This window comes from Allobosea sp. NPDC003192 (assembly GCF_050275675.1).
Lineage (GTDB): Bacteria > Pseudomonadota > Alphaproteobacteria > Rhizobiales > Beijerinckiaceae > Allobosea.
In genome coordinates this window covers 54792-110875 of sequence record NZ_JBNNPK010000021.1, presented here as the reverse complement: position 1 = coordinate 110875, position 56084 = coordinate 54792, and the positions used below count along the sequence as shown (strand labels likewise).

At 65.0% G+C, this 56084-nt stretch carries 50 protein-coding genes, 1 tRNA gene and 6 pseudogenes (2 of these 57 cut by a window edge); 32 read left to right on the top strand and 25 right to left on the bottom strand.

The features are described from left to right. The 5 genes in view from ACQKLX_RS24325 to ACQKLX_RS24305 are tightly spaced (at most 60 nt apart) and all read left to right on the top strand, a layout consistent with a single transcriptional unit that may run on beyond the window. Positions 1–487 carry the 3' portion of an ABC transporter ATP-binding protein gene (locus ACQKLX_RS24325; RefSeq protein WP_427364130.1) on the top strand. Its footprint begins 290 nt before the window's first position, so only the last 487 of its 777 coding nucleotides appear in the window; its start codon lies beyond the left edge, outside the window; it ends in the stop codon at positions 485–487. Continuing rightward, the gene (locus tag ACQKLX_RS24320; protein ID WP_427364129.1) at positions 481–1176 is read left to right on the top strand and encodes an ABC transporter ATP-binding protein; all 696 of its coding nucleotides are present in this window, start codon (positions 481–483) and stop codon (positions 1174–1176) included. The genes ACQKLX_RS24325 and ACQKLX_RS24320 overlap by 7 nt, the downstream gene beginning before the upstream one ends. 14 nt (positions 1177–1190) lie before the next feature. Continuing rightward, complete coding sequence (locus ACQKLX_RS24315) at positions 1191–2069, top strand: alpha/beta hydrolase (protein WP_427364128.1); 879 nt, start codon at positions 1191–1193, stop codon at positions 2067–2069. 60 nt (positions 2070–2129) lie between these two features. Then, positions 2130–3098, top strand: a complete 969-nt coding sequence (locus ACQKLX_RS24310; protein WP_427364127.1) for a carbon-nitrogen hydrolase family protein — start codon at positions 2130–2132, stop codon at positions 3096–3098. A gap of 8 nt (positions 3099–3106) precedes the next feature. Further along, the gene (locus ACQKLX_RS24305; RefSeq protein ID WP_427364126.1) at positions 3107–3736 is read left to right on the top strand and encodes a flavin reductase family protein; all 630 of its coding nucleotides are present in this window, start codon (positions 3107–3109) and stop codon (positions 3734–3736) included. 171 nt (positions 3737–3907) lie between these two features. Here the strand turns inward: ACQKLX_RS24305 and ACQKLX_RS24300 are convergent. Continuing rightward, positions 3908–4077: pseudogene (locus ACQKLX_RS24300) on the bottom strand (transposase); the annotation flags it as partial. Positions 4078–4274: 197 nt separating this feature from the next. Between ACQKLX_RS24300 and ACQKLX_RS24295 the strand changes: the two are divergent. From ACQKLX_RS24295 to ACQKLX_RS24280, 4 genes and pseudogenes are all read left to right on the top strand, one after another. After that, a complete protein-coding gene (locus tag ACQKLX_RS24295; protein WP_427364125.1) occupies positions 4275–4601 on the top strand; it encodes a hypothetical protein in 327 nt (108 codons plus the stop codon). Then, positions 4579–5040, top strand: a complete 462-nt coding sequence (locus tag ACQKLX_RS24290; RefSeq protein ID WP_427364124.1) for a MarR family winged helix-turn-helix transcriptional regulator — start codon at positions 4579–4581, stop codon at positions 5038–5040. The genes ACQKLX_RS24295 and ACQKLX_RS24290 overlap by 23 nt, the downstream gene beginning before the upstream one ends. 241 nt (positions 5041–5281) lie before the next feature. Next, a complete protein-coding gene (locus ACQKLX_RS24285) occupies positions 5282–6490 on the top strand; it encodes a flavin-dependent oxidoreductase (protein WP_427364123.1) in 1209 nt (402 codons plus the stop codon). A gap of 2 nt (positions 6491–6492) precedes the next feature. After that, a pseudogene (locus tag ACQKLX_RS24280) lies at positions 6493–6765 on the top strand (maleylacetate reductase); the annotation flags it as partial. Positions 6766–6806: 41 nt separating this feature from the next. Here the strand turns inward: ACQKLX_RS24280 and ACQKLX_RS24275 are convergent. Next, positions 6807–7007: pseudogene (locus ACQKLX_RS24275) on the bottom strand (dioxygenase); the annotation flags it as partial. Between ACQKLX_RS24275 and ACQKLX_RS24270 the strand changes: the two are divergent. Then, a pseudogene (locus tag ACQKLX_RS24270) lies at positions 6999–7226 on the top strand (dioxygenase family protein); the annotation flags it as partial. The pseudogenes ACQKLX_RS24275 and ACQKLX_RS24270 sit on opposite strands and share 9 nt — an antisense overlap. A gap of 240 nt (positions 7227–7466) precedes the next feature. Here ACQKLX_RS24270 and ACQKLX_RS24265 read toward each other — a convergent pair. The 12 genes from ACQKLX_RS24265 to ACQKLX_RS24210 form a co-directional block, all read right to left on the bottom strand. Then, positions 7467–8507 carry a TRAP transporter substrate-binding protein gene (locus ACQKLX_RS24265; protein WP_427364122.1) on the bottom strand — a complete coding sequence of 347 codons (1041 nt, stop codon included), beginning with the start codon at positions 8505–8507 and terminating at the stop codon, positions 7467–7469. A gap of 18 nt (positions 8508–8525) precedes the next feature. Beyond that, positions 8526–9854 carry a TRAP transporter large permease gene (locus ACQKLX_RS24260; protein ID WP_427364121.1) on the bottom strand — a complete coding sequence of 443 codons (1329 nt, stop codon included), beginning with the start codon at positions 9852–9854 and terminating at the stop codon, positions 8526–8528. Continuing rightward, positions 9851–10300 carry a TRAP transporter small permease gene (locus tag ACQKLX_RS24255; RefSeq protein ID WP_427364120.1) on the bottom strand — a complete coding sequence of 150 codons (450 nt, stop codon included), beginning with the start codon at positions 10298–10300 and terminating at the stop codon, positions 9851–9853. The genes ACQKLX_RS24260 and ACQKLX_RS24255 overlap by 4 nt, the downstream gene beginning before the upstream one ends. A gap of 97 nt (positions 10301–10397) precedes the next feature. After that, a complete protein-coding gene (locus ACQKLX_RS24250; RefSeq protein WP_427364119.1) occupies positions 10398–11372 on the bottom strand; it encodes a ketopantoate reductase family protein in 975 nt (324 codons plus the stop codon). Beyond that, a complete protein-coding gene (locus ACQKLX_RS24245; protein WP_427364118.1) occupies positions 11372–12106 on the bottom strand; it encodes a dienelactone hydrolase family protein in 735 nt (244 codons plus the stop codon). Before ACQKLX_RS24245 ends, ACQKLX_RS24250 begins: the two co-directional genes overlap by 1 nt. An 11-nt stretch (positions 12107–12117) precedes the next feature. Further along, positions 12118–13110: a Vgb family protein gene (locus ACQKLX_RS24240; RefSeq protein WP_427364117.1), complete on the bottom strand. Its 993-nt coding sequence runs from the start codon at positions 13108–13110 to the stop codon at positions 12118–12120. A gap of 54 nt (positions 13111–13164) precedes the next feature. Then, positions 13165–14787, bottom strand: a complete 1623-nt coding sequence (mdlC, locus tag ACQKLX_RS24235; protein ID WP_427364116.1) for a benzoylformate decarboxylase — start codon at positions 14785–14787, stop codon at positions 13165–13167. 118 nt (positions 14788–14905) lie between these two features. Beyond that, positions 14906–16345, bottom strand: coding sequence for an aldehyde dehydrogenase (locus ACQKLX_RS24230; protein WP_427364115.1), 1440 nt, complete (start codon positions 16343–16345; stop codon positions 14906–14908). Between the two features lie 366 nt (positions 16346–16711). Beyond that, entirely contained in the window at positions 16712–17968 is a 1257-nt protein-coding gene (locus ACQKLX_RS24225) for an alpha/beta hydrolase (protein ID WP_427364114.1), read from the bottom strand. Positions 17969–18008: 40 nt separating this feature from the next. Continuing rightward, positions 18009–21107, bottom strand: coding sequence for an efflux RND transporter permease subunit (locus tag ACQKLX_RS24220; RefSeq protein ID WP_427364113.1), 3099 nt, complete (start codon positions 21105–21107; stop codon positions 18009–18011). Further along, positions 21104–22195, bottom strand: a complete 1092-nt coding sequence (locus ACQKLX_RS24215; protein WP_427364112.1) for an efflux RND transporter periplasmic adaptor subunit — start codon at positions 22193–22195, stop codon at positions 21104–21106. The genes ACQKLX_RS24220 and ACQKLX_RS24215 overlap by 4 nt, the downstream gene beginning before the upstream one ends. Then, positions 22192–23307, bottom strand: coding sequence for an efflux RND transporter periplasmic adaptor subunit (locus tag ACQKLX_RS24210; RefSeq protein WP_427364111.1), 1116 nt, complete (start codon positions 23305–23307; stop codon positions 22192–22194). The genes ACQKLX_RS24215 and ACQKLX_RS24210 overlap by 4 nt, the downstream gene beginning before the upstream one ends. 166 nt (positions 23308–23473) lie before the next feature. Here ACQKLX_RS24210 and ACQKLX_RS24205 point away from each other — a divergent pair, with 166 nt between their 5' ends. Further along, positions 23474–24061, top strand: a complete 588-nt coding sequence (locus tag ACQKLX_RS24205) for a TetR/AcrR family transcriptional regulator (RefSeq protein WP_427364110.1) — start codon at positions 23474–23476, stop codon at positions 24059–24061. Between the two features lie 467 nt (positions 24062–24528). Here ACQKLX_RS24205 and ACQKLX_RS24200 read toward each other — a convergent pair whose 3' ends face one another. Next, on the bottom strand, positions 24529–25176 hold the full coding sequence (locus ACQKLX_RS24200; protein ID WP_427364109.1) for a GntR family transcriptional regulator: 648 nt from the start codon (positions 25174–25176) through the stop codon (positions 24529–24531). A 200-nt stretch (positions 25177–25376) separates the two neighbouring features. Here ACQKLX_RS24200 and ACQKLX_RS24195 point away from each other — a divergent pair, with 200 nt between their 5' ends. The 4 genes from ACQKLX_RS24195 to ACQKLX_RS24180 all read left to right on the top strand — a co-directional run bounded on the left by ACQKLX_RS24195 (position 25377) and on the right by ACQKLX_RS24180 (position 30195). Continuing rightward, positions 25377–26786, top strand: coding sequence for an SLC13 family permease (locus tag ACQKLX_RS24195; protein ID WP_427364108.1), 1410 nt, complete (start codon positions 25377–25379; stop codon positions 26784–26786). 28 nt (positions 26787–26814) lie between these two features. After that, entirely contained in the window at positions 26815–28209 is a 1395-nt protein-coding gene (locus ACQKLX_RS24190; RefSeq protein WP_427364107.1) for a malonyl-CoA decarboxylase, read from the top strand. A gap of 62 nt (positions 28210–28271) precedes the next feature. Beyond that, positions 28272–29801 (top strand): malonate--CoA ligase, encoded by a 1530-nt coding sequence (locus tag ACQKLX_RS24185; RefSeq protein ID WP_427364106.1) that lies wholly within the window; start codon positions 28272–28274, stop codon positions 29799–29801. 169 nt (positions 29802–29970) lie between these two features. Next, the gene (locus ACQKLX_RS24180; protein ID WP_427364105.1) at positions 29971–30195 is read left to right on the top strand and encodes a hypothetical protein; all 225 of its coding nucleotides are present in this window, start codon (positions 29971–29973) and stop codon (positions 30193–30195) included. 57 nt (positions 30196–30252) lie between these two features. On the opposite strand, the gene ACQKLX_RS24175 is transcribed toward ACQKLX_RS24180, so the two are convergent. The 3 genes from ACQKLX_RS24175 to ACQKLX_RS24165 all read right to left on the bottom strand — a co-directional run bounded on the left by ACQKLX_RS24175 (position 30253) and on the right by ACQKLX_RS24165 (position 33773). Next, the gene (locus tag ACQKLX_RS24175) at positions 30253–31161 is read right to left on the bottom strand and encodes an ABC transporter permease (protein ID WP_427364104.1); all 909 of its coding nucleotides are present in this window, start codon (positions 31159–31161) and stop codon (positions 30253–30255) included. Then, positions 31158–32126, bottom strand: coding sequence for an ABC transporter permease (locus tag ACQKLX_RS24170; RefSeq protein WP_427364103.1), 969 nt, complete (start codon positions 32124–32126; stop codon positions 31158–31160). The genes ACQKLX_RS24175 and ACQKLX_RS24170 overlap by 4 nt, the downstream gene beginning before the upstream one ends. 99 nt (positions 32127–32225) lie before the next feature. Further along, positions 32226–33773, bottom strand: coding sequence for an AMP-binding protein (locus tag ACQKLX_RS24165; protein ID WP_427364102.1), 1548 nt, complete (start codon positions 33771–33773; stop codon positions 32226–32228). 120 nt (positions 33774–33893) lie between these two features. Here ACQKLX_RS24165 and ACQKLX_RS24160 point away from each other — a divergent pair, with 120 nt between their 5' ends. The 5 genes from ACQKLX_RS24160 (at position 33894) to ACQKLX_RS24140 (ending at position 39930) form a co-directional block, all read left to right on the top strand. Continuing rightward, the gene (locus tag ACQKLX_RS24160; protein WP_427364101.1) at positions 33894–34670 is read left to right on the top strand and encodes an enoyl-CoA hydratase/isomerase family protein; all 777 of its coding nucleotides are present in this window, start codon (positions 33894–33896) and stop codon (positions 34668–34670) included. A gap of 26 nt (positions 34671–34696) precedes the next feature. Then, positions 34697–36226, top strand: a complete 1530-nt coding sequence (locus ACQKLX_RS24155; RefSeq protein WP_427364100.1) for an AMP-binding protein — start codon at positions 34697–34699, stop codon at positions 36224–36226. A 56-nt stretch (positions 36227–36282) separates the two neighbouring features. Then, positions 36283–37128: an IclR family transcriptional regulator gene (locus ACQKLX_RS24150; RefSeq protein WP_427364099.1), complete on the top strand. Its 846-nt coding sequence runs from the start codon at positions 36283–36285 to the stop codon at positions 37126–37128. Positions 37129–37374: 246 nt separating this feature from the next. Continuing rightward, complete coding sequence (locus tag ACQKLX_RS24145; RefSeq protein ID WP_427364098.1) at positions 37375–38964, top strand: ABC transporter substrate-binding protein; 1590 nt, start codon at positions 37375–37377, stop codon at positions 38962–38964. A 192-nt stretch (positions 38965–39156) separates the two neighbouring features. Further along, positions 39157–39930, top strand: coding sequence for an enoyl-CoA hydratase/isomerase family protein (locus ACQKLX_RS24140; protein WP_427364097.1), 774 nt, complete (start codon positions 39157–39159; stop codon positions 39928–39930). Between the two features lie 28 nt (positions 39931–39958). Here the strand turns inward: ACQKLX_RS24140 and ACQKLX_RS24135 are convergent. Beyond that, positions 39959–40285: pseudogene (locus ACQKLX_RS24135) on the bottom strand (IS3 family transposase); the annotation flags it as partial. On the opposite strand from ACQKLX_RS24135, the pseudogene ACQKLX_RS24130 reads away from it, so the two are divergent. Further along, positions 40257–40463, top strand: a pseudogene (locus ACQKLX_RS24130) (integrase core domain-containing protein); the annotation flags it as partial. The pseudogenes ACQKLX_RS24135 and ACQKLX_RS24130 sit on opposite strands and share 29 nt — an antisense overlap. 330 nt (positions 40464–40793) lie before the next feature. On the opposite strand, the gene ACQKLX_RS24125 reads toward ACQKLX_RS24130, so the two are convergent. Both ACQKLX_RS24125 and ACQKLX_RS24120 read right to left on the bottom strand, forming a co-directional pair. Beyond that, positions 40794–41972: a Fic family protein gene (locus ACQKLX_RS24125; protein WP_427364096.1), complete on the bottom strand. Its 1179-nt coding sequence runs from the start codon at positions 41970–41972 to the stop codon at positions 40794–40796. Between the two features lie 348 nt (positions 41973–42320). Continuing rightward, positions 42321–42395, bottom strand: a tRNA-Gly gene (locus ACQKLX_RS24120). A gap of 362 nt (positions 42396–42757) precedes the next feature. On the opposite strand from ACQKLX_RS24120, the gene ACQKLX_RS24115 reads away from it, so the two are divergent. The 4 genes from ACQKLX_RS24115 (at position 42758) to ACQKLX_RS24100 (ending at position 46361) form a co-directional block, all read left to right on the top strand. Next, entirely contained in the window at positions 42758–43285 is a 528-nt protein-coding gene (locus ACQKLX_RS24115; RefSeq protein WP_427364095.1) for a prolyl-tRNA synthetase associated domain-containing protein, read from the top strand. 87 nt (positions 43286–43372) lie between these two features. Beyond that, on the top strand, positions 43373–44272 hold the full coding sequence (gene trxA, locus ACQKLX_RS24110) for a thioredoxin (RefSeq protein ID WP_427364094.1): 900 nt from the start codon (positions 43373–43375) through the stop codon (positions 44270–44272). A gap of 20 nt (positions 44273–44292) precedes the next feature. Continuing rightward, the gene (locus tag ACQKLX_RS24105; protein ID WP_427364093.1) at positions 44293–44964 is read left to right on the top strand and encodes an LON peptidase substrate-binding domain-containing protein; all 672 of its coding nucleotides are present in this window, start codon (positions 44293–44295) and stop codon (positions 44962–44964) included. Beyond that, positions 44961–46361, top strand: a complete 1401-nt coding sequence (locus ACQKLX_RS24100) for an MFS transporter (RefSeq protein ID WP_427364092.1) — start codon at positions 44961–44963, stop codon at positions 46359–46361. Before ACQKLX_RS24105 ends, ACQKLX_RS24100 begins: the two co-directional genes overlap by 4 nt. A 166-nt stretch (positions 46362–46527) precedes the next feature. Here ACQKLX_RS24100 and ACQKLX_RS24095 read toward each other — a convergent pair whose 3' ends face one another. Then, positions 46528–48921: a transketolase-like TK C-terminal-containing protein gene (locus ACQKLX_RS24095; RefSeq protein WP_427364091.1), complete on the bottom strand. Its 2394-nt coding sequence runs from the start codon at positions 48919–48921 to the stop codon at positions 46528–46530. Between the two features lie 121 nt (positions 48922–49042). Here ACQKLX_RS24095 and ACQKLX_RS24090 point away from each other — a divergent pair, with 121 nt between their 5' ends. Continuing rightward, positions 49043–49525 (top strand): Lrp/AsnC family transcriptional regulator, encoded by a 483-nt coding sequence (locus tag ACQKLX_RS24090; protein ID WP_137884354.1) that lies wholly within the window; start codon positions 49043–49045, stop codon positions 49523–49525. Here ACQKLX_RS24090 and ACQKLX_RS24085 read toward each other — a convergent pair. Beyond that, positions 49522–50523, bottom strand: coding sequence for a GlxA family transcriptional regulator (locus tag ACQKLX_RS24085; protein WP_427364090.1), 1002 nt, complete (start codon positions 50521–50523; stop codon positions 49522–49524). The genes ACQKLX_RS24090 and ACQKLX_RS24085 overlap by 4 nt on opposite strands. A gap of 62 nt (positions 50524–50585) precedes the next feature. Here ACQKLX_RS24085 and ACQKLX_RS24080 point away from each other — a divergent pair, with 62 nt between their 5' ends. Beyond that, positions 50586–50897: a DUF1272 domain-containing protein gene (locus tag ACQKLX_RS24080; RefSeq protein ID WP_427364089.1), complete on the top strand. Its 312-nt coding sequence runs from the start codon at positions 50586–50588 to the stop codon at positions 50895–50897. A gap of 12 nt (positions 50898–50909) precedes the next feature. On the opposite strand, the gene ACQKLX_RS24075 is transcribed toward ACQKLX_RS24080, so the two are convergent. Next, on the bottom strand, positions 50910–52073 hold the full coding sequence (locus ACQKLX_RS24075) for a patatin-like phospholipase family protein (protein WP_427364088.1): 1164 nt from the start codon (positions 52071–52073) through the stop codon (positions 50910–50912). 218 nt (positions 52074–52291) lie between these two features. On the opposite strand from ACQKLX_RS24075, the gene ACQKLX_RS24070 reads away from it, so the two are divergent. The 5 genes from ACQKLX_RS24070 (at position 52292) to ACQKLX_RS24050 (ending at position 55615) form a co-directional block, all read left to right on the top strand. After that, complete coding sequence (locus tag ACQKLX_RS24070) at positions 52292–53074, top strand: 3-hydroxybutyrate dehydrogenase (RefSeq protein WP_427364087.1); 783 nt, start codon at positions 52292–52294, stop codon at positions 53072–53074. A gap of 10 nt (positions 53075–53084) precedes the next feature. Beyond that, on the top strand, positions 53085–53831 hold the full coding sequence (locus ACQKLX_RS24065; protein WP_427364086.1) for an acetoacetate decarboxylase: 747 nt from the start codon (positions 53085–53087) through the stop codon (positions 53829–53831). A gap of 71 nt (positions 53832–53902) precedes the next feature. After that, entirely contained in the window at positions 53903–54499 is a 597-nt protein-coding gene (locus ACQKLX_RS24060; RefSeq protein ID WP_427364085.1) for a hypothetical protein, read from the top strand. Beyond that, a complete protein-coding gene (locus ACQKLX_RS24055) occupies positions 54496–55059 on the top strand; it encodes a hypothetical protein (RefSeq protein WP_427364084.1) in 564 nt (187 codons plus the stop codon). The genes ACQKLX_RS24060 and ACQKLX_RS24055 overlap by 4 nt, the downstream gene beginning before the upstream one ends. Further along, positions 55052–55615 (top strand): hypothetical protein, encoded by a 564-nt coding sequence (locus ACQKLX_RS24050; RefSeq protein ID WP_427364083.1) that lies wholly within the window; start codon positions 55052–55054, stop codon positions 55613–55615. Before ACQKLX_RS24055 ends, ACQKLX_RS24050 begins: the two co-directional genes overlap by 8 nt. Here the strand turns inward: ACQKLX_RS24050 and ACQKLX_RS24045 are convergent. Continuing rightward, a protein-coding gene (locus ACQKLX_RS24045) for a hypothetical protein (RefSeq protein WP_427364082.1) crosses the window boundary here: on the bottom strand, positions 55563–56084 show its 3' portion. Its footprint extends 780 nt past the window's final position; 522 of the gene's 1302 nt are visible here — the last part of the coding sequence; its start codon lies off the right edge, out of view; its stop codon occupies positions 55563–55565. The genes ACQKLX_RS24050 and ACQKLX_RS24045 overlap by 53 nt on opposite strands.

The following is a 56084-nucleotide window of genomic DNA, read 5'->3' as shown; positions in this document are numbered from 1 at the left end:
GCTCTGCCAAGACTTCACCGCGTTGGAAAACGTCCTGCTCTCTATCGAGACACGGCAGGGCGGCTCCTTCGACATGCTGTCAAATCCACGTCGCAAGGCTGCTCTCGTGACGCAGGCCCGGGACCGCCTTGCTGAAGTCGGACTGGGACAGCAGGCGGAACGGCGCGTCGCGACGCTTGGCCATGGCGAACGTCGGCAGCTCGAGATTGCCGTCGCCCTGGCCCGCCGACCGAAGCTGTTGCTGCTCGACGAGCCGATGGCAGGGCTTGGGCCGGAAGAATCGGCGGCAATGACTCGATTACTGGACGCGCTGAAGGGCCAATACGCCATCTTGCTCGTCGAGCACGATATGGATGCCGTGTTCGCATTGGCCGATCGCATCAGCGTGTTGGTTTATGGCCGTATCATCTTCACCGGGACGGTCGAGGAAATCCGCTCCAATCCGGAAGTTCGGGCCGCCTACCTCGGAGAAAAGCGGACATGTTGAGCGTACGCGACCTCAAGGCCGGCTACGGCCAGGCGCGGGTCCTGTTCGGACTCTCCTTCGAAGCGCGCAGCGGCGAAGTCGTTTCGCTGATCGGCCGCAACGGCATGGGCAAGACAACGACCATCCGCGCCATCATGGGGCTGGCCCGCCCAACCAGCGGCGAAATCGTCTTCGCTGGCCGCCCTCTGTCCGGGCTGGCGCCGAACGCCATCGCCCGGCTCGGCATCGGGCTGGTGCCGGAAGGGCGGCGAGTGTTCGCTTCGCTGACGGTGGAGGAAAACCTGGTTGCCACCGCCCGCGGCGGCAGCGCCGGGCACTGGACCTTGCCGCGCGTCATCGAGCTATTTCCACGCCTCGGTGAAAGGCGGCGCCAGTCGGCGAGGACCTTGTCCGGCGGCGAGCAGCAGATGCTGGCGGTCGGGCGCGCACTCATGACCAATCCGCGGGTGCTGATCCTCGACGAAGCGACCGAAGGGCTAGCGCCTCTGATCCGGGCCGAGATCTGGCGCTGCTTGCACGAACTGAAGCAGGCCGGTCAGACCATTGTCGTTGTCGACAAGAACTTGGCGGAAATGGCTGCTCTGGTCGACCGGCATCATGTTGTCGAGAAGGGCCTTATCGTTTGGGCTGGCACGCCGGCCGAACTTGATGCTGACCCCGAGCTCGCACACCGCTATCTCGGGTTGTGAAGGAGGCCAGCAGGGTGAACGCGCAGCATCGCCTAGTCCCGAGCGGCATCATCAATCCGGCTCTCGATCGCGAATATAACGCGCGTGAAAGCGTCGCTTCCTTCGAGGCCGAATACGCGAAATATGTCGCGGTCAGCGCGCAGGTCCAGCGGAACCACCGGCGCTTTGCTGACATCGTCTATGACGATGCGAGCGGCGAGACTCTCGATCTCTACCCAGCCGACCCGCACGCACCGCTTTTCCTCTGGATTCATGGCGGCTACTGGCGCGCGAGTTCAAAGGACGACAATGCTTTCGTCGTCGAGGGATTGAAGGCGCGTGGCTTCAGCGTTGCCATCATGAACTATAGCTTGGCACCACAGGCAACGCTCGACGAGATCGTGCGCCAGACTCGCGCAGCCGTCGCCTTCCTGCACCGCCAACGAGCGCAATACGGCCTGGCAGAACGCGGTTTCGTCGTAGGAGGCTCCTCTGCCGGGGGACATCTGGTTGGTATGCTACTGGTGGGTGGGTGGCACGCCGATTTCAACGTGCCTCAGAATGTTATCACAGTGGCCCTCGCTCTATCCGGTCTGCATGATCTCGAGCCATTGCGCCATACACACGTCGATGCCTGGCTAGGTCTCGACGATGCGTCGATCGCGCGCAACAGCCCGATCCGACACATTCCCGAGAATGCAGCGGCCAGGCTTCTCGCCTCGGTCGGCGGGCTGGAGACCTCTGAGTTTCAGCGTCAGACCGTCGATTATGCGGCCCGTTGGGTCATTGCCGGGCACCGTGCAGAACTCATTGCGATGCCCGGCCATAACCACTTCGACATCGCGCTTAGCCTGAGCGAACCGGACGGGGTTCTGGTCTCGGCCTTGGTCGAAGCCGTCGGGTTTACACGGTGATCCTTCGGCGGCGCGGCCTGCTGGCAGCGCCGCTCCATTCAACCTGTGAGCGATCTTCGCATGTTCAAAGATACCTTGCCCGTCTACAGGGCTGCGGTTGCGCAAGCTGCGTCCATCCCAGGCGACCCGCTCGCATCGGCTCGAAAGGCGGCCGCGCTCATTGACGAGGCAGCGAAGGCTGAAGCGAAGCTCATCGTCTTTCCCGAGGCCTTCTTAGGCAGCTATCCAAAGGGGAATTCCTTCGGCGCGCCTGTCGGTATGCGCAAGCCGGAGGGGCGCGAGGCATTCCGCAGCTATTGGGAGCAAGCGATTGAGATCGATGGCGAGGAGGTGACCCTGATCGCGGAAGCGGCGGCGCGCACCGGCCTCTTTGTGGTGATGGGTTGCATCGAACGCGAGCGTGGCACGCTCTATTGCACCGTGTTGTTCTTAGACGGCGAGCGCGGCCTTCTGGGCAAGCACCGCAAGCTGATGCCCACCGCAGGCGAGCGGCTAATCTGGGGGTTCGGCGACGGCTCGACCATGCCGGTGTTTGAAACGGCGCTCGGGCGTATCGGCGCGGTGATCTGCTGGGAAAATTACATGCCGATGCTGCGCATGCATATGTTTGCGCAAGGAGTCAGCATTTACTGTGCACCGACGGCCGATGACCGCGAGACTTGGCTTCCCTCCATGCGCCATATCGCGTTGGAAGGACGCTGCTTCGTCCTCACCGCCTGCCAGTACATTACCCGCGCGGCTTACCCCGCGACCGACGAATGCGCGCTCGGCAATGATCCTTCGACCGTTCTCATGCGCGGCGGCAGCGCCATCATTGATCCGCTCGGCACGGTGCTTGCCGGGCCAAGCTTTGATGGTGAGACGATTCTATACGCTGATCTCGATTCACAGGCTGTTGTTCGCGGTAAGTTCGATTTCGACGTGGCGGGACATTACGCGCGACCGGACGTCTTCCAACTTTCCGTCGACGATCGACCCAAGCACGCCGTGCTCACCTCCGATCGTGGCCCTGGCCAGAACCGGGGCTGAGACGTCAGATGCTGTTCGATTTGGAAACCTTGCCGCCCCAGGACCGCTACAAGATCATGTCAGCGACGATCGTGCCGCGGCCAATTGCCTGGATCACCACGAAATCGCGAAACGGTCTGGTTAACGCGGCCCCGTTCAGCTTCTTCAACATGATGGGCAATGATCCGCCGACAATTGCCATAGGAATTATGCCGAACGGCCGCGTACTCAAGGACACTGCCGCGAATATCCTGGAAACCGGTGAGTTCGTCGTGAACCTTGTGTCGGAAGCCCACGCGTCGGCGATGAACGTCACCTGCATCGATGCGCCCCCAGAGGTGGACGAACTCATATTGGCTGGCCTTGAGGCAGTCCCGTCGGACCTCGTTGCGCCGCCGCGCATCCTTGGAGCTGAGGTCGCGTTCGAATGCACGAATCTCTCTTCTCTTATGACCGGTCCCTTGCAGATGATCGTCATCGGGCGCGTCCTGCGCGCTCATATCGAGGACCGCTTCGTGCTAAACCAGGAACGCTGCCACATCGACACCGAAGCACTTAAACTCGTTGCCCGCATGCACGGCGGAGGGGTGTACGCTCGGACGACGGATCTATTCCACCTAGACCGGCCCAGCTGGGCCGATTGGCAGCGAACCGCTTAGCATGATCACTGATCGCATGTGAGGCTATATCTGGTAGTAGAGACTGTGGTTGCCGTCATATGTTGAGTTTTCGGAGGCTGAAGGTCGAGGTTGAAGCTCGATAGGACTGGCGCACCAAGGCCGACATGATCGGCGACAGCCAAGCCGAGCGTCTGTTTTGATTGCCTTCGAGCCCAAGGCGGCAAAACCGCGATAAGTGAGGTTCAACTGAACCTCCTCGTACAGGCGCCGTGGATAGCGGATGCAGGAGCAGTATCCGATTAGTAGCATCCGGATGATCAGTTCCGGATCCACTAAGCGACCGCTATGTCTGCGTAGAAGGGGCACGGGTGCGCGCGAATCCAACAGAACGGAGCGATAATTCCCACTACTTAGTAGGATCGGCCTTAGCAAACGCTAAGCGATTTGATCATCGCCGCAACTCCCTGGAGAAGAACGCGTATCAGCGCAGCGTCCGCTCGCAATCGTCCCGTTCCAACAGGTCGAGGATCTGGAGAGGCTCTTGTGTGTGCCATCGGAGGAGCAGGTCGCATGAGTCTTGCCCATCGTCTCCTTAACTGTTTTGATGCTGCTCGCCATGGCGAGCCGCCATGCGCTAGTCGTCACGGCAAATCGCCCTCCTGGTTCAGGGGCAGAGCCTGCCGGCCATCATCGTGCAGTAGTTGAACTTTCTCGATACCGGCGCTGCCGTTCTTCATGCAGGCGCGCGCTCTTGCTCGGCGGCATGTTGGGCAATGAGCTTCTTGCCTTCACCTTGGAGGCGATGCAGCGCTGGCGCGGCGGCCCTCTCTTGACCACTGTGGTCGCCTCGGTGGTGTTCGGCGGCAACTGGAGAGAGATTGATGGGGCACTTGTCGAACGGTGAAGCAGCTTGGCGACACGCCAATATTGGAAGGTTACTCAACAATGCCGTGCGGCGCTTTGAGGAACGCGTGCTCGAACTGATGGCACATAGCGGGCATGGGGAAACCAGGATCGCGCATGTCAGCCTGACGCGTAATCTGGATCTCGAAGGGACGCGGCTGACGGAACTGGCGCGCCGAGCATCGATGACGAAGCAGGCCATGGGCGAGCTTGTCGACCAATGCGAGGCCATGGGGCTGGTTGCGCGTTCGGTCGATCCGAGCGATCGGCGCGCCCGGATCGTCAGCTTCACTGTCGCTGGTCGTGATTGGCTCGCTGCCTTTCGAGATGCCGTCGACGTCGCGGAACGCGAGATGCGCACCGAGCTCGGCGACAGGACAATGGAAGCGATCCTGGCGGGCCTCGCTTCCTATGGAATCAGATACGACACCCTCGCGTAATTTCGTCAGGTAGCTTGACTAAATCGGCAGGCGGGATATCGTCATCCCTGTCCGAGGGGGAAGCGTCATGGCGTCGGTTCGACGATCGGCATGCTGGATGGACGCGGCGCAGCAGCGCTCAGCCAGCATGTGCCGACCAGTGGCTGGAGCAGGCGCGCCTTCGCGAGCCATTTGCAAGAGAACCCAGCAGGCGTGTGAGAGCCCGGCCGGCTGACGTCGACGGCTGGGGAGAGGATGCTCAATGAAGATCGCAATTGCGGGCGCCGGTATCGGCGGCCTTACGGCGGCGCTTTGCCTTCACGGGAAAGGCTTCCAGGTCGAGGTGTTCGAGGCGGTCGATACACTTCAACCTCTTGGCGTCGGCATCAACGTTATGCCCCACGCCTCGGGCGTTCTGCATGGACTCGGCCTCGGGGATACGCTCGATGACACGGCTATACGAACGCGCGCCATCGAATATCGGACGCGGTTCGGCCATCTCATCCAGTCGGACCCACGCTCGGTCGAGGCTGGCTTTGAGTTTCCTCAGTACTCCATCCATCGCGGCGAGCTGCAGTTCCTGCTCCTTGATGCCGTGCGGCGCCGCCTCGGTGCCGGGACGGTCACCCTCGGCAAGGCCATTTCCGGCTTCTCGCAGGATGAGGGCGATGTCCGTGTTCTCTTCGCAGATGGAACGGCGGCGAATTGCGATCTCCTGATCGGAGCGGACGGCTTTCGCTCGAAGGTGCGGCAACAGCTTCATCCCGACGAAGGGCCCGCGCATTACGAAGGGACGATGATGTGGCGTGGCGCCAATCTGCAAGAGCCGTTCGCAGATGGGCGCACGATGTTCATCGCCGGCGACCATAATGTGAAATTCGTGTGCTATCCCATCAGCGGGCGGGCGTCGCACGAAGGCAAGGCGCTGGTGAATTGGGTGGCTGAGGTGCGCCACGACCAGCCCCGCGCAGCGGACGAGGCGGACTGGACCCGCGAGGGGGACCGCGACTTCATCGCCTCCTTTCTCGCTTTCCAGATGCCGGATCTCGATATCGCCCAGCTCTTACGAAACACACACAAGATCACACAGTATCCGATGATCGACCGGGATCCTCTTCCCTGGTGGACGAGGGGGCGGGTCAGCCTTCTCGGCGATGCTGCCCACCCGATGTATCCGATCGGCGCGAATGGCGCCTCTCAGGCGATCCTCGATGCCAAAGTTCTGGCCGAGCGCCTTGCAGAGCAGCCTGGCCCTGAAGGCTTGATCGCCTACGAGGCGATCCGTCGGCCGATCACCACCAACGTTGTTCTGAACAATCGCAAGGCCGGGCCCGAGCGCGTGCTCGATATCGCAGCCGCACGGGTCAAAGGTCCGGAGGATCGGATCGAGGACCTGATTTCAGCGGCCGAACTCGAAGAGGTGGCCGCGAGCTACCGCCAGGTCGCCGGATTCGTCAGGAAGGCCGTCTAGCTATGCGCATCTTTCATGCCGGCTTCGAGCCAAGCCAGCCGCCGGTTCGCGTCTGCGTTGGCCCAGGGGTACGACATGCGGTCCGCGCCGAACTCTCGGCGCTCGGCCTCAGCCGAGCACTCGTGCTGACGACGCCGGATCAGGAGGCCCAAGGCAAGGCTTTGCAGGCCGAACTCGGAACGCTCGCCCACGGCCTGTTCAGCGGTGCCAGGATGCACACACCGGTCGAGGTGACGGAGGTCGCGCTGGGAGCGGCGGAAGGCGCCGATTGTCTCGTTGCGATCGGCGGCGGCTCGACCGTCGGGTTGGCAAAGGCCACCGGCGCGTCGGCCACGTGGAATGGGCCGAGCACCGTGTTTTCGGTCGCGCCTGACGGCCGCCGGTTATTGATCGCATCCACCAGCATCGAGAAGCCGAGCGTGTCCGACAGCAGGATGAATTCCTGCCGCTCCCCACTGCAGATCTGGCCGGTCTTCGTCAGGAATGCGATGCCTTTCTCCCATTCGGCTTGGGGCATCTCGGTCGTCACCCTTATCGCCCTGCTCATATGCATTTCATCGTGACGGCCGAAGGGTTTCAGAAGGTCATGACCCACACCTTCGTAGCCGGCGATCCCTATATCGGCTCCGATGCTGTTTTCGGCGTCAAGGAGACGCTCATCGCCCCGTTCGAGCGCAATGGCGGTGGAGCCGCGCTGTGGCGTTCCAACTTCGATTTCGTGCTGATGCGATCCTGAGCGGTCGGGTCGCCAGCGAGCGCCAGCTGGGCTCCCGCACCAAGGACGCTCCTTTCGCGCCGCAGGCGGATTACGGCCGGCTGCCCTGTATTGAGACCCATTGCGGCGTTGGCAGCGATAGCCGCCCGAAGGGTTACATTCAGTCGGCTCCGATCCGGTAGTCCGTCGAATGCCTCTCGAGACCATCTGACAGGGAACCCGGCGCCACGATTGCGGCGCCGGGGAAGCCGGGATGCTTTTCTACTTGCTGCTGTATTCCGTCACCAATGCGCGGGCGGCCTTGAGAAGGGCTTCGCCATCAGCCCCTTTCGTCCGCACTTCCTTTATCCAATCCGCGATCACCGGGTCGGTGGCGCGGATCCAGCGTTGATACTCTTCATCCGTCAGCGTCGTGAAGGTATTGCCACGCGCCTTGGCGAGTTGCCGCGCAGGCTCGATCGTGCTGTCCCAGACTTGTCCCGCTTGTCTGGAGAGCACGGCGCCGCTGTTCCGATCGATGATGGCGCGCAGATCCGCGGGAAGGGAATCATATCGTGCCTGGTTCATCCCGAGGATGAAAATGGCATTGCTCAGCTTGGCCTGACCCGGCGGGGTCTCCGTATGCTTCGTGGTTATTTCCTCAAGCTTGAGCGTCGGCATGACCTCCCAAGGCGAGGAGAGACCGTCGATCACGTTCTTGGCGAGGGATTCCGGAACTTGCGGGATCGGCATCTGGATCGGGACGGAGCCGAGCGCAGCCAACGCCTTGGCGCCGATGCGGCTCGGCGCGCGCAGCTTCAGTCCTTTCATATCCTCCATGGTCTTGATGACCTTGCCGGTGGTATGGACGTGGCTGCCGTCATGAACGTGGGCTGCAAGCAGATGCAGACCACGGTACTCCTCCAGCGAATAGCGCTGTACATACTCCCAGAACGCTTCGCTGCTGCCGGCCGAGTTCTTCGTCATGAAGGGCAGCTCGAACACTTCGGACTTCAGGAAGCGGCCGGCTTGATAGGTCGGCAGGGTCCAGACGATGTCCGCGATGCCGTCCCGCGCCTGGTCGAAGAGCTGGGGCGGCGCGCCTCCGAGCTGCATGCTCGGATAGATCTGGCATTTGAGGCGATTGTCGGATTCCGCGGCGAGCTTTGCGCACCAGGGCTCGATCAGCTGCTTCTGGGCAGTCGAGTTGGGTGGCAGAAAGTGATGTACCTTCAACGTCACGGTCTGTGCGTGCGCGAAGCCGCTCAGGCTCGCTAAGGCCAGGCCGAGAGACGCTATCAGCAGTGATCGACGGCTTGACATTCCTTGTTTCCTCCCAGGTTAGCCAGCATAACGCACGAGAAAGAGCGAGATTGCCGGGAACATCACCAACGCCACGATGCGGATGAAGTCGGATGCCAGAAAGGGGATCACGCCCTTGAACGTCTCGGCCAGCGGCACGTCCTTCGCCATCCGATTGATGATGTAGACATTCAGACCTACGGGCGGATGGATCAGGCCGATCTCGACCACGGTCAGCGCCAGGATCCCGAACCAGACGGATTTGTCGGCGGCCGAAAGCCCGAAGAAGTCGAGACCCATCACCACCGGGTAGAAGATCGGGATGGTCAGCAGGATCATCGCGAGCGAGTCCATGACGCATCCCAGGAAGATGTAGATCAGCAGGATACCGGCGATCACCAGGAGCGGCGGCAGCCCGCTGGCAGAAACTGCGGAGGCGAGCTCGGCCGGCAGCTGCGAGACCGCAAGTGCGGTGTTCATCATGTCGGCGCCGAGCAGAATCAGCATGATCATCGCAGTCGACTGGGCCGTGCCGAGCAGACTGTCGGCGAAAGCGCGCCAGCCGAAGCCTCCCTTTGCAACGGCGATCACGCCGCATGCCGCCGCCCCCACGGCGGCAGCCTCCGTCGCATTGGTCCAGCCCGCATAGATGCCGAAGATGACAATGACGAAGACCAGCAGGATCGGAATGACCCCGAGCAGGGTGCTCAGGCGATGTGACCAGCTCGCCCTCGGGCCTGCGGGGCCCGCCTCCGGATCCCGGCTGACGATGATCCGAACGACGATCATGTAGCCGAGCGTTGCCAGCAGGCCCGGCACGACAGCGGCCGTGAAAAGCTTGCCGATCGATTCCTGGGTCAGGATCGCATAGATGACGAGCGGGATGGACGGTGGGATCAGGATGCCGAGCGTGCCGCCGGCAGCGAGGGCGCCGGTTGCGAGGCTGCCCTTGTAGCGGTGCCGCCTGAGTTCCGGCAGGGCGACCTGGCCCATCGTCGCGGCTGTCGCGACCGACGAGCCGCAGATCGCCCCAAAGCCCGCGCAGGCACCGATTGCCGCATAGGCGATGCCGCCGCGGCGATGTCCGACAAAGGCGCCGACGAAATTGAACAGTCCGCGACTGAGCCCGCCATGGGTGGCGAACTGCCCCATCAGCAGGAAGAGGGGAATGACCGCCAGATCGTAGTTGGAGAGGCGCGCATAGGCGAGGTTCTTCAGCGAAGCGAGAAAGATCGCCCAGTTCCAGTCGATGAGGTGGCAATAGCCAACGGCGCCGGCGACAAACATCGCGATGCCGATCGGCGTCCGCACTGCGATCAGAAGCAATAGGCCTGCGAATACGAGATAACCGATGCTGCTATGGCTCACGCGCCGCTCCTGTCGTCGATGAACGGCCGGGCGGCCAGATAGAGGCCGGCGGCCGCCTGGAGGGCGAAGCCCGGGACGACAAGGGCCTGCGACAGCCAGATCGGCCACGACAGCAGGGCGGATGTCTCGCCGGATTCGTGCAATGCGACAGCCCCCGCCGCAGTGCGCCAGGCGATGAGAGCTGCGACCAGCCCGAGCAACAGCGAGCCGAGCGCATCGAGCCTTCTCGACCAGGCCGGACCCAACTGGTCGGCGATGATGCCGACGCGCACATCGCCGTTGGACAGGTGGCAGAAGGCGAAAAAGCAGGCGAGCGCGGGCGCTGCCAGCATCTGCACGATCTCGACATCGCCGAGGATCGGCGAGGCCCAGAGCTTGCGGCCGAGCAGCGAAATCAGAGACATGCCGACGATGCCGACCATCACGAGGCCGCCAGTGATGGCCATGCCTTGAGAAACCCTGAAGAGCAGCTGCCCGAACGTATCAAAATGGGGGACTGCCGGTTCGTGCGCTTCCATGCGCGATCTCCCTATGGGTGATATTTCAGTCTTTGTGAGCAGTCCGGTCGCGCATCCGGACCAGCTTGAGCAGGGTCTCGGTGATCGGGACCTCGCGACCGAGCCGCGCCGCCTCGGCGACGACGGCACCGTTGATCGTCTCGATCTCGGTCGGCCGGCCGGCGAGAATGTCCTGAAGCATTGACGGCTTGTGGGCCCGATGCGACGCGAAGGCGTGGTCCAGCATCGCCGAAACCCGCCGGAGATCGGCTTTCAGCCCTTTTGCTTCAGCGACGCGGGCGACCTCACTCGCGATGGCGTAGGCAAGGCTGCGCCCGTTCACGTCGTCGCCGATTTCGCCGACCGTCAGTCCGGTGACCGCCGAGATAGAATTCATCGCGGCATTGAAGGCGACCTTCTCCCAGATCGCCGATTCGACTTCAGGGTCAGCCGCGCAGTTCAGCGCGCCAGCGTCGAGCAAATGGGCGATCGCGTGTACGATCGGCTCATCCCGTCCGCTGACATGCCAGATGCGAATTTCTCCATCGCCGATACACCGGACATGAGCCGGACCGAGCAGATCCACCGCCCAATTGGTCATGCCGACGATGATCCGGTCCGGGTCGACATGGCGAGCGAGAACGGCCGCGTTGCCCAGGCCGTTCTGGAAGGTCAGAAGATGGGTGCCAGGGCCGAGCAGATGTCGGCAGCTCGCGATGGCGGCCTCCGTATGGGCCGCCTTGGTCAGGATGACCAGCAGATCGAAAGGCTCTGTCAGATCGGCCGCCAGATGGGCTGGGATCGCTATGTCGAGCGTCTCCCGGTCGTTTTCCAGGCGCAGGCCTGCGCTGTCGATCGCTCTCACTCGTGCTGTGTCGTTGTCGATCAGGGTGGTGTCGTAACCAGCGCGGGACAGCCTCGCGCCCACGAAGCTACCCAGCGCGCCCGCGCCGACGATCGCAATCCGCTGTGGCGGCAGCGCATCTAACGATGCAGTGCTACCGGGGCGATGTTCGGACATCACGCGGATGGACCGGAGAAAGCCTCGCGAAGGAAGGCGTGCGTCAATTCGTAGGTCGTACGGGCCGCTGCGGGTTCGTACCGGGCAATGCCGGGGACGTCGGCGTCGGGATCGGTGAAGGCATGGATCGCGCCGCCGAAGACCATGAGTTGCCAGCGCGCGCCCGCGCCTTGCATCTCCGCTTCGAATGCGTCCCGCTGGGCCTTCGGCGCAATCGGGTCTTCCGATCCATGGAGAGCCAGAATCGAGGCGACGACATCGCCGGGGGCAGCCGGCAGGGCGGAGGTGAGGTCTCCGTGAATGGAGACCACTGCGGCGATATCGGCCCCGGTCCTTGCCAGTTCCAGGACGCTTTTGCCGCCCAGACAGAAGCCGATGGCAGCGCGGCGCTTCGGATCTCCGGCGGCGATCGCAGCGGCCTCTTCCGTGGCCACCCGCAAGGCTGTCGCCATACGAAGGCGATGCTGCCTTGGATCGTCCTTCAACGCCTCCGCGAGTGGGCCGGCCTCGGCGGGTGACAGGGGGCGGCGATCCCGACCATAAGGATCCGCGACGAATACCGCGTAGCGATCTCCGGCGAGCAGTCTGGCCCGTTCCACGGCTTCTTCGGAGACGCCCATCCAGTTGGGGGCCATGACCACGATCGGGCGATGCGCCCCCGACGCGACGTCGAAGACGAGCTTCCCGAGATAGGACTGACCGTCGATCTCGTAGGGGCAATCTTTCACAGGCATCGGGGCTGCTTTCAGACGAGGACTGAGGATGCGGCGTCGGCGCTCACGAGCCGCGACGGGAACGCTTCCCAGATCTCCCCGGCGTCGAAGGCACTGAAGAAGAGGCGGCCGCTGGCGGTCGCCATGATGCAGCGCAGTCCCCTGCCTGCGGATGGAAGCGCGAATTCCATGACCGTCGCGCCGTCGGCCGAGGCGCACCCGATGCGGTTGGTGGCATTCTCGGTGAACCAGAGATCGCCTGCGGTCGTCGCGACGATGCCGCGCAGCGAAGCCGCCTGGCTCGGCACCGGGTATTCCGTCATCTCGCCGTCGCGGCCGATGCGCAGCAACGCATTCGCATCGGTGAGCACGGCCCAGATCGAGCCATCGGGATGGCAGGTCAGGGCGCGCGGCGCGCTGGCTGGGCTCGGCGTTCGATATTCGCGCAAGGTGCCGTCGAGGCCCAGCCGGCCGATCGTGCCGGAGCCCACTTCGCTGAACCAAATCTCATCGTCGCGAACCACGAGGGATAGCGGGCGGCTACCTGCTTCCAGTTCTCCGACGCGTACGACATTGCCGCTCGGCGTGATGTAGGAGATGCGTCCAGCCTCGACTTCCGAGAACCAGACATTGCCATCCGGTCCCAGGATCAAACCGGTCGGCCCCGAGCGGTCGGGGAGCGGGAATTCCGCTAGCTTGCCCTCGAGGGTGATGCGGCCGATCGCATCGCCGCTCTGTTCGGCAAACCAAAAAGCGCCGTCGCTTCCCAGCGTGATGCCGACCGGGAAGGCGCGCGGATTCGATAGCTTGAACTCGGTGATCTGACCCGATTGCAGGTCGAGGCGGCCGATTGCCGAGGTCTGGCTCTGGCAAAACCACAGCGCGTCATCCGGACCCTCGACGATGATGTAGGGCCCACTTGCATCCGTCGGTGGACGATAGACGCGAAAGCTGCCGTCGAGACCTGACGAGGGCTGGGCGACCGCTGCGGTTGTCGCGATTCCAACTGGTTGATCGATGCCCATGAGCAGACCCTGATGGATGCGGTTTCTGGAGCGTAGGACCTTGAGCGATCCGCCTCAGTGATCGGTGCCGTAGAGCTGCACCGTCCCTCGATCGACGGGTATGTCGACCAGGAAGGGCCCGTCGGATGCGAGGGCTTCATGCAGTTGCCCCGCCAGATCCGCCGCAGCGCCAACGCGGGCGGCGCGACAGCCGAGCGAGGTGGCCATGCCGACAAAATCGATGCCGGGGAGGTCGATGCCGGGCGGCGCGGAAATCTGCATGCTGCGGCTGAAGGCGCGCATGGCGCCATAACCGGCATTGTTGAGCACCAGGAAGGTGATCGGCAGATTGTGCTGGGCCGCCGTCCAGAGCGACTGGATCGAGTACATCGCCGATCCGTCGCCAACGAGGCAGACAATGCGCCGACCGGGACGCGCCAATGCAACGCCGACCGAGGCCGGAAGGCTATATCCCAAGCCGCCGCTCGCCATGGTGTAGAAGCTGTCCGCACCGGCCATGGGCAGGTATCGCTGGATTGCAGGACGATGCGAGGGAGCCTCCTCGACAACGATCGCGCCCGGGGGAAGGAGGCGTGACAATATGTTGAGTGCGAAGGCTCCCGGGATCGGATCCGCCGGCCCGGGAGCGGGCGGGACGACGCGAGGTGCTGGCAACGGTCGCCCGCTCGGCCCGAGTTGCTCGAGCAACGCCGCCAGCGAGGGGCGCAGCGCACCAATGATGCTGTTGGCAGAATGGGAAATCGCTGCTTCGGCCGGGTCGTCGGTCAACTGCCAAATCTTCCTGCCGTCTTGGAGCACGCCACAATGTCCCTCCACATGGAAGGTGAAGACGGGGGCTCCGAAAACGACGATCAGATCGTACGGCTCGAGCGCCGCCGAAAGCGGCTCCGGCGCGGCTTGCAGAAATCCGGCGAAGTGTCCGTGCCGTTCGGGAAAGCTGCATCGGCTGGACATCGGGCTTGCCCAGACTGCGGCGTTGGCCCGTTCCGCCAGCGCGACGATGTTATCGACAGCGTGAGCGCGATCCACCATGGGGCCGACGACAAAGGCCGGGCGCTTGCTCACTCCGATCGCATTCGAAAGCCGGGCGATCGCATCGAGGTCCGGTCCGAACTCGTACGCGACGGATCGTTCCGGCAGTGGCAAGGCCGCATGGGACCAGTCGTCCGATGGTACCGACACAAAGGTCGGTCCGCGGGGGTGTTGCATCGCGGTGTGATAGGCCCGCGCGATCGCGGCCGGCACGTCCTCGGGCCGCGCGGGTTCGACGCTCCATTTGACATAAGGCTTGGGGAACTCTGCCGCCTGCTCCGCATAGAGATAAGGCTGCAGCGGCAGAAGGCTGCGCGATTGCTGTCCTGCCGTAACGACGAGCGGCGTCTTGTTGCGGAAGGCGGTGAACAGATTGCCGAGGGCGTGCCCGACGCCGGCGGCCGAATGGAGATTGACGAAAGCTGCGTTGCCGGTCGCCTGTGCGTATCCGTCAGCCATGCCGACGACGCAGGATTCCTGCAGACCCAGGATATAGGGAATGTCGTCGGGCCAGTCCCGCAGGAAGTTCAGCTCTGTCGAGCCGGGATTGCCGAACACACGATCGATCTTCAGCGAGCGCAACAGATCGAGTGTCGCCCCCCTGACAGAAAGGGACCGCCACGCAATGGTATCGTTTTTGTTCATATCGTCATGTCCGATGCGGGGCGGAAGTCGCCGGTCACTCGGTGCTGGCGCGTGCGGCGTCCAGGGCGGAATCGACCGGAATGTTGATGCGGCTTTGGAGCGGGCGTGCTGCCGCCGCTCAGAATGGATAATGCTTCGGCGCCGTTTCGACCGTGATCCAGCGCAGCTCGGTAAACTCGCTGATGCCGGCCTTGCCGCCGAAGCGCCCGTAACCGCTCCCTTTGGTGCCTCCGAACGGCATCTGCGCCTCATCGTGCACCGTGGGGCCGTTGATGTGGCAGATACCGCTTTCGATACGCTTGGCGACCGACAAGGCGCGCGCGATGTCTCGGCCGAACACCGCGGCCGCCAAGCCGTATTCGGTGTCGTTCGCGATCCTGATGGCTTCCTCGACGCCATCGACGCGGATGACCGAGACGGAGGGGCCGAAGGATTCTTCACTGTAGATCCGCATCGCCGGCGTGACGTGATCGACAACGGTCGCGGGCATGACGGTGCCCGCGACGCCCCCTCCGGCGACCCGTTTCGCTCCATGCCTGACGGCATCTTCGACCAGTGCCTGCGCGCGTTGGGCGGCGGCGCTGCCGATCATCGACCCGATTACGACATTGCCGGTTCGCGGGTCGCCATGTGGGAGTGACTGCGTTTTCGCCGCCAGTTTACTGACGAATTCGTCGGCGACGCTGGCATCGACCACCACCTTCTCGGTCGACATGCAGACCTGGCCCTGGTTGATGAATGCGCCGAAGGCGGTGGCGTTCACGGCGGCGTCCAGATCGGCGTCGTCGAGCACGATGAGCGGCGCCTTGCCGCCGAGCTCCAGAAGAACCGGCTTCAGATGTCGCCCGGCCACTTCGGCGATCAATTTCCCGACGCGCGTGGAGCCCGTGAAGTTGATCCGCCGCACCGCAGGATGGGCGATCAGTGCCTCGACGATCTCGGCGGCGTCTTCCGGTGCGTTCGTGACGATGTTGACGACTCCGGCGGGCAGCCCCGCATCTCGCAGCACGTCGACGATCAGGCGATGCGTGCCGGGGCAAAGCTCGGACGCCTTGAGAATGACGGTATTGCCGCAAGCCAGCGGCATGGCGATGGCCCGCACACCGAGGACAATCGGCGCATTCCAGGGTGCCATCCCGAGGCAGACCCCTGCGGGCTGCCGCACCGCCAATGCCAGGCAGCCTTGTTCGTCGGATGGGATCACCTCGCCCGTGATCTGCGTCGTCATCGCCGCGGCTTCACGGATGATGCCGGCCGCGAGCTTCGTGTTGAAACGGGCCCAGATCGCAGTAGTACCGATCTCGGCGATCATTGTCCGGACGAATTCGTCCTGCCGCGCCTCGAAGAGATCCGCCGCCTTGAGAAGAAGCGTGCGCCGTTGATTTGGACCGATGCTGGACCATGCGCTGAAAGCCGCTTGCGCAGCATCGGCAACAGCGATCGCCTCGGCGACGGTGGCCGCCGGGGCGCGCGTGGCAACTTCGCCAGTCAAGGGGTTCAGCCGATCAAAGGTCCGGGCGGGCTGTGTGCCGCCGCGGGTCGCCATCTCAGCTTCCATATCTCTCTCCCGCTCTCATTTTTGCAGCCCAGGTCGAACGGAGCGCCGTGGCGATCGGAATTGCGCATTCGCCGATCGGTCGCGGATCAAGCCTGGGGGCCTTTCCAAAAATAGGAAGGTAGCCTGACTAAAATGTCAAGCGCGGCCTGATGCCCATTGTTTTCGCGGTGTGTCGATCGCGGCCTGTTTCGGCCTTTGCCCATCCTGCTCACGCGACAGGGCTTAAGTGCGCGGAAGGTCGTCCGCGCTCTGCAAGTTCATCTATCGGAGAGTGATCTGGCCCTGCTCACGGATCAGAACGACGGGCGGCCGATCCGACTGTCGATGGCACCTCAATCCCGTTCCTTCCTGCTTCGCGCCGGCGCGTCAGTAGGCGAGGCGGCCATTGCTGATGCGCTGTTTCAACCCGGATTGCTGCTCCCGGATACTGCGGACCTCGGAGACCGCCAGTGCCGCCGAGGGCGATGCGACGGCCCTTGCCGCCGAGCCGACGAGGTTGGCGGTGCCGATGGCGACACCGCCGACCTGGCCGATCAGGTCGGCCCGGTCCGACTGCAAGGACTGGCCTGACAGCGTTCGCCCCAGCACAGCGACCATTTCGGGACTGTCGGCGAAGGCGTTGTGGCCGAGGGGATCCGCAGAGGTTGCGGTGCTGGTGTCGATCACCCTGATGCCGAGCAGCTTGGTGATTTCGGCATAGGGGCCGAGATCGGCGCCGCCGACCCGGCTGACCCCGCCGGAGATCCAGCGCGAAAACTCCAGTGCTCGGTCGGCAGTCGAGGCGAGTATCGTGAAGCGGGGCGGCTTGTGGCCGATCTCGATCATCTGGCGCCGAAATACGTCGACATCGATATCCGGTGAGGCCAGCACGACATCCTTGACCTTCGCGGGAATGGCGCCTTCCCGCATCGCAACGCCTCGCAGCGCCTCCATCGTCAGCCAGGTCCCCATCGAATGGGCGAGGATCGTGACCTCGCCGACATCCGGGCTGCGCGATGCCTGGACGATCAGCTCCTCGAGGGCGCGCCGCGAATAGGTGGTACTCTCCTTGTCGTAGAGATAGTCGAAGACACTGGCGCGGGAAGGCCAGGTGAACAGGATCGGCGCCGCGGTGATGCCGGCATCGTGCTTGAGCTGGGCCAGGCGGAAGACGGCGTCGGCATAGGTATTGTTAAAGCCGTGGACAAAGATCAGCGCCTGCCGCTTGGCGTTACGGTTTCTCCTGAACCAGTCGAGGATTTGCCGCTCGGACGGCGCCCTGCGCACGCCGAGCACCGCAAACTCCCGCTTTGGATCGGGTAGTGCGCGCGCCGGCCACTGAATCTCGCCGAGCTTGCGGCTGCGATCGGGCGGGATCGAAACCTGGATACTGTCGAAGGAGATGGCGTCGCCACGCTCGCCGGAATAGAGCAGGCCTGGATCGGCGTCGGGCTGGCGCGTCGTTACGACCAGCATCTCGACCCGGCTGGCCTCCGCAGCCGCCGGGACGGGACGGAGCACATCCTCCTGTCGTGTCGCGCAGGCCGTCGCCAGGACGAGAAGGGGCAAGAGCCCGAGCACCCGCGCCAGGCGCCGGAGGGGAGCAGGGGGGCGCAGTCCGGTGGCGATGTAGCGGTCGGTCATCTCGAATCCGGCTCCATTGCGTCGAGGAGGGAGCGACGGCTCAGTGCGCCGGCGCGGATTCGGCGGTCGCGGGCCCGACGAGCTCCTGCTCGGCCTCTCGCTTCGGCTCCTCCAGGCGGAACCAGGCGACGTAGAGCGCCGGCAGGAACAGCAGCGTCAGCACCGTCCCGACGATGATCCCACCCATCATGGCGTAAGCCATCGGGCCCCAGAAGACTTCGCGCGCGATCGGGATCAGCGCCAGGCTCGCGGCTGCGGCCGTCAACATGATCGGGCGCATCCGATGCTCCGTCGCCTCGATCACCGCTGTCCAGCCGTCGACGCCCTCCTCGCGCAGATGCTCGATCTGGATGACGAGAATGACCGAGTTGCGGATCAGGATGCCAACTAGCGCCAGCACGCCGAGGATGGCGACGAAGCCGAGCGGAGCACCGCTCGGCACGAGGGCGGCGACCACGCCGATCAGCCCCAGCGGCGCGACAACGACGACAAGGAACAGCCGCTGGAAGCTCTGGAGCTGGATCATCAGGATCGTGAAGATCGCGAAAAGCATGAGCGGCACGATCGCGATGATCGGGCCTTGGCCCTTGGCGCTTTCCTCAACGGAGCCGCCGGTGACGATCCTGTAGCCGACCGGCAAGGTCTCGCTGATCTGCGTCAGCGCCGGCGTGAGCTGCTGAACGACCGTTGCCGGCTGCAGCGCCGTCGTCACGCTGGCCTTCACCGTGACCGTGGGCAGGCGGCCGCGCCGCCACACCACCGGCTGCTCGGATTCGTAGCGGAAATTGGCCACAGCCGCGAGCGGCACGGTCTTGCCCGAGCTGGTCTGGATCTGCAGGTTCTGCAGCGTGTCGATCGAGGAGCGTTCATTGTCGAGCGCCCGGCCGACGACATTGATGAGGTAGATGCTGTCGCGGACCTGGGTCGCCGTTGCGCCGCCGACGACGCTGTTCAGCGCTGTCGCGATCGTCTCGGAGGTGATGCCGAGCTGGGCCGCCTTGTCCTGCAGCACATCCACCTTCACGACCCGGCCAGGCTCGTTCCAGTCATAAACGATGTCGCCGAGATTGGGGTTCTGCCCGAGCGTGGCCGCGACGCGCTGCGCCAGCGTCCTGACCGTCTGGATGTCGGGGCCGCTGATCCGGTACTGCACCGGCCGGCCGACCGGCGGGCCGATGTCGAGCAGATGCACGAAGGCGTCTGTGCCGACGAATTCGCGTGCGAGGACATCCTTGAGCTTGGTGCGCAGCCGCTCGCGTGCTGCAAGATCATGCGTCACGATGACGATCTGGCCGAAATTCGGGCTCGCCGGCTGTACGTCGTAGGACAGCACGAAGCGCACCGCGCCCTGGCCGACATAGGAAGACCAGCGTTCGATATCCGGCTCGCCGATGAGCGCGATCTTCTCGAAGCGGTCCATCTGCGCACGGGTCTCGATGATCGAGGCGTTCTGCGCCACGGTCCAGTCGACGATGAGCTCGCGCCGGTCGGAGGAGGGGAAGAACTGCTGCTGCACGAAGCGCATGGCGCCGATGGAAAGCGCAAACAGCAGCACGGTCGCGGCGATGGTCAACCATTTCCGGCGTACGCAGAGGCGCAGCAGCGCGTTGAAGGCTCGGGTGAAGCGACCAGGTCCGTCATGGTGCTGCTTCATCGTCTTGGGCAAAAGGTTGACGCCGAGCAGTGGGACGAAGAGGACCGCAACGATCCAGGACACCAGCAGCGAGACGGCGATCACGACGAAGAGCGTGAAGGTGAACTCGCCCGCGGCGCTGCTGTTCAGGCCAACGGGGATGAAGCTCGCGACGGTGACGATCGTTCCGGTGAGCATGGGGAACGCCGTCGAGGTGTAGACATAGGTCGCTGCCTTGGTGAGCGTGTCGCCGACCTCGAGTCGCGCGACCATCATCTCTACCGCGATCATGGCGTCGTCGACCAGGAGGCCCAGCGCGATGATCAGGGCGCCGAGCGAGATGCGCTGCAGCGAGATCCCGAATATCTCCATGAAAACGAAGGTGATGGCGAGCACGAGCGGAATCGTCAGCGCGACGACGAAGCCGGCGCGCATGCCGAGGCTGAGGAAGCTGACGATCAGCACGATCGCTACCGCCTCGAACAGCGCTTTGGTGAAGCCGCCGACCGCCTCTTCGACGATGGCCGGCTGGTCCGACACCAGATGCACGCCGATGCCGATCGGCAATTCGTTCTCGACCTTCGTCATCTCAGCCTTCAACGCCTCGCCGAAATGCAGGAGATTGGCGTTCGGCTTCATGCCGATGGCGAGCCCGATCGCCGGCTTGCCGCCGACACGGAAGAGCGATGTAGGCGGATCGACATAGCCGCGGCTGATGGTGGCGACATCGCCCAGGCGGAAGAAGCGGTCGTTGATCCGCAGGTTGATGGCCCGCAGGCTGTCTTCGGAGGTGAACTGGCCACCGACGCGCACGCTGATGCGTTCGCCTTGCGCCTCGACCGTGCCCGAGGGCGAGATCGCGTTCTGGGCCCTCAGCGTATCGACGACCTGCTGCTGCGTCAGGCCCAGCGCCGCGATCTGGCGTGTCGAGAATTCGAGAAAGATCACCTCGTCCTGCGCGCCGACGAGATCGACCTTGCCGACATTCGGCACGGTCAGGACCTTAGCACGGACATTCTCGACATAGTCGCGCAATTGCCTGTGGGTGAAGCCGTCGGCGGTGAAGGCGTAGATGTTGCCGTAGACGTCGCCGAAGCTGTCGTTGAAGCTCGGACCGACGACGCCGTCCGGGAATTGGGTCTTGATATCTGCGATCATGTTGCGGACTTTGGCCCATATGGCCGGGATGTCCCTGGCCTTGGTCGTGTCCTTGAGGTTGACGAAGATCGTCGTCTGCCCCGGCATGTTGAGGCTCTTGGCGTAGTCGAAGGAGTCGAGCTCCTCGAGCTTCTTCTCGATGCGGTCGGTGACCTGGCCGATTACCTCCTCAACGGTCGCGCCGGGCCAGCGTGCCTGGATGATCATTGTCTTGATGGTGAAGTCGGGATCCTCGGCCCGGCCGAGGTTGAAGTAGGAGAACAATCCCGCGAGCGAGGCCACGATCATGAAATACCAGACGAGCGAGCGGTGCTGCAGCGCCCAATCGGAGAGGTTGAAGCGCTTCACCGGACGATCCCTTCCTCGAACTTGACGCTCTGCCCTTCGGACAGGCTGTTGACGCCGGCGACGACGATGCGTGCTCCGGCCGCCAACTGCCCGACGATCCGGGCCTTGCCGTTGCTGCGCTCCGTCAGCTCGACCGGGACCGAGCGCACCGTCCCGGTGCCCGGATCGAGCAGCCACAGAAGCGTCTTGCCGTCCCGCTCGCGCAGCGCTGCGGCGGGTATGTCAAACACCGCCTGCGCAGCAGCAGGCATCGTCGGCCTTACTGTGATCGTGGCGCCCAGTCGGAAGGCATCGACGCTCTGGTCGAGCGTGATCTTGACCCGGCGAGTGCGTGTCGCGGCATCGGCCTGCGGAGCGATCTCGCGCAACTGGCCGGTCGCAGCGATGGAGGGGGCCGCCTGCAGGCGGATCGCAAAAGGCTCGCCCTGGCGCAGTGCGCGCGCCGGGCCGTCGGGAATATCGACGACGGCCTCCCGGACATCGGTTCGCGCGATCGTCATGACCTTCTGGCCGGCGGTGACCATTTGGCCGACCTCGGCGTTGACGCTGGTAACAACGCCGAACTCGTCTGCCGTTAGCGTCGCATAGCCGCGCTGCTCGCGGGCCTTGTCGAGGCTGGCCTGGGCCTGCTTCACGCCGGCGCTCGCAGCCTCCAGTGACTGTTTGGCGCTGTCGAGATCGGCCTGGTTCGCGATCTGCTTGGCGAACAGCGTGCTGATCCTGACCTCGGCGGCCGAGGCGTTCGCGAGCTGCGCCTGCGCCTTGGCGAGATCGGCTTCGCTGCCGCGTACGGCGAGATCCAGCAGCAGAGGGTCTATCTGCGCCAGCACCTGCCCCGGGGCGACGACGTCGCCGACATCGACCTGGCGCGAGACCAGGCGGCCGAGAACGCGAAAACCGCGGTCCGTCTGGAAACGGGGCTGAATCGTGCCCGCAAAGCCGATGCTCCTGTCTTCCTGCGGCTTGACCACGACGGAGAGGACGGGCCGCGGCGGTGTCTGCGCCTTGGTGGCGTCACCCTCGGCGTTGCAGCCGGACAGCACACAGGCGACGGCCACGGTCGTGGGGAGAACGAGCGTATGCCTCATTTTGCGCCCTCCTTCAGATGTTGCGAGTCCGCCACCAGCGGATTGACGATCTGGCCAGGGCTCAGCAACTGTGTGCCGGCCGTCACGACGATGTCGCCGGCCTCCAGCCCGTCGCGGACCAAGAGCTCGCCGGTCCGATAGCTCTCGACGGTAATCGGCCGGATCGCGGCGGCATGGCTGCGCGAATCCACAGTCCAGACGGCGGGCTCCCCGTCCCGGGTGAAGAAGGCGGTCGCCGGCAAGACGAAGACATTGTCGGGCTTGAACCGGCCGATACCGGTAACGGCTGCGCCCAGCGTCATGCCGGGGGGCGGTGACTCGATGGCGATCTTGACACGCACGGTCCCGGTCGCGGGGTCGATCGCGGGGGCGATCTCGCGCACCTTGCCGGTGGCGCGTACCGTCGGGTTGGAGACGAGCGCAAGTGCGATGGTGTTGTCGGCCGGGCGCTGGGCCAGCAGCCCCTCATAGACGTCGAAGACCGCGTCGCGCTCGCCATCGCGGGCGATGGTGAAGACCGCCTGCGCCGCCTCGACCACCTGTCCAGCCTCGGCGTTGCGCGCCACGACGACGCCTGACGCGTCCGCCGTCAAGGTCGTGTAGACGAGCTGTTCCTTGGCCGTTCCGAGATTTGAGCGGGCGGCGTCGAGCGTCGCGCGCGCCGCCTGCATGGCCTGCTGCGCGTTGTCGTAATTGGTTTGGGTGGTGAAACCATTGGCCAGCAGGGATTTCTGGCGCTCGAAGGCGGCCGTCGTCTGGCGCAACGTCGCCTCGGCCGATTGGACGCCCGCGGTCATGGAGACGAGGTCGGCCTTCTGCTCCTGCGATTCCAGCCGCGCCAGAACCTGGCCCGCCTCGACATGGTCGCCGACCTCGACGAAGCGCTCGGCAATCCGGCCGGTGAAGCGGAAGGCCAGGTCGCTCTGGATGCGGGCCTTCACCTCGCCGGTCAGTCCAACGGACAAGGCGCGCTGCGAAGCAGCGACGACCTGAGTCCTGACGGAGATCGGGGGATGGGCGGCTTGCTTCTCCTCCTCACCGCATGCGGCAAGTGCCAGGGCTAAGCCGCTTGCGAGGAGGGCAATGGACGGCTGGGGAACGCGAAACGTCATAGGTCATCCATCAAATCTGAACTGAACCGTTCAGTTCGATTTGCGCCCATGCGCTCATTGTGTCAATAGCAAACTGAACGGTTCAGTTCAGGGGGAATGAATGAGTACAGTGTCGAGGGCAAGCGACCCGGTCGATGGCCCCCCCTCAGCTCGTTCGAGCCGGAAAGTGGACGCGATCCTCGCTGCTGCTCGCGAACTGTTTGTCGATCACGGGTTTGATGCGGTCACAATGGATATGATCGCCAGACAGGCGCCAGTGTCGAAGGCGACCCTCTATGCGCATTTCGCCAGCAAGGAAGAGTTGTTCAGCGCGGTGGTGGTGGGCGAGGCGAAACGGCTTACCGAGGAAGTCTGGCGGATTGCTCCCGAGAGCGACGACGTCGTAGCTGTGCTGAGGCGCGTTGCTGAGAAATTCGTCGATATCTTTCTGTCGGAACAAACCATGTTCCTGCAGCGTGCCGTGATCGGAGTCGTGCCGAGATTTCCGTCGATCGGCGTGGCGATCTTCGAGAGCGGCCCCAAGGTGCTTACTGAGCGTCTGGCAAAATTTCTCTCGACAGCTCATGAACGGGGGCTGCTGAACATCTCGAATCCGACCTTAGCTGCGACCCAGTTCCTGAGCGTCGTGAGAGGGGACCTAGACATTCGCGGTTTGGTACTGCGCATCGGACCTCCCGATCGTGCCGAGGTGGAGGAGCAGATTGGCGCCGGGATCGACCTGTTTCTTCATTATTACGCGCGGGGCGGGCGGTAGCGATCGAAATTTTATTTCCGGATGTAGGAAACAAGCGCGGCGCTCGTCAGAGAGCGTGGTTCTTGATCGGCGACCTCCGCCCGGTGCGACGAGTACGGTTTCCTGTTCTATGCGGGCCGCAAGAAGGGCAGCATCCGCCGCCGCGGCGTGAACATCTCCGCCTGGGAGGTCCGAGCGAATTCGGCGACGACGATCTCAAGCTCTTCATCTGTCCGGTACCGGGGTGGAAGCCGACGAGGCGGGTCGTTCGCACCGCCTGGAACGGGGCTGATCCTCTTATCCTGCGGCACCAATGCGCACACCCATTCGCATTTTGATGCACTGGCCACCTCGAATGAGATCGTCGACGCGCGGCTGACGATTTTGGAGCATGCTCTACGCGGCCGCAGGGAATGAGAGCAGAACGCCAAGCAGCGGCAACCTTCAAGAATCCGCGTCGAGCAAAAGCGGCTGAGGCTGCGCCGTCGCTACGCCGCGCGTTCGAAGGATGCGACGAAGTCGGCGAGACGCTCGCCCTGGATCAGGACATGGTCCTTCAGCACTCGTTCCGCAGCCTCGCTGTCACCAGCACGAATCGCATCGACGATCGCCTGATGCTCCGCAAGTGATGTCGCAACCCGGCTACGGGCTCGTAGCTGGAGACGGCGATAGGGCTTCAGGCGGGTGTGCAGCTGGCGCGCCTGCTCGGCGAGAAACGCGTTCTGGCAGGCCTCGTAGATCGCAAGGTGGAAGCGCTCGTTGGCGTAGTAGTAGGCGTCGGGGCTTCCCTCGGCGGCGTTCTGCACGCATTCCTCGTGTGCGGCCTCGAGTTCCTGCTGCTGCGCGTCGGTGATCCGGCGAGCAGCGAGCGCTCCGCACATGCCCTCCAGTCCGGCCATTACCTCGAACCGCTCGATCACGTCCTTGAAGCTCAAGGACGCGACGAAGGCGCCGCGGCGCGGCTGCAGGACGACCAATCCGGTGGAGGCCAGCTGCATGAAGGCTTCACGGATGGGGGTACGCGAGACTTCGAAGCGCGTGGCGAGGCTCTGCTCGTCGAGCCGCTCCCCGGGGCGGAGCCTGCCCGTCACGATTTCGTCCTCGAGGACGTCCCTGAGGCTCTGTGCGCGTCTCATCTCGTTTCCTGCCTGATGCATGGTAGCGCGGCCGTCTGCAATCCGACAGGGAAATTATCGTATACAAGATAATTGACTTTGCATTCATAAAATGCTTTTCATGATGCAAATCTAACTAGGGGGTATCCTGCGCAACCCTCGCCGACGGCCAAGGCCGCCAGCCAACGGCGCAGGGAGGAAACGACAACAACGGGGTCGCCATGTCGTCGCAGATGCTCTCGATCTACGCGCTCGCAGTCATGTTCGTGGTCGCCACGATCTTGCCGATCAACATGGGGGTCCTGGCCTTCGTCGGTGCCTTCCTGGTCGGCACCCTGGCGGCGGGCATGACCGCGAACCAGATCATCGCCGGCTTTCCCGGCGGGCTGTTCCTGACGCTGGTCGGGATCACCTTCCTGTTCGCCATCGCGCAGAACAACGGCACCATCGACTGGCTGGTCCGCCTGGCCGTGCGTGCGGTCCGCGGCCGGATCGCCGCTATCCCGTGGATCATGTTCGGCGTTTCCGCCCTGCTCACCTCGGTCGGCGCGGTCAGCCCCGGTGCGGTGGCGATCATCGCGCCGATCGCGCTCGGCTTCGCGCTGAAATACAAGATCAATCCGCTGCTGATGGGCTTGATGGTGATCCACGGCGCCCAGGCCGGCGGCTTCTCGCCGATCAGCATCTATGGCGGCATCACCAACCGCATCGTCGCCAAGGCGGGCCTGCCCCTCAACGAGATCGCGACCTTCCTGGCCAGCTTCGGCGTCAACTTCGCCGTCGCGCTGCTGCTCTTCTTCGCCCTTGGCGGGCGCAGGCTCCTGTCGGCAAGAGCCGAGATGCCTGCTTCTGCCGCGGCGGCGCACACGACCAGGAGCCTCGCCCTTGCGGTGCCGGGTTCGGTGACGAGTGCCCGCCCGGCTGACGCCCAGGCCTATGGCGACGCGGAGTTCGAGGCGGCCAGCGAGGAACGGCTCATCGCGAAGCAAGAGAACGACCCGGCTGCCGCTGCCGGGCTGGAAGACCGGCCTGCGCCGGGACCGCACTGGTACCGCGTCCTCACGCTCGCCGGGATCATCCTGCTCGCCGTCCTGACGCTCGCCTACAACCTCGATATCGGCTTCGTGGCGATCACCATCGGCCTGGCGCTCTCCCTGATCGCGCCGAACCTGCAGAAGCGCGCGATGGGGCAGGTCTCCTGGCCGGAGATCATGCTGATTACGGGCGTGAGCACCTATGTGGTGGTGCTCGAGAAGATGGGGACCATCTCCTTCGTCGGGGACAGCGTCGCGACGCTGGCCTCGCCGATGCTCGCGGCCCTGCTGCTCTGCTTCATCGGAGCGGTCGTCTCGGCCTTCGCCTCGTCGACTGCCGTGCTCGGCTCGCTCATCCCGCTCGCCGTCCCGTTCCTGCAATCGGGCACAGGCGTCGGCGCCGTCGGCTTCGTCGCCGCGATGGCCGTCGCCTCGACCATCGTCGATGTCAGCCCCTTCTCCACCAACGGCGCCCTCGTCCTCGCCAACGCCCAGGGCGTCGACCGCCAGGCCTTCTTCCAGAAGCTCATGGCCTATGGCGCGGCCGTCACGCTGATCGCGCCGATCGTCGTCTGGTTCCTGTTCGTCGTTCTGTGACCTGCTCCCGCTGCCAAAGGAGATGGACATGAAGCTCTCTCGATCCGTATCCCGGCTGGAAGCCGCACCAGCCTTCCTAGGCGACCTCATCGATACGCTGACGGAGCGGGGACGGTCCCTGCTCCGGCAGAAGGATGGTCGCGGTCTCGCCTCCGGCGGCACGTTGCCGGAGCTCGGCGAGCTGCTGCTGTCGCGGCGCGGCGAGGCGTCAGGCGTGGCGCTGGCGCAAGCCCTGGTCGCCGGCTATGCCACGGCCGATCCCGGCAAGCGCCTCGAGTTTCTGACCGCATTGGCCGATCGTTTCGGTCCGGACCAGCGCCGCATCGAGATGGCGATTGAGGCGGCTCGCAAGGATGATACGGCGGATGCCTTCGAGGACCTCCATGCTGCGGCGGAGCCGCGGCGGCAGGAACTGATCCGGCGCCTCAACCTGGCACCTGGAGGGACGTCAGCGCTGGTGCGAATGCGCGAAGAGCTGCTGGGGCATCTCGCGGATCACCCAGGGCTGAGGCGGGTGGATGCGGACTTCAGCCATCTGTTCTCGTCCTGGTTCAACAGGGGGTTCCTGGTGCTGCGCCCAATCGACTGGACCACGCCGGCCAACATCCTCGAGAAGATCATCCGCTACGAGGCCGTGCACGCGATCCGGAACTGGGACGATCTGCGCAACCGCCTCGAACCGGAGGATCGCCGCTGTTACGGCTTCTTCCACCCAAGGCTCGTCGACGAGCCGCTGATCTTCGTGGAAGTAGCGCTCACGAGGGCGATTCCCGATGCGATCGGCCCCCTGCTCGACCTCGCCCGCAAGCCGACGCCGGCATCCGAGACCACGACCGCGGTGTTCTACTCGATCTCGAACACCCAGAAGGGGCTGGGTGGCGTCTCCTTCGGCAACTTCCTGATCAAGCAGGTGGTCGAGGACCTCAAGCGCGAGTTGCCGAACCTCAAGACCTTCGTCACATTGTCTCCGGTTCCCGGCTTTGCTAGCTGGCTCGCGCGCGAGCGCAAGGCCGAAAGCTCGGCTTGGCTCGACCCGGCGGCGCGGCAGGCCTTCGCGACACTCGACGAGCCGGCCTGGCACGAGGATCCGGCCAAGGTCGAGAAAGTCAGGGCCCCCCTGCTGCAGGCGGCCGCCCATTACTTCCTGAAGGCTAAGGATGCGAAGGGCCGGCCGATCGATCCGGTGGCGCGCTTCCATCTCGGGAACGGCGCCCGGCTGGAGCGGCTGAACGCCTTCGGCGATCTCTCGGCCAAGGGCCTGAAGCAGTCGCATGGCCTGATGGTGAACTATCTCTACGCACTCGACGAGATCGAGACGAACCACGAGGCCTTCGCCGAGAACGGCAAGGTCGCGGCCTCGGCGGCCGTCCGCAAGACCCTGCGCGCCGACCTTCCGTCCCGCGACCTGGTGCAGGTGCCATGACAGCCAGCTCGCTCGAAACCCTCATGAGATCCATCATCGATCCTCGCTTCGGAGCCCTTGCCATGAACGCGAACCTGTTTGACCGGCTGGAGCGCGCGATCACCGACCCGGCCAGGGCGGCGATCACGACCGCCGCCGGCGAGACCGTCAGCTATGCCGCGCTCGTCGCGCTGGCCGGCCGTCTCGCGAATGTGCTGGTCGCCCGCGGCGTCAAGCCCGGCGACCGCGTCGCCGTCCAGGTCGAGAAATCGGTCCCGGCCATGGTGCTCTATCTCGCGACCGTCAGGGCAGGCGCCGTATACCTGCCGCTCAACACCGCCTATACGCTCGCCGAGCTGGAGTATTTCATCGGCGACGCCGAGCCCGCGCTGGTGGTCTGCGACACTGGCAAGCGCGAGGGTGTGGCGGCGCTCGCCGCCAAGGTCGGTGGGCGCGTCGAGACGCTCGACGCAAGCGGGCAGGGCACGCTGACCGAAGCTGCGGCTGCGGCGCCGGAGGCCTTCGCGACGGTGCAGAGGGCAGGTGATGACCTGGCTGCGATCCTATACACCTCGGGAACGACGGGGCGCTCCAAGGGAGCCATGCTCACGCATGACAACCTCGTCTCGAATACGCTGACTCTGAAGGATGTGTGGCGCTTCACGCGGGACGACACGCTCATCCACGCTTTGCCGATCTACCATACCCACGGCCTGTTCGTGGCCTGCAATGTGACCCTGTTCTCCGGCGCCTCGATGATCTTCCTGCCGAAGTTCGACGCCGACGAGATCCTGTCGCTGATGCCGCGCGCGAGCGCCCTGATGGGCGTACCGACCTTCTATGTGCGCCTGCTGCAGCATCCGGGGCTGACGCGGGAGACGGCCGCGGGCATGCGCCTGTTCGTCTCGGGCTCGGCGCCGCTGCTGGCCGAGACGCACCGCGAATGGAGCGCCCGCACCGGCCACGCCATTCTCGAACGCTATGGCATGACCGAGACCAATATGAACACGTCGAACCCATATGATGGGGACCGGGTACCGGGCGCGGTGGGGTTGCCGCTGCCGGGCGTCGACTTCAGGGTCGCGGATCCCGAGACCGGCAAGGAACTGGTCCGCGGTGAGATCGGCATGATCGAGGTCAAGGGGCCGAACGTCTTCAAGGGCTACTGGCGCATGCCGGAGAAGACGGCGGCGGAGTTCCGCTCGGACGGTTTCTTCATCACCGGCGATCTCGGCAAAATCGATGAGCGCGGCTATGTCCATATCGTCGGCCGCGGCAAGGACCTCGTGATCACCGGCGGCTTCAACGTCTACCCGAAAGAGATCGAAGACGAGATCGATGCCATTCCCGGCGTGTTCGAATCGGCGGTGATCGGCATCCCGCACGCCGATTTCGGCGAAGGGGTCACGGCAGTCGTCGTCCGCGCGAAGGAAGCGTCGCTGGACGAGCGCGCGATCCTGGTCGCGTTGGACGGGCGCCTCGCCAAGTTCAAGCTGCCCAAGCGCGTCCTCTTCGTCGATGAGCTGCCGCGTAACACCATGGGTAAGGTGCAGAAGAACGTCCTTCGCGAGAGGTTCGGCGGGCTCTACGAGACAGAGGCCAACAACCGGTGAGGGTCGGTCGGCGCAGGCCACCGTCGCGCGCTGCGACCGAATGCGCGGCGCCGATGTCACACTTGCATGCTCGGCATGTGCCGCCGGTGGTTCCCGTATCCGCGACACCATCCCATAAGTGAGGAGGAAGCGCTCAAGGTCCAGTGGAATCCGTATAAGGAGCTGTGCCTTGATCCTGTCTGTTCTCTATCGTTCGCTGGCCCGTACGGGCCGAGCAAGCACTCGCCTGAGGCGTCGGCTCAACCGCCTGAGCAAGGGGCGTTCCCTGCAGATCGCCCTGCTTGCAGCCCGCTTGCAGGAGGCCGACGCTCTTGTCACAAGCCATCTGCGCCGCGATGACAAGGCCGACCGGCTGATCGGCCGCCGGCTCGGCGGCTGGGCGTTCCATCGCTGAACGCGCCGTCAGTGCGCCAGCCCGCTGGAATGGCTTTCGTCGTTCCAGTCGAACGGCTCAGCTGTTCCCGCGCGGATTCAGAACATCCCTCAGATGGTCGCCGACGAGGTTTATCGCCACAACCGCCAAGAGCAGCGCGACTCCCGGATAGAAACTGATCCAGAACTTGCCCGACAGCATGTACTGATAGCCGTTCGCGATCAACATTCCGAGGCTCGGCTCGGTGACCGGCACGCCCAGGCCGAGGAAGGACAGTGTTGCCTCGAGCGCAATGGCCCGTGCGATCTGCACCGTCGCGATAACCAGAAGCGGCGTCAGGCAGTTCGGTAGCAGGTGGCGGAACAGAATCCGCGCCGACGACGCGCCCATGGCCACTGCCGCCTCGATATATTCCTTCCGGCTCTCGACCAGCGCGCTGGCCCGCGCGGTACGGGCATAGGCCGCCCACTCCACGATCACCAGTGCGAGGATGACATTGGCGATGCCCTTGCCGAGGAAGGCGAGGATCATCAGCGCGATCAGGATCGCCGGGAAAGAGAGCTGGAGGTCGACGAGCCGCATGATTGCGCTCTCGATCCGCCCGCCGGCATAGGCGGCGATCAGCCCCAGCAGCGCACCGATCGCAGCAGCAGCTGCCGCCGAAGTGAGACCGACAAGAAGCGAGATGCGCAGGCCGTAGAGGATGGCACTCAGCATGTCGCGGCCCTGGTCGTCCGTGCCGAGCCAGTAGGTGATGCCGGTCGCGGCTGCGGAGCCAGGTGGTAGTCGGCCGTCCATGATGTCGAGCTGGGTCAGATCATAGGGGTTCTGCGGCGCGATCCAGGGCGCGACGATCGCAAGCAGGACGATCACAATCAGAAGCGCCAGTCCCACGAGAGCAGTGCGGGAGGCGGTGAAAGCGCGCGCGAAGCGCCGCAGCGGTGTCGCGCGCCCGCGGGCTGCTGCCATGACGGGAGGCGCGCTCATCGCCCGCTCCTCACGCGCGGATCGAGCAGTGCATAAAGGCAATCGACGATGAGATTGATCAGCACGAACAGCAGGACGATGATCATCAGATAGGCGACGATCATCGGCCGATCGAGCACATGGATGCTGTCGATGATGAGCTTGCCCATGCCCGGCCAGGCGAAGATCGTCTCAGTAACGACCGAGAAGGCGATCACCGAACCGAACTCCAGGCCGATGACGGTGATCACCGGGGTCAGGATGTTCCTGAGCAGGTGCCTGAACACGATCGCACGCTCGGAAAGCCCCTTGGCGCGTGCGGTCCGGATATAGTCCTGCGGAATGATCTCACGTGTCTCGGCCCGCACCAGCCGCATCACCAGCGAGATCTTGAAGAGCGCGAGGTTGAGCGCCGGCAAAGCGAGATGCTGGAGACCGTCGAGAGTGAGGAACGACCAGGCGATTCCGAAAAGCTCACGCGTCTCTCCTCGACTGCCGGAGGGCAGCCAGCCGAGTTGCACAGCGAAGACCATGATCAGCAGAAGGCCGACCCAGAAGCCCGGTAACGAGAAGCCGAGGATCGAGCCGGTCATGATGGCTTTCGACAGGGGTGAGTGCGGCTTCACGCCGGCGTAAAGCCCGAGCGGAATGCCGATGGCGATCGCAAGCAGCATCGCGGTGACGGCCAGTTCCAACGTCGCCGGCAGGCGCTGCAGGATGATGCGCAACGCCGGTTCGTTGTAGACGAAGCTGCGGCCGAGATCGCCGTGGATGGCGCCGTCGAGGAAGGAGAGGTACTGCGCCCAGAGTGGCCGATCGAGGCCGAACGCAGCAATCGTCCTCAGCCGCTCGCCCTGATCGGCGTCCTGCGAGATCAAGGTCTCCATCGGGTCACCGATGACGCTGATCCCGATGAACACGATCAGCGTCATCGCCAGGACGACGAAGCAGGCCTGAAGCAGGCGGCGCAGGAACCAGGCGCTCATGGCTGGACAATGCCCTGCATGGAAGGACTGCGCGTCATCTGATCACTCGCCGAGATTGACCATTCATCGTCCACGACCTCGCAAGGCTTGGCAGCGCCGCTATCGGTCGATCCTGTACCCGGAACGCTCGAGGTCGAAGCAAGAATCGACGCTGCGGCTGAGATCGCTTTTCTTGATGCGCTGGGTCGGGGTCTTCGGAAACTCGTCGATGCCCTCGATGTAGCGCGGAATCTGGAAATAGGGCATGCGGCCCTCGCACCAGCGGATCAGCTCCAGCGGATTTGGCTCTCGTCCAGCGGTGGTGCGGACGAACAGCTTGAGGTCGTCGTCGCCGAGTTCGCTGGGAACGCCGATCAGCGCGCATTCCTCGACATCGTCATGGGTCAGGATGATGCGCTCGACCTCCCAGGCCGAGATGTTCACGCCGCGGCGACGCACGCTGTCCTTCTTCCGGCCGGCATAGAACAGGAAGCCGTCCTCGTCGCGCCGCGCCAAGTCGCCTGTCGAGAACCAGCCGTCTCTGACGAGCGCGGCGCTTGCCTCCTCCATCCGGAAATAGCCCTTGAAGGCGAGGCTCGCCTCGCGCGGCCTGATAGCGATCTCGCCGGCCTCGCCGGCCGGAACCTCTTGGCCGTCTTCAGCGAGCAGCGCCACGTCGTAAAAGGGCAGTGGCCGGCCGCAGGAACCGAGCCGCCCTTCTGGGTTAATGGTGACGAAGGTCGTCATCTCCGAGAGCCCGTAGCCTTCACGCAAGACGACGCCGAAGCGCTCCTCGAAGGTGCGCCAAACATCGATGGGGCAGCCGCCGCCCCAGGCCATCCGGACCTTGTGCTCGCGGTCGAGCGGGCTCTCGGGTTGCTTGAGGAGCAGCGGCAGCACACCGCCGAGATAGTGGATATGGGTCACGTCGTAGCGCCGGACCTCGTCCCAGAACTTCGATGCGCTGAACTTCTCGACCATGGCGAGCGTGATCGGCTCAATAAGCGCCGCAATCAGCACGGCAACCCCGGCTCCGTGATGCAGCGGTTCCCAGAGCAGAAAGACGTCACCGGCCTTCGCGCCCGTCAGCGCCAGCGTGCCCATCGGGCCGGCGCGCAGGCTGCGATCGCTCTTGAGCACGCCCTTGGGCTCGCCGGTAGTGCCCGAGCTGGGCGTGATCGCGATGATGTCGTCGGCGGCGACGGCGACCGCCGGGCGCTCGGCCGAAGCCGCATCGACCAATCCCGCGAAGTCGTGCGGACCATCGCCGCCGCGCCAGACGATCTGCAGCGCGGGCAGTCTCGCGGCGATCGGCGCGAGTGCGTCGGCATAGGCGCGATCGGCGATCAGCGCGTGTGGCTCGAAGCGGTCGAAGACGAAATCGAGCGAGGCGCCTTTCAGATGAACGTTGACGGGAATCCGGATGAGCCCGGCCTTCGCCAAGGCAAAGATGGTGACGATGTGATCGGGATGGCTCGGCAGCATCACCGCGACGCGGTCTCCCTTGCGCAGGCCGGCGGCGAGAAGAGCATTCGCCAGCCGGTTGATGCGTTCATTGAGCTCTCCGACCGTCCAGTCCTGGTCCTGGAAATGGCAATAGATGTGTGCCGAGCCCCGCGCGGCGCGGGCATCCCAGAGCTGCCCGATGGTGGCGTCGTCGATCCGCATGCTTCGTCCCAGCAACTGATTCAGAAAGATGATTATTGTTATTCAATAATCAGAATTGCATATTGATATTCGTGCTGGAGATGTGTCAAGCCGTCGGGAAAGAGGGAGCTCTGAAACCAAATGCCGGATATCGAACTGGAGCGGCGCGGCGCTGTCGCAATCGTCGCCATCAACCGGCCTGCCAAGCGAAACGCATTGAACGGCGCAGCCTGGTGCGAACTGGGCAACATCTTCAGGACGCTTCGTTCCGACAGGGAAATTCGGGCTGTCATCCTGGCCGGGCGCGGCGGCGCCTTCTGCGCGGGCGATGAGATCGGCGCCTTCGCTGCGGTGCGTGATGATCCACCGGCGCGGCAAGCTTACTGGGATGGGATCATGGCTTGCTATGCGGCCATCTCTTCCCTGCAGGTTCCGGTCATCGCCGCCGTCAGCGGCCCCTGCGTCGGCGGCGGCTGCACGCTCGCGCTCAGGGCGGACTTCCGGGTCGCCGACGCAACGGCTTGCTTCGGTGTGCCGCCCGCCAAGCTCGGCCTCGTCTACCCGGCGGAGAGTACCCAGCTTCTGGCCGCAACCGCCGGCGTCACCATGGCGCGGCACATGCTCTATACGGGTGAGCTGATCGATGCGCAGGCGGCGCGGTCCTGCGGCCTCGTCTCCGATGTGGTCGAGGGCGATGTCGTCGAGGCGGCGCTGCGCCTGGCCGAGCCGATCATCGCCAACGCGCCCCTGTCGATCCGGGCAGCCAAGCTCGCCTGCGACGCATTCCTGCACGGCCGGCTCGCCGCGGTCGCGGCTGAGGTTGCCGCTCTCTCCGACACCGCTGATCGCAGCGAGGACTATCGGGAGGGCGCACGCGCCTTCGCCCAGAAGCGCAAGCCCGTCTTCACCGGCCGCTGAAGCCTCTTCCCGCCTGGATGCATACGATGACCGTCATTTCCGTCCCCGACGACGCAAATGTCTTCGGCGCCCTGTTCGATCCGGGCAATGACCCCGGTCGAGTCTTCATGGAAACGTCTGCCGGGCGGAGGATCCGCTTCGGCGAGGTTCCCGAGATCACGGCGCGCTATGCGCGGTTGCTCGCAAAGCACGGCGTCACGAAGGGACAGCTCGTCGGCGGCGTGCTCGAGAAATCTCCCGAGGGGATCCTCCTCTATCTCGCTGCATGTCGCCTCGGCGCTGTCTATCTACCGATCCATATCGGGCTCACCGACACGGAGATTGCTCATATTGTCCGGGATGCCGAACCGGCGCTGGTGGTCTGCGATCCCTCCCGGCACGCGGCTGTGGCGGCAGCCGGAGCCCTGCAGATGCTGACGCTCGACGCCGGCGGCAAGGGCAGCCTCGCCGCGGAGAGCCGCGACCTGCCCGGGCTGGCCGATCTCACTCCGGTTTCCGCCTCCGAGCCGAACGCCATGGTCTACACCTCCGGTACGACCGGAAAGCCCAAGGGTGCGCTGCTCTCCGCCGGCGGCGTGATCTGGAATGCGCGCGCGCTCGCTGCCTGCTGGGAGATCGCGCGCGCTGACGTCCTGCTGCACGCCAACCCGATGGCTTACGGGCTCTTCGGGACGACCACCCCCATGTTGGCAGGTGGAGCATCGATGATTCTCCTGCCGAAATTCGAGACCGATCCGGTGATCGCGCAATTGCCGCGCGCCACGATCTTTGCAGGCGTGCCGACCTATTACAGCCGGTTGATGGCGGATGCCCGTTTCGACAGGCAGCTCTGCCGCAACATGCGCCTCTTCATCACCGGCTCGGCTCCAATGCGCGCCGATTCCTTCGAGGCCTTCGCGGAACGCACCGGCCATCGCCTGCTCGACCGCTACGGTCTGACGGAAGCGTTGATAGCGACCTCGAACCGCGTCGGAGATGTCCGCCGCGCGGATACGTCAGGCCTGCCCCTCGCCGGTTCCCGCATCCGGATCGTCGACGCGGACGGAACGGAGCAGCCCCCGGGCACGGTCGGGATGATTGAGCTGCGCCAGCCCCAGCCGTTCCTCGGCTACTGGCGCGATGCGGATAAGACAGTAGAGGCGTTCCGGGACGGCTGGTTCGTCACCGGCGATTTTGGCCGCATCGACGAGCACGGCTATGTCAGCGTGCTGGGGCGCGGTACCGATCTGATCATCACCGGTGGCCTCAACGTCTATCCGAAGGAAGTCGAGGCGGAACTGAACGCGCTGGATGGCGTCGCCGAGAGCGCCGTCATCGGCGTGCCACATCCGGATTTCGGCGAGGCTGTGCTGGCGTTCGTGCAACTATCCGACCCCCAGGCGGGCTTCGAGCCGGATGCGGCGATCACCGCCCTGAAGTCGTCCCTCGCTAGCTACAAGGTGCCCAAGCGGATCGAGGTGCTCGCCGAGATGCCTCGCAACACACTCGGCAAGATCCAGAAGAACCTGCTCAGGCAGCGCTTCCTCGCCGCCGTCGGCTCCGCTGCCCAGGGTTGAGGGCGGTGTCGAAGCTGTTACATCTGCGGAAGCGAACCAGAGGACCGGACCGCACAATGGCGTCGCAGCCGACGAGTCACACTTCCGCACTGTCCGCGGCCGACGGCGGAGAAGCGCTTTCGACTTCCGGTCCGGAGATCGACGAGCGCCTTTTCGTCGCATCCGTCGCCAAGGCGATGAAAGTCCTCGAAGCTTTCGACAAGTCGTCTTCGAATCTGAGTTTCTCCGACATAGCGATCCGGACAGGGCTCGGCCGCAGCGCCTCGCAGCGCTTCATCTACACGCTCGAACGTCTCGGCTATCTCGAACGCGACGAGCAGGCCAAGCGCTACTCGCTCTCCAGAAAGGTTTTCCGCTTCGTGCAGCATGCGGCCTCGTCCAACCTTGGGCTGGAGGCAGCCTACCCGGCGATGCGCGAACTCAGCGAGCGGACGCGCGAGACCATTTCCTGGGTTGAGGTCGACGGTGCCGAGATCGTCATCATCGCGACGCTGCCCAGCACCCATATCTCGTCGGTCAACCTACCGGTCGGCACGCGCTTTCCCGCGCTGTCTTCGTCCTCAGGACAGATGCTGCTCGCCCATTGCGCGCCGAGCCATGTCGAGAAGATCTGGGCCATGTCGCATCCTTCGGTCGCGCAGAGGACGAAAGCCGCGAACGCTGCCGCGATGATGGGCGTTCTCGAAACGGCGAAGACGGCGGGCTTCTCGGTTACCGAGAAGAACATGGAACAGGGCAGCATCTCCGTCTCCGCGCCGGTCCACGATCGTGCCGGCCGAGCTATCGGAGCCATCAACCTCTCGACACTGACAACCCGCTATGACCGTGGCACGGCGATTCGGGAACTGGCCCCGCTCGTCACCAAGGCCGCTCAGCGCGCGACTGAGACTCTGATTTCCTGACTATCCGGGCCACCCCCGGGTCCAGATGCACCATCCTGCTCGGCGCGGCTTGCCTCACCGTGTTCCTGCACATGTCCGACGAATAGCGAAACCCATTTCTTCAGCGCGTTCCCGTCTATCGGCAGGACGGCCTCGGATCTGCACGGCAGCTGCGAATCCGCCCGCAGCGTCGCGACTTGGCTTGACAGTTCATAGAAATTGTATTCGTATATTAGTTATTGCAATACAATAATACGGGGATGAGACATGTTCCGGTCCATCGTTACGCCCATGCGGCGTCTCGCGCTGGCGTCTACTCTCATGCTGGGCCTTGGCGTGCCGGCGGCATTGGCGGAGAAGCTCGCCATCGGCATTGGCGGCTCTGTGAACTCGCTCGACCCGCACTTCTACAGCACGACCCCGAACAACCTCGTCGCGTTCCATATCTTCGACCGGCTGGTGCATCGCAGCTCCGATGGCAAGCTGACGCCCGGCCTCGCCACCGAATGGCGCGCCGTCACCCCGACGACCTGGGAGTTCAAGCTGCGCGAAGGCGTGACGTGGCATGACGGCAAGCCTTTCACCGCCGACGACGTCGCTTTCACCCTGAAGCGCGCCATCGATGTGCCCAACAACCTCGGCGGCTTCGCCGGTATCATCAGGCCGATCAAAAACGCCGAGGTGGTGAACCCGACGGTGATCCGGCTCGAGACCACGAGTCCCGTTCCCAATCTGCCGAGCGACCTGACCCGCCTCGCCGTCGTCTCGCGTCACGCGGGCACCGACGCCAGCACGGCAGACTACAACAGCGGCAAAGCCGCTATCGGAACCGGCCCCTTCAAATTCGTCAGCTATACGCCCGGCGAGCGCATCGAATTTGTCCGCAACGACAATTGGTGGGGCGACAAGCCGCAGTGGACGAGCCTGCGGATCCGCCTCATCCCGAACGTGGCTGCGCGCACCGCGGCCCTTCTGTCGGGCGACCTTGATATGATCGACTCGCCATCGGCGAGCGACCTGCAGAGGCTCGAAAAGACCGATAACGTCCGCATCGCCTCGGTCGCCGGTATGCGCGTCAACTATGTGGTGCCGATGATCAAGCCCGCCGAGGACGCCCCTGCCGTCCTCGACAAGAAGGGAGCCAGGATCGACCCCTCCCCCTTGACCAATCAGAAGGTGCGTGAAGCCATGTCGTTGGCCATCAACCGCACCGGAATCGCCGAACGCATCCTGCTCGGCACCGCCACGCCGACTGGCCAATGGCTGCCACTCGGCATCATGGGCTACGACGCCAAGACGCCGGTGCCGGCTTACGATCCGGAGAAGGCGAAGCGGCTTCTGAAAGAGGCGGGCTTTGGCGACGGCTTCAAGCTGACGCTGTCCACCTCGAACGATCGCGTGCCCTACAGCGTCGAAGTCGCACAGGCCCTCGCACAGATGTGGAGCCGCATCGGCATCGAGACCACGATCGATGCAATTCCGTTCAGCGTTTACTCCTCGCGCGGGGCCAAAAGTCAGTTCGCCGCCTATCTCGGCAGCTGGAGCAACAATTCGATGGAGGGCACCGGTCTGCTGCGTGACCTGGTCGGTGTGCGCAACAAGGAGACGGGCTGGGGACTCTACAACTGGGCCCAATACTCCAATGCCAAGCTGGATGACGTCACCGCAGCCGCGATCGCGGAGACGGACGATGCCAAACGCGAGCAACTCGTGCTCGATGCTGTCAAGCTGGTCACGAGCGACGTCGCTATCATCCCACTCTATCACTTCAAGAACATTTGGGTCACGCGCGGCAAGCTCCGCTACGAGCCGCGGGTCGACGAACTCACGCTCGCGATCGATGTCCATGTGAAGTGATCAGAGCTGCCACGGTTGCCAGCAACGAACCGGAACTCCACGCCCGCCGGAGCTGCACCTGGCCGACGCCCAAATGTCAGTCAGGCGCCAGGACGATGCTGAGCGACAGCACCTTCCTGACAGAGTTTCCCGGCGCCGACGTTGCGCGGAATTCAGACTGATCCCTTTCGAGCAAGGCCACTGGAGACAGACATGACGGATTCCGTTCTCATAGAGGTGCGCGGTGCGATCGGCATCCTGACCCTCAACCGCCCGCAAATCCTCAATGCCTGGAACGCGCCGATGCGGGCCCGCCTCGTCGAGGGCCTCGACGAACTCGAGGCGAACGAGGCCGTGCGCGCCATCATCTTGACCGGGGCAGGGGATCGGGCGTTCGGAGCCGGGCAGGACCTCAATGAGACCAAGACCTTCGATCCCGACCGCGCCGAATTGTGGATGGGCGAATGGGAGCGGCTCTATGACCGCATCCGCTCGCTCTCGAAGCCGATCATCGCGGCGCTGAATGGCGTCGCTGCTGGCTCGGCCTTCCAGGTCGCGCTGCTCTGCGACCTGCGCATCGGCCATGATGGCGTCACCATGGGGCAGCCCGAGATCAATTCCGGCATCGCCTCGGTGACCGGCCCCTGGATCATGCGCGAGATGATCGGCATCGCCCGCACCATCGACCTGACCCTGACCGGGCGGATGATGACTGCCGACGAGTGCTTCCGCATCGGCCTGATCAACCGGATCGTGCCGAAGGACAAGGTAATGGAAGCGGCTCTTGCCTTGGCCGGGGAGCTGGCCGGAAAGCCGCCCGTCGCCATGCGCCTCAACAAGGCCCGCTTCCGCGAGGTCACGGAGGAGAGCTTCCGCGAGTGCCTCAAGGCCGGCATCCGCAACCAGCGCGAGGCTTACGGCACCGGCGAGCCGGCGCGGATGATGGAGCAGTTCCTGGCCGCGCGTTCCGTGCGCAAGGGCGTGTGAAGGCGCAGTCTGAGCCAGTACGTGCTGAAGCGCTGTCGGCGACGAGCGTCAGGCACTCGCGCGTATAGTCATCGACGATGGCGAGCACCCTGAAGCGACGACCGTCCGAGATCGTGTCGGAGAGAAAATCGAGGCTCCAGCGCGTATTGGCCCGATCAGGCACGAGCATGGGCCTGCGCGTGCCCAGTGCCCGTTTGCGGCCGCCGCGCCGGCGCACCTGCAACTTCTCCTCGCGATAGAGCCGCCGCAGCTTCTTCTGGTTCATCACGATGCCCTGGCGGTCCAGCATGATGTGGATCCTGCGGTAGCCGAACCGCCGGGGCTCTCCTGCCACGGCCTTCATCGAGGCGTTCAACGGGCGCTTTCGCAGCGAATGCCTGAACACCCACTGGTTCATGACGCTTGCGGACGCCGCGGAAAAGATGGAGGCTTGGCTCAGATACTACAACGAGGATCGGCCGCACGGGGCTATCGGCAACAAGCCTCCGATCCTGCTGCAAAATCCCGGCAGAGCACCCAGCCTGCCGCCGTGATCAAAGGCCGGAAACTCCAGCCTCCGGCGGTCCAGCGAATGGACTCGGATCACGTGAGTGACGGACTCTACTCAAATCTGGCGGAAGATCAGGGCTCAGGTCAGGTTTTACGGAAGTGCTGAAGACGCATCCGCGCGGAAGGTCGGGGAGACCGCCCCGGACGGCGCCGGCTCGCCGGCGCGCACCCTTTCCCGCGCGAGGGCGGAGCCCTTAGCAAATCTGTTTCGCTGACATGGCAGCCTGAGCAATTTGCCGCCCGGACTTTCAGAACGTCATCTTTCGGTCGCTAGGTGCGAGTCTAGCTGAGACAGTGCGCCAAAGACGGTCATGTTATGACGGTAGCGGGTCCGTGCCCTCGCTCAAAATAGCAAGATAGCGGCGATAGCTGAACACACGCCCACGCTTACGTCCTGTTACCTCTTCGACAATTCCGAGCCGTTCCAGATCGGCTAAGGCGGCATTGACTGTGGGCATGCTGAGGCCTGTCTGGCCGACGAACTGCCCGGCGGTGAGGAAGGGATGTAGTTGCAAGAGTTCATGGACGCGCAGTGCCGAGCCGGGGCGATCGCTTTCCGCGGTGATCCGCTCGCGATCCGATCTGAACAGGTCGACGATGCGCGTTGCGGCATCGAAAGCCTGGTTCGCAGTTTCGGCGACGCCCGCCAAAAAGAACTCAAGCCAAGCCTCCCAGGCGCCGCGCTCGCGCACCTCCTGCAGGAGACGATAATAGTCGGCCCTGTGCGTTTTCAGATAGAGGCTGAGATAGAGCAGCGGCCGTCGCAGCACTCCATGAACGCAGAGAAACAGCGTCACCAGCAAGCGGCCGATGCGGCCATTGCCATCAAGGAAGGGATGGATCGTCTCGAACTGCACATGTAGCAACCCGGCCTTGATCAGCGCTGGGAGCCGCGACCGGTCTTCATGCATGAAGGCTTCGAAGGCAGCGAGAGAAGCGTCGAGCTCCGTCACAGGTGGCGGGACGAACAACGCGTTGCCGGGGCGGGTGCCGCCGATCCAGTTCTGGGAGCGCCGGAACTCGCCTGGGTTCTTTGTGTCGCCGCGACCGCTTTGCAGGAGGCGGGCGTGCATCTCTCGAATGAGCCGGAGCGAGAGCGGGAGCTGATCCAAACGCTCGAGACCGAACATCATGGCATCGACGTAATTCGAGACCTCGCGAATGTCGTCGATTGGCTGGCCAGACTGCGCTTCCGTCTCGAAGCGCAGAAGATCGCTCAGCGTCGACTGCGTCCCTTCAATCTGCGAGGAGAGCACCGCCTCCTTGCGCACATACATGTAGAGGAAGAGTTCTTGGCGCGGCAGCAGCGTGGTGATGCCGTCGAGCCGGCCGAGTGCCCGCTCGGCCAGGCTCAACTGCGGTAAGAGGGCGAGAATGTCGATCGGCGGCTGTGGCGGAAGGGCGGGCGGCACGAAGGCGCGGACGACATCGCCTCCGACAGGCGTGTCGATGAAACGTCCTAGTCGCGAATCGAGGGGGGGAGCGTCAACCATGCAGGCACTATCGATGGTGGGCTCTATTTAAGCAATTGCCAGTTGGCTTAATTAATGATCCTGCTAAGGTAAGCGCGCTTAAATAGCGATGTGCTGGATCGAAGGGAGCACGGGAGCGATGCCGACCATGCTGTCCGCAGCAAAGGCGATTGTCCTCAGCAAGGCGCTCGGCACCACTGCATCGGCCCCGACGAGCCGGCCAGAAAGCCGAATGTCTGCTGCATCGCACAACGCGGCAAATGCTTTCTGCTGCTTCCCCCCTGCTTCCCCGGCGGGGCCAGAGGGGGTGGGGAAGCAGAAAACGCCCCGAAGGGCGTCTGCTAAGAGCTTGATTTTATTGAGATTGTCTGGAGCGGGCGAAGGGATTCGAACCCTCGACCCCAACCTTGGCAAGGTTGTGCTCTACCCCTGAGCTACACCCGCATCCGAGACAGTCGCGCCGTGTTGGCGGCGCGGCCGGGTTATTGCCCCAAAGCGACGGGAAGCGCAAGCGCCTTGTTGCAATTTTCTGATCGTCACGTGACAGCCCGGCAAAACAGCCCGGAAAATGCGGCTGTTTCGGGGGATGCTTCCTGCCATGAGGATAGCCGTATCGTCCCAGCAGTCGATATGGCGGATGCGAACCCGTCATTCCGGAGGCGACTCGCTGGCTCCCACGTCCGGCGAAATGCAGTGCGCGCAACGGAGCGGCAAGATCGGCACGCTTCTTTCGCGCCTCGCGTCGCTTGCCTGCGCGGGCCTGCGGCCTTAGGCATCGGCTCGTTCTCATTCCCTATTGGCTGCCCATGCCCACGCCGCTCTCTCCCGACGACCTCATCGCAAGACTCGACGAGCTCGGCATCAAGACCGAGCGGATCGACCACGTCGCCGTCTTCACCGTCGCCGAATCGAAGGAATTGCGCGGCAAGGTTCCCGGTCACCACACCAAGAACCTGTTCCTGAAGGACAAGAAGGGGCGGATCTTCCTGGTCTCGGCGCTGGAGAGCACGCGGATCGACCTGAAGCGGCTGCACGAGCGGCTCGGCGCCAGCGGGCGGCTGTCCTTCGGCTCGGCCGAGCTGCTGATGGAGAAGCTCGGCGTCACGCCCGGCTCGGTCACCGCCTTCGCCGTGGTCAACGATCATGCCGGAGACGTCACCATGGTGCTCGATGCCGCCCTGATGGATGGCGGGCGCCTGAATTTCCATCCGCTGGTCAACACGGCGACGCTCGGCATCTCCAGGGACGACATGCTCGCCTTCCTGCGCGCGGTCGGACACGAGCCGATGATCATTGACCTTCCGACGCCGCCGGACGATGGACAGAACGGCTGAAGCCACCCATCTATGGGGTGGCTCGCCATGGCGGGCATCCGGTTTTCCGAATTTCACGTCGACAGATTGCTAGGTGAAGGACGAGCCATGCTGGTCAATGGCGATGCGGCCCCGGCCAAGGGGACGATCAAGGACACGACAACGCAGGGCTTCCGCCAGGACGTCATCGCCGAATCGATGAACCAGCCGGTGCTGGTCGACTTCTGGGCGCCATGGTGCGGCCCGTGCAAGCAGTTGACCCCGGTGATCGAGAAGGTGGTCAACGAGGCCGGCGGCAAGGTCAAGCTGGTCAAGATGAACATCGATGAGCACCCGGCGATCCCGGGCCAGCTCGGCATCCAGTCGATTCCGGCGGTGATCGCCTTCCAGCGCGGCCAGCCGGTCGACGGTTTCATGGGCGCGCAGCCGGAGAGCCAGGTTAAGGCCTTCATCGAGCGTCTGGTCGGGCCGATGGGGCCGGGGCCGGTCGAGGAGGTCCTGGCGGCTGCGGCGCAGGCGCTCGAGGCGGGCGATGCCGCCGGCGCGAGCGAGCTCTATGCCGAGGTGCTGGCCGCCGAGCCCGAGAACATCACGGCGATCGCCGGGATGGCGCGCCTGCATCTCGACGCCGGCGACATCGAGGGTGCCAAGGGCTTTCTCGCCATGGTGCCGGAAGCGAAGGCGCAGGATCCGGCGGTGGCTGCCGTCCGGGCTGCGGTCGAACTCGCAGAGCAGGCCGCCTCGCTCGGCGACACGGCCGAACTCGAAGCCAAGCTCGCGGCCAATCCCAGGGATCATCAGGCGCGGTTCGACCTCGCTCTGGCCCTGAACGCCCGCGACAAGCGCGAGGAGGCGGTCGACCATCTGATCGCGATCATCAAGGCCGACCGCAAATGGAACGATGACGGCGCCCGCAAGCAGCTGCTGCAGTTCTTCGAGGCCTGGGGGCCGATGGACGAGCACAGTGTCGCCGGGCGGCGCAAGCTGTCGGGCCTGCTGTTTTCGTGAGGAGAGGGGAGCGCACGCCGATGGGCATGAACGCGGTCTACTCCGGGCCGGGTGACTGCCCGGCGGTGATCCCGCTCTTTCCGCTCGCCGGCGCGCTCTTGCTGCCGCGCGGGCAGATGCCGCTCAACATCTTCGAGCCGCGCTATCTTGCCATGATCGACGATGCGCTGCGCACGCACCGCGTCATCGGCATGATCCAGCCCGAGCCGGAGAACGGCCGCCAGGCGCAGGCACCGGGACTGCTTCAGGTCGGCTGCATCGGCCGGATCACCCAGTTCGCCGAGACGGGCGACGACCGCTACATCATCACGCTGACCGGCGTCTCCCGCTTCCGGCTCGAGGAGGAGCTCTCGGTCACCACACCCTATCGCCAGGGGCGCGTCTCCTATGGCGACTTCGTCGTCGATTTCGAGGCGCGCGCCGGCGAGGACGAGGTCGACCGCGCCGGCCTGCTCAAGGCGCTGCGCAGCTTCGCCAAGGCGAACGAGCTCAAGATCGACTGGAAGGGCGTCAACGAGGCGCCGAACGAGGCGCTGGTCAATGCGCTCTCGATGATGTGTCCGTTCGGGCCGCGCGAGAAGCAGGCGCTGCTGGAGGCGCCGAGCCTGAAGAGCCGGGCCGAGGTGCTGGTCGCAATCACCGAGATCGAGCTGGCGCGCGGCGGCTCCGACCCGGACACGACGCTGCAGTGAGCGCCGCGTCCCTGCCTGCTGCCGGCGACCGGCCGGCGACCTATCCGCCGCGGCGCTCGGTCGTCGCCTGGATTTTCTTCGACTGGTCGGCGCAGCCCTTCTTCACCCTCGTCACCACGTTCGTCTTCGCGCCCTTCTTCGCCTCGGCGCTGGCGAGCGATCCGGCCGAGGGCCAGGCGCTCTGGGGCTATGCGACCGGCCTTGCCGGGCTCGCCATCGCGCTGCTCTCGCCGCTGCTGGGCGGCATCGCCGACCGCACCGGGCCGCGCAAGCCGTGGATCGCCGTGTTCGGCGCGATGCTGGTCGCGGGCTCGGCGATGCTCTGGTATGCGAAACCGGGATCGCCCTGGGCGGTGCCGATCGCGCTTTGCGGCTTCGTCATCGGCACGATCGGCGCGGAGTTCGCGACGATCTTCAACAATGCGATGATGACGCGCCTCGTGCCGCCGGAGCGGCTCGGGCGGCTCTCCGGTACCGGCTGGGCCGTCGGCTATCTCGGCGGCCTGGTCTCGCTGGCGCTGACGCTCGGCTTCCTCGCCGCCGATCCGCATACCGGCAAGACGCTGGCGGGCTTGTCGCCGCTGTTCGGGCTCGATGCCGCCGCGCGCGAGGGCGACCGCTTCTCGGGACCGCTCACCGCGCTCTGGTTCGTGGTCTTCGTCACGCCGATGTTCCTGCTGACGCCGGATTCTCCGCGCACCGGCATCCCGCTCAAGCAGGCGGCAGCCGGCGGCTTTTCGCATCTCAAGGCGACGATCGCCGAACTGCCCTCGCTGCCCGGGCTCGGCCGCTTCCTGCTCGCCAACATGATCTACCAGGACGGGCTGGTCGCGCTCTTCGCCTTCGGCGGCATCTACGGTGCCGGCGTTTTTGGCTGGCAGACGATCGAGCTCGGCGTGTTCGGCATCCTGCTCACCGTCACCGGAACGCTAGGGGCCTGGGCCGGCGGCAAGCTCGACGATGCGATCGGCGGCAAACCGGTGATCCTCGGGGCGATCGCCTGCCTGCTCTTCGCCTGCCTCGGCATCCTCTCGCTCGGGCCGGGGCAGGTTGCCTTCGTGATCGAAGCGGCGCCAGCGACGCCGGGTGATGGCCTCTTCGCCTCGCTGCCTGAGAAGGTCTATCTCGGCCTGGGCCTACTGATCGGTCTCGTCGCAGGCCCCCTGCAGGCCTCCTCGCGGAGCCTGCTCGCCCGGATCGCGCCGCCGGCCAGGATCGGCGAGTTCTTCGGCCTGTTCGCGCTGGCGGGGAAGGTGACCTCGTTCCTGGGGCCGACGCTGGTTGCGCTCGCGACGACCGTTTTTGCGAGCCAACGCGCGGGCCTGGCGGTGCTGATCGGCTTCTTCCTGACGGGTGCGTGGCTGATCGCGGGCGTGAAGGTGAAACGGGGCGGCTGATCCGAGGCGCGGGGAACCCTCTCCTGGAAGGAGAGGGCAGGGTGAGGTGTGGGCGGTTTGACCAGTTCCGCGAGCGCTCACCGCGGCTACGTTGCAGCTAACGATTTCACTCCGAACACCTCACCCCTGCCCCTCTCCTTTCAGGAGAGGGGTTCCGTGTTGCGCCCTATGGCAGCGCCTTGAGATATCTCACCGGCCGGCCCGGCGCCGCTGCGTTCGCCGCGTGCACGATGGCGTTCGCGTCGATGCCGAAATGGCGGTAGAGGTCGGCGACCGTGCCAGTCTGGCCGAAATGCTCGACGCCGAGCGCCTTCTGCCTGTGACCGTGGACGCTGCCGAGCCAGGCTAGCGTCGCCGGATGCCCGTCCAGCACCGAGACGATGCCGCAATCGCGCGAGAGCTCGCCCAGCAGGCGCTCGACATGGCTGGTCGCGGCGTGGTTGCCGCGCTGGCGCGCCCGCTCGGCTGCTTGCCAGCCGGCGTTCAGCCGGTCGGCCGAAGTGATGGCGAGCAGGCCGACATCGCGCCGGTCCTCACCGAGCAGGCCGACAGCCTCGATCGCCTCGGGCGCGACGGCGCCGGTATAGGCGATGACGACGGAGGCGTTCGGGCCGGGCTTCCTCAGCCAATAGGCGCCATCGATGATGTCGCGCTCCAGCTCCAGCGTCATGGCGCGCTTGGGCTGCTCGACCTGGCGGGTCGAGAGCCTGAGATAGACGGAACCGCCGGTCTCGTCGCGCAGCCAGGTGCGCTCGTCTGGGTCGCCCTCGCCATCCTTCTGCAGATATTCGAACGACCAGCGCATCATCACCGCGAGCTCGTCGACGAAGGCCGGCTCGAAGGCGCAAAGCCCGTCCTGGCTCATGCCGATCAATGGCGTCGCGATCGACTGGTGGGCGCCGCCCTCGGGCGCCAGCGTGACGCCGGCCGGCGTCGCCACCACCATGAAGCGGGCGTCCTGGTAGCAGGCATAATTCAGCGCATCGAGGCCGCGCGAGATGAACGGGTCGTAGAGCGTGCCGATCGGGATCAGCCGCTCGCCGAAGATCGAGTGCGACAGGCCGAGCGCCGAGAGGTTGATGAACAGGTTCATCTCGGCGATGCCCAGCTCGATATGCTGGCCCTTCGGCGAGAATTCCCATTTCTGCATCGAGGGGATGCGCTCGTCCTTGAAGGTGTCGGCCATCGAGGCCCGCGCGAACAGGCCGCGCCGGTTGACCCAGGGGCCGAGATTGGTCGAGACGGTGACGTCGGGCGCCGTGGTGACGATGCGGTCGGCGAGCGGGCCGCCGAGTTTCGCCAATTCGTCGAGCACCTTGCCGAAGCCCATCTGCGTCGACATCGTCGCCTGGATGCCGGCTTCGAGCTTGGCCGGGACGGGCAAAGCAGGGGCCGAATGACGCCGGCGCCCCTTGGCGAAGAAGGGCACCTTGTCGAGGAAGGCGCGGATCTCCCTTTCCGGCAGGTTAAGCCCCTCGAACAGATCCCATTCATGGCCGGGCCGGACCTTGTTGGCGGCCTTGAAGCCTTCCATCTGCTCCTTGGTCATCAGGCCGGCATGGTTGTCCTTGTGACCGGCGAGCGGCAGGCCGAAGCCCTTGACCGTGTAGGCCAGGAAGCAGACCGGCCGGTCATGCGTGATGCCTTCGAAGGCTTCGAGCAGCGAGGGCAGGTCGTGGCCGCCAAGATTGCACATCAGCGCCGAAAGCTCGGCATCGGAGCGCTTCTCGATCAGCTTGGTGACCGGGCCCTGGTCGCCGAGATCGTCCATCAGGCGCTTGCGCCAGGCGCCGCCGCCCTGGAAGGTCAGGGCCGAATAGAGCTGGTTCGGGCAGGAATCGATCCAGGCCTTCAGCCGCTCGCCGCCCTTCTCCTTGAACGCCGCCTGCTGCAGCGAGCCGTATTTCAGCGTGACGACGTCCCAGCCGAAGGCGCGGAACATCTGCTCGATCCGGTCGTAGAGGCCTTCGCGGACGACCGCGTCGAGCGACTGGCGGTTATAGTCGATCACCCACCAGGTGTTGCGCACGCCGTGCTTCCAGCCCTCCATCAGGGCTTCGAAGATGTTGCCTTCGTCGAGCTCGGCGTCGCCAATCAGGGCGACCATACGGCCTTCCGGGGTGTCGCCGCCCCAGCCATGCGCCTTCACATAGTCCTGCACCAGGGATGAGAAAAGCGTCTGGGCGACGCCGAGGCCGACCGAGCCGGTCGAGAAGTCGACGTCGTCGATGTCCTTGGTACGCGAGGGATAGCTCTGCGCGCCCTTGTAGCCGCGGAAGTTCTCGAGCTTTTCCTGCGTCTGCAGGCCCATCAGGTAGTTGATGGCATGGAAGATCGGCGAGGCATGCGGCTTCACCGCCACCCGGTCCTGTGGCTTCAGCGCCGCCATGTAGAGCGCTGTCATGATTGTCGCCAGCGAGGCCGAGGAGGCCTGATGGCCACCGACCTTCATCCCGTCATCATTGGCGCGGATGTGATTGGCGTTGTGGATCGTCCACGACGCCAGCCAGAGGATCTTCTTCTCGAGCTCGGCGAGGACAGGCAGACGGGGATCGGACATCGCGGTGCTCCTTGGGCCGAGACATCATGCACAATCGCCTTGGGGAAGGCAGCTAAAGACCGCCCCGCCGGCTTACGGATTTGGCGGTTTCCGCTAAGCTCCTCCGGTGAGGCGAGGGAAAATGCCAGAGTTCAAGCTCGACGAGATCGACCGCCGCATCGTCCAGGCCCTGCAGGCGGACGGGCGCATCAGCGTGCAGGAGCTGGCCGGCAAGGTCGGGCTCTCGCCCAGCCCCTGCGCGCGCCGGGTGCGCCTGCTGGAGGAGGCCGGGATCATCGAAGGCTATGTCGCCATCGTGAACCAGGAGAAGCTCGGACTGCCCGTCTCGGTGTTCGCCTCGATCAAGCTGGAGCGCCAGCGCGAGGAGGAGCTCGACCGCTTCGCCGCAGCGGTGTCGCGCTGGCCCGAGGTCGCCGACTGCTATCTGATGACCGGGCAGCGCGACTATCTCCTGCGCATCATCGTCAGCGACCTCGCCGCCTATGAGCGCTTCCTCAAGGACAAGCTGACGCGTCTCGACAATGTCGCGTCGATCGAATCGAGTTTCGCGCTCGGTCGCGTGAAGCGCTCCTACTCGGTGCCGGTTGAACTCGGCCGAAGCTAACCGGCTCGATCATTCCCGAAGCGCGCCCGGTACTCGCCTGGCGCGACGCCATAGCGGCGCAGGAAGGCACGGCGCAGGCGTTCGTCATCACCGAAGCCGGCGCGGACCGCGATCTGCTGGATGCCGATATCGGTTTCTTCGAGCAGGTCGCGGGCGAGATCGAGCCTGACCGCCTCGACTGCCTTGGCAGGGCTGACGCCGGTCTCCTGCGCATAGACCCTGGCGAAATGGCGTGGGCTCATCGCCATGACGCGGGCGAGTTCGGGCACCGAGAGATCGCCGGCGGCGTGCTCGCGCATATGAGCATGCAAAGCTTCGAAGCGGCCGGCGGCGTCGCGCGACTGGCGCTGCAGCTCGCCGCTGAACTGCGCCTGGCCGCCGGGGCGCTTGAGGTAGAGGACGAGGTCGCGCGCCAGATCGAGGGCAGCCTTGCGCCCGAGATCCTCCTCGACCATGGCGAGGGCCATGTCGATGCCGGTGGAGACGCCGGCCGAGGTCCAGATCCGGCCATTGCTGACGAAGATCGCATCCGGTTTGACGGTGGTTGCCGGGTGGGCCGCGCCGAGGCGCTCGGTGTATTCCCAATGCGTCGTCGCCTCGCAGCCGTCGAGCAGGCCGGCGGCAGCGAGGATGAAGGCGCCGAGGCAGATCGAGCCGAGGCGGCGGACCCTATCGCTCTGCTCGCGCAGGAAAGCGAGCAGCGCGACAGAGCCGGCGGCCTCCAGCGCCGAATGGCCGCCCGAGACCAGCAAGGTATCGATCGGCCGAGTTGCAGCCTCGACGAGGGTGATGCTCGGCAGCGGCACGCCGGCATCGGTTTCGACCGGGCCGCCATGCTCGGAGGTCAGGGTGATCTCGTAGACGGCGCTGCCGTCGGGGCGCTTCGCGTCGTTGAAGACCTGCAACGGGCCGCTGACGTCGAGCAGCTTGGTACGCGGGAAGAGCAGGATGGTGACGCGGATCGGCGTCGTGGCAGCCATGGCAGGAAACGAGGTCATCTTGTCATTTATGACACCGCCAGCTCATGGCATCCAGTCCCCACAACGGGAGAAAAGACGCCATGCTGGAGCTGCGGCCGAACTGCGAACTCTGCGATCGCGACCTGCCGCCGGACACGCTGGCGGCGCGCATCTGCAGCTATGAATGCACCTATTGCGCGGAATGCGCCGAGAAGACGCTCGAAAACGTCTGTCCGAGCTGCGGCGGCGGCTTCGTGCAGCGGCCGATCCGGCCGGTCGGCGACTGGGGCGGGCTCGGCCTCGGCCTGGCGAACCGCCCCGCCGGCACGAAGCGCCATCATTCGCAATGGACGGAGGCGCAGCGGCGCGAGCGCACCGAATTGCTTCGCAATGTGCCGCCGCAGGAACGCTGACGGCGCTGAGGCTCAGCGCCGCTCGAAATCGCGATGGACGTCGTGGGTCCAGATGCCGGCGCCGTCCGGCGGGATCACCAGCCAGTCCTTGCGGGTCAGCGTCTGCTTGGTGTCCTCATAGCCGGAATGCCAGTGATCCTTCATCGAGGTGCGTGAGAACTCGTGGTCTTTGGCGTGGCTCTCATAGGTCTTCTGCTGGTAGATCAGCTGCAGGATGGTGTGCTCGGGGATCAAGGCGAGCTCGTCGCGGAGCTTGCGATCCTCCTCGTTCAGCGCGTCCTCGGGGATGTGGCTGAGGGCCTCGTGGGTCTTCTTCTTCCAGCCCTGCAGGGTCTGGAACAGGTCGGTGACCATGCGGGTGCGCGAGGAATACATGATGTCCTTGTGCCGGCCCATCACGTCCTGCATCGTCCGCGGCATCGGCCCGCGCGACGAGAACAGGTCGACCTGGAAGATCAGCGAGTTCAGCGTGTCGTCCTGGGCGAGCAGATGCGACAGCGGTGTGTTCGAGACGATGCCGCCATCCCAGTAGTGCTCGGTGCCGATCTGCACGGTCGGGAAGGCCGGCGGCAGCGCGCCCGAGGCCATGACGTGCTCGGGTGTGATCTCTTCCAACGTGTTGTCGAAATAGACGAAATTGCCCGAAAGCGCGTTGACGGCGCCGACCGAGAAGTGGGTGCGCTTGCTATTGATCAGGTCGAAATCGACCAGCTCGAGCAAGGTCTGGCGTAGCGGCGAGGTGTCGTAGAAGCTGGTCGCGTCGCTGGCACCGGCCGGCGCCAGCCAGGCATTGGTCCGCCGTGGCTCGAAGAAGCCGGGCTGGCCGAGCACCGTGGTCAGGAAGGACGAGGTCGCATTGCGTGCCTGGCGGAAGATGTCGCCCTCGGGCGTGAACCACCAGACCTTGCGGTCGGTGATGCGGTCCCAGAACGCTTCGAGCCGCTCGATCCGGCGCTCGCGCGGATTGCCGGCGATGATCGCCGAGTTGATCGCGCCGATCGAGACGCCCGAGACCCAGTCTGGCGCGATGTCGGCCTCGTGCAGCGCCTGATAGACCCCGGCCTGATAAGCGCCGAGCGCGCCGCCGCCCTGAAGCACGAGCGCGACGCGGTCGCAGCGCTCGGGACGCCAGCCGAGATAGCGGTCAGTGGAGGACGGCGCAACAGGGGCGTTCATGGCGCGGATTCCGTTCGCTCGGTCATCAGGGAGAGCTGGATTTGCCCATGTCTGAGGGGCAGGCGGTGACAGGCATGTGACGCGGGCAGGATCGAATATCGGTGTCACCGACCCGTCAGACAAGCTTCATCGCCCCGTCAGCTTGCTCTTCCACCTCAGCGGCACGGACCTTGCGACGCAAGCAGAGCGTCGCGTTCTCGCGAGCTGGGAGATCACGCATGCTCAAGGGCAAGACCGCCGTTGTCACCGGCTCGACCTCCGGTATCGGGCTCGCGATCGCCCGCGCCTATGCGGCCGAGGGCGCCAACATCGTCATCAATGGCTTCGGCTCGCCAGAGGCGATCGAACAGGAGCGCGCCGGCATCGAGGCCGATTTCGGGGTGAAGGCGCGCTATTCGCCGGCCGACATGGCCCATGGCGGCGCGATCGCTGCGATGATCACCGAGGCGGAAGCCGAATTCGGCGGCGTCGACATCCTCGTCAACAATGCCGGCATCCAGTTCGTCTCGCCGGTCGAGGAGTTCCCGGTCGAGAAATGGGATGGGATCATCGCGATCAATCTCTCGGCTGCCTTCCATGCGATCCGTGCCGCGTTGCCGGGCATGAAGCAGCGCAAATGGGGCCGGATCATCAACACGGCTTCTGCCCATGCGCTGGTCGCCTCGCCGTTCAAGAGCGCCTATGTCGCGGCCAAGCACGGCATCGCCGGCCTGACCAAGACGGTCGCGCTGGAGGCGGCGACCTTCGGCGTCACCGCCAACGCGATCTGCCCCGGCTATGTCTGGACGCCTTTGGTCGAGAAGCAGATCCCCGAGACCATGGCGGCGCGCAATCTCACCAAGGAGCAGGTCATCAACGATGTCCTGCTGCACGCCCAGCCGACCAAGCAGTTCGTCACCAGCGAGGAGGTGGCGGCGCTCGCTGTCTTCCTGGCTTCCGATGCGGCAAAGTCGATCACCGGCGTCATCCTGCCGGTCGATGGCGGCTGGACCGCGCAGTGAGGGCACGACCATGAACCGCAAAGACATTCTCGACCTGCCCTCGATGCCGCTCGCCGGACCGAGCTATCCGGCCGGGCCGTACCGCTTCATCAACCGCGAATACATGGTGATCAGCTACGAGACCGATCCGGAGCTGATCCGCCATCATCTGCCCGAGCCGCTGATGCCGATCGCCCAGCCGATCGTCAGTTACGAGTGGATCAAGATGCCGGATTCCTCCGGCTTCGGCACCTATACCGAGACCGGTATCGTCATCCCCTGCCTGTTCGGCGAGGAGGAGGTCAGCTTCGTCTCGCAGATGTATCTCGACCTCGAGCCGCCGATCTCGGCCGGCCGCGAGATCTGGGGCTTCCCGAAGAAATACGCCCACCCCAAGCTCGAAGTGGTCAAGGACACGCTGACCGGCACGCTCGAATATGCCGGCCAGCAGGTTGCCATGGGCACAATGGGCTACAAGCATGAGAGCCTGGCCGGCAACGGGGTGAAGACCACGGCGATGCTGACCAAGACGCAGGTCAACCTGAAGATCATCCCCGGCGTCGACGGCGAGCCGGAGATCTGCCAGCTCGTCGCGCTCAACCTCACCGACATCACGGTGAAGGGCTCCTGGATCGGCCCCGGCCGGCTGCACCTGATCCCGCATGTCAACGCGCCGGTCGCCGATCTGCCGGTGCGCAAAGTGCTCGGAGCGCATCATTTCATCGCCGACCTGACCCTGCCCTTCGGCCGCAAGATCCATGACTACATGAAAGGCTGATACCGCGGGTTGCACTCGCGGCCGCGCCGACTATCTTGCGGCGCCGGGGGCGCGAGGGAATTTTGGCGCGCATGATTGTCTCCTGGCTGGCGGGCTTGCGCCAGGCCGTCAGCTCGAAGCTCACCATCGGCATCGGCGGATTGCTGGCGCTCGCCATCACCTCCGGCCAGAGCCTGCTCGAGGCGCTGGAGCCGCCGGTGCTGCCGGCGCTCGCCGCCGGCGCGCCGCTCGATGCAGGCCGCTGGCGCATCGCGCTGCATGAGGCCAGGCTGACGCCGCAGTCACGGCCGGACGGACCGCCTGCGCCCGATGGCGCGCAGTTCCTGGCGCTCGATCTCGACATCGCCAATCGCAGCTCGGAAACAGACAATACCTTCGCGCGCATCCTCACCGTTGACCCGCCGGTCGATGGCCTGCAGCCCAATCCGACCTTCTGGCTGATGCGCGACAAGGCGATGTTGAGCGCCTTGCAGCCCGGCCTGCCCGAGCGCGTGCGGGTGATCTGGCGGCTGGCACCCGGTGCAAAGCCACCGGAGCGGTTGCGGCTCGTCGTGGCGGGAGAGACCTTCAAGCCGCGCGACAACCTGCTCGCCGCGCCGGGCTGGTTCAATCGCAAGCTGATCGCGGCTGCGACCCTGCCGGTCACCCGCGGCGAGGTGAAGCCGTGAGCGTTTTCGCAAAGCTCGGCGCGTTGGCGCTTGCTGCGATCCTGCTGGTCGGCATGCAGCGCTACACGCCGGGCTATGCCGAGATCACCGGGCCGATTCCGCTCAAGGGCGATCTCGGCGAGACGCTGGCCGGCCGAACCTTCGCTGTACGGGCCGACAAGGTGCTGCTCGCCGAGAAATTGCGCTTCAAGGCCTATGGCCGCGAGGTCGAGCGCAACAGCGGCGGCGTCTTCGCGCTGGTGATCGCACGGCTCGATGCGCAGCGCGCGTCAGTGAACGTCGGCAGCTCGATCTGGCAGAGTGCGCAGGGAGCTCGTTTCGTCGCGAGCCCGCGCTTTCAGGGGGCGCCGCGTCAGCTCGGTACCGACCGGCTCGAACCCGGTTTGCCGCAGCGCGGTCTCTTCATCTTCGAAGTGCCGCGCGAGGCGGTGGCGGGTGCGACGCTGCTCGTCGCCAGCTCCCGCTGGCCGCGGCTGGATACGCAAGCCCAGATCGCCTTGCCGGCGACGTTCGACACGCCCGCGCCACTGCTCGACCTCGGCGAGCTCGCCTATGAGTGAGGCTGTCATCGCACCCAGCGCGGCGCGGATGCGACGCTTCAGCCTGTGGCTCCTGCCGGCGGCGCTGGCGCTTGGACTCTTCCTGCAGTCCTGCGAGAATGCCTGGGAGTGGTGGCGGTCGCGCGAGCTCTTCGCGCGGCAGGTTTCCGTCGGCACCATAGCGAGCCTCGGTGGCGCCGAGTGGAAGCTGACCGGCCTGCGCCGCATCGGCGAGCGCTCGGATGGCCGGGCCGTCATGCTGCTCGACATGGAGGCGGTGGTGCGCGATCCCGAAGCCTTCGCCGTGCTGCCCTGCCGGCTGGTGCTGGAGGCATCGGACGGGCGGCGCTGGTCGCCGCAATTCCTGACGCCGAGCGAGGTCAACCGCCTGCCCGAGCGCCGCGGCCAGACCATTCCAACCTGCACCCAAGCGCTGGCGAGCAAGCCGCAGGCGGGCGCGACACTCAGGATCAGCGAGGGCTTCGTGCTGCCGGCCGGGATGGACGGTCAGGTCAGGCCGGTGCTCAGCCTGCCGGCCGGACGGCCGAGCTATCTGCGCTTTGAGGTTCCTGGCTAGCGTTGCCGCGGCTCTGCGCGGCGACGGCGGTCTCCATCACCGCCGCGAGCAGGCAGATGCGCAGGCTCTCGACCAGGATGCCGCCGCGGATTTCGCTGGGGCCGCCGAGCACGAAGGCGATGGCGTTGGCGATCACTTGCCAGCTATCGAGGTCGAGCGGGCCGATCAGGCGGGTCAGGCCGATCCAGAGCCAGGCGGCGGCGAAGCCGATCAGACGGTAGCCGACGACGAGCGCGATCAGCACCGACAGACTGGCGCCGAAGGCGAGGCGGACACTGTTCGCGACCGGCAGATAGCGCGAGCGATAGCCGCCGATGAAATGCTCGGCGAAGTCTCGGGCGAACTTCGGAGCCGCCTGCCAGCGCGCCAGCGCGGCGGCGGCGCGCCGGTCGCGGGCGAGGGCGGATGGGTCCTTGGCGTCGTAGCCATAGATCGTCGCAGCCATCAGCAGCCAGACCAGCGGCAACAG

What these genes read in the sequence shown, in the direction of transcription:
- ACQKLX_RS24320 (WP_427364129.1), top strand. Translation starts at nt 481, where the DNA reads ATGTTGAGCGTACGCGACCTCAAGGCCGGCTACGGCCAGGCGCGGGTC.
- ACQKLX_RS24150 (WP_427364099.1), top strand. Translation starts at nt 36,283, where the DNA reads ATGGCGTCGCAGCCGACGAGTCACACTTCCGCACTGTCCGCGGCCGAC.
- ACQKLX_RS24115 (WP_427364095.1), top strand. Translation starts at nt 42,758, where the DNA reads ATGCCCACGCCGCTCTCTCCCGACGACCTCATCGCAAGACTCGACGAG.
- ACQKLX_RS24310 (WP_427364127.1), top strand. Translation starts at nt 2,130, where the DNA reads ATGTTCAAAGATACCTTGCCCGTCTACAGGGCTGCGGTTGCGCAAGCT.
- ACQKLX_RS24160 (WP_427364101.1), top strand. Translation starts at nt 33,894, where the DNA reads ATGCCGGATATCGAACTGGAGCGGCGCGGCGCTGTCGCAATCGTCGCC.
- ACQKLX_RS24200 (WP_427364109.1), bottom strand. Translation starts at nt 25,176, where the DNA reads ATGAGACGCGCACAGAGCCTCAGGGACGTCCTCGAGGACGAAATCGTG.
- ACQKLX_RS24265 (WP_427364122.1), bottom strand. Translation starts at nt 8,507, where the DNA reads ATGTCAAGCCGTCGATCACTGCTGATAGCGTCTCTCGGCCTGGCCTTA.
- trxA (WP_427364094.1), top strand. Translation starts at nt 43,373, where the DNA reads ATGCTGGTCAATGGCGATGCGGCCCCGGCCAAGGGGACGATCAAGGAC.
- ACQKLX_RS24305 (WP_427364126.1), top strand. Translation starts at nt 3,107, where the DNA reads ATGCTGTTCGATTTGGAAACCTTGCCGCCCCAGGACCGCTACAAGATC.
- ACQKLX_RS24065 (WP_427364086.1), top strand. Translation starts at nt 53,085, where the DNA reads ATGAACCGCAAAGACATTCTCGACCTGCCCTCGATGCCGCTCGCCGGA.
- ACQKLX_RS24225 (WP_427364114.1), bottom strand. Translation starts at nt 17,968, where the DNA reads ATGACCGACCGCTACATCGCCACCGGACTGCGCCCCCCTGCTCCCCTC.
- ACQKLX_RS24145 (WP_427364098.1), top strand. Translation starts at nt 37,375, where the DNA reads ATGTTCCGGTCCATCGTTACGCCCATGCGGCGTCTCGCGCTGGCGTCT.
- ACQKLX_RS24155 (WP_427364100.1), top strand. Translation starts at nt 34,697, where the DNA reads ATGACCGTCATTTCCGTCCCCGACGACGCAAATGTCTTCGGCGCCCTG.
- ACQKLX_RS24095 (WP_427364091.1), bottom strand. Translation starts at nt 48,921, where the DNA reads ATGTCCGATCCCCGTCTGCCTGTCCTCGCCGAGCTCGAGAAGAAGATC.
- ACQKLX_RS24060 (WP_427364085.1), top strand. Translation starts at nt 53,903, where the DNA reads ATGATTGTCTCCTGGCTGGCGGGCTTGCGCCAGGCCGTCAGCTCGAAG.
- ACQKLX_RS24175 (WP_427364104.1), bottom strand. Translation starts at nt 31,161, where the DNA reads ATGAGCGCGCCTCCCGTCATGGCAGCAGCCCGCGGGCGCGCGACACCG.
- ACQKLX_RS24170 (WP_427364103.1), bottom strand. Translation starts at nt 32,126, where the DNA reads ATGAGCGCCTGGTTCCTGCGCCGCCTGCTTCAGGCCTGCTTCGTCGTC.
- ACQKLX_RS24090 (WP_137884354.1), top strand. Translation starts at nt 49,043, where the DNA reads ATGCCAGAGTTCAAGCTCGACGAGATCGACCGCCGCATCGTCCAGGCC.
- ACQKLX_RS24285 (WP_427364123.1), top strand. Translation starts at nt 5,282, where the DNA reads ATGAAGATCGCAATTGCGGGCGCCGGTATCGGCGGCCTTACGGCGGCG.
- ACQKLX_RS24255 (WP_427364120.1), bottom strand. Translation starts at nt 10,300, where the DNA reads ATGGCCATCACTGGCGGCCTCGTGATGGTCGGCATCGTCGGCATGTCT.
- ACQKLX_RS24245 (WP_427364118.1), bottom strand. Translation starts at nt 12,106, where the DNA reads ATGCCTGTGAAAGATTGCCCCTACGAGATCGACGGTCAGTCCTATCTC.
- ACQKLX_RS24085 (WP_427364090.1), bottom strand. Translation starts at nt 50,523, where the DNA reads ATGACCTCGTTTCCTGCCATGGCTGCCACGACGCCGATCCGCGTCACC.
- ACQKLX_RS24230 (WP_427364115.1), bottom strand. Translation starts at nt 16,345, where the DNA reads ATGGAAGCTGAGATGGCGACCCGCGGCGGCACACAGCCCGCCCGGACC.
- ACQKLX_RS24125 (WP_427364096.1), bottom strand. Translation starts at nt 41,972, where the DNA reads ATGGTTGACGCTCCCCCCCTCGATTCGCGACTAGGACGTTTCATCGAC.
- ACQKLX_RS24240 (WP_427364117.1), bottom strand. Translation starts at nt 13,110, where the DNA reads ATGGGCATCGATCAACCAGTTGGAATCGCGACAACCGCAGCGGTCGCC.
- ACQKLX_RS24215 (WP_427364112.1), bottom strand. Translation starts at nt 22,195, where the DNA reads ATGAGGCATACGCTCGTTCTCCCCACGACCGTGGCCGTCGCCTGTGTG.
- ACQKLX_RS24195 (WP_427364108.1), top strand. Translation starts at nt 25,377, where the DNA reads ATGTCGTCGCAGATGCTCTCGATCTACGCGCTCGCAGTCATGTTCGTG.
- ACQKLX_RS24210 (WP_427364111.1), bottom strand. Translation starts at nt 23,307, where the DNA reads ATGACGTTTCGCGTTCCCCAGCCGTCCATTGCCCTCCTCGCAAGCGGC.
- ACQKLX_RS24165 (WP_427364102.1), bottom strand. Translation starts at nt 33,773, where the DNA reads ATGCGGATCGACGACGCCACCATCGGGCAGCTCTGGGATGCCCGCGCC.
- ACQKLX_RS24190 (WP_427364107.1), top strand. Translation starts at nt 26,815, where the DNA reads ATGAAGCTCTCTCGATCCGTATCCCGGCTGGAAGCCGCACCAGCCTTC.
- ACQKLX_RS24250 (WP_427364119.1), bottom strand. Translation starts at nt 11,372, where the DNA reads ATGTCCGAACATCGCCCCGGTAGCACTGCATCGTTAGATGCGCTGCCG.
- ACQKLX_RS24070 (WP_427364087.1), top strand. Translation starts at nt 52,292, where the DNA reads ATGCTCAAGGGCAAGACCGCCGTTGTCACCGGCTCGACCTCCGGTATC.
- ACQKLX_RS24140 (WP_427364097.1), top strand. Translation starts at nt 39,157, where the DNA reads ATGACGGATTCCGTTCTCATAGAGGTGCGCGGTGCGATCGGCATCCTG.
- ACQKLX_RS24080 (WP_427364089.1), top strand. Translation starts at nt 50,586, where the DNA reads ATGCTGGAGCTGCGGCCGAACTGCGAACTCTGCGATCGCGACCTGCCG.
- ACQKLX_RS24105 (WP_427364093.1), top strand. Translation starts at nt 44,293, where the DNA reads ATGGGCATGAACGCGGTCTACTCCGGGCCGGGTGACTGCCCGGCGGTG.
- ACQKLX_RS24075 (WP_427364088.1), bottom strand. Translation starts at nt 52,073, where the DNA reads ATGAACGCCCCTGTTGCGCCGTCCTCCACTGACCGCTATCTCGGCTGG.
- ACQKLX_RS24050 (WP_427364083.1), top strand. Translation starts at nt 55,052, where the DNA reads ATGAGTGAGGCTGTCATCGCACCCAGCGCGGCGCGGATGCGACGCTTC.
- ACQKLX_RS24185 (WP_427364106.1), top strand. Translation starts at nt 28,272, where the DNA reads ATGAACGCGAACCTGTTTGACCGGCTGGAGCGCGCGATCACCGACCCG.
- ACQKLX_RS24290 (WP_427364124.1), top strand. Translation starts at nt 4,579, where the DNA reads ATGGGGCACTTGTCGAACGGTGAAGCAGCTTGGCGACACGCCAATATT.
- mdlC (WP_427364116.1), bottom strand. Translation starts at nt 14,787, where the DNA reads ATGAACAAAAACGATACCATTGCGTGGCGGTCCCTTTCTGTCAGGGGG.